The organism is Pantoea sp. X-Soil-TKNS-1279, from assembly GCF_059730565.1.
The window spans coordinates 230,686-288,356 of the sequence record NZ_AP035948.1 but is presented as its reverse complement, the minus strand read 5'-3'; the positions used below and the strand labels follow the sequence as shown (position 1 = coordinate 288,356).

Here is a 57,671-nt window from a genome sequence, read left to right as displayed (position 1 = left end):
CCAGGAAGTCGGTGCTTCCGGCGCTGACGATGGTCGCTTTACGCAGCATCTGACGTACGATGACTTCAATGTGCTTATCGTTAATCTTAACGCCTTGCAGACGGTAAACTTCCTGCACTTCGTTAGTGATGTAACGGGTAACAGCATGAACGCCACGCAGACGCAGAATGTCATGCGGAGATTCCGGGCCGTCAGATACGACGTCACCACGTTCAACGCGCTCACCTTCAAATACGTTGAGCTGACGCCATTTCGGAATCATCTCTTCGTACGGATCGCTGCCATCAACCGGGGTGATTACCAGGCGACGCTTACCTTTAGTCTCTTTACCGAAGGAGATGATACCGCTGATCTCCGCCAGGATTGCTGGCTCTTTCGGACGACGCGCTTCGAACAGGTCGGCAACGCGCGGCAGACCACCGGTGATGTCCTTGGTACCGCCAGATTCCTGCGGAACACGCGACAGGGTGTCACCTGCGCTGATCTTCACGCCATCTTCCAACTGAACAATCGCTTTGCCCGGCAGGAAGTACTGAGCCGGCATGTCGGTGCCCGGGATCAGAACGTCATCGCCATTCGCATCAACGATTTTCAGTGCCGGACGCAGGTCTTTACCACCTGAAGTACGCTCAGCAGAGTCAAGGATAACCAGTGATGACAGACCGGTTAACTCGTCAGTCTGACGGGTAATGGTCTGGCCGTCGATCATATCGGTGAAGCGGATGAAACCGTTCACTTCAGTGATTACCGGCATGGTATGCGGATCCCAGTTCGCCACGGTTTCGCCCGCGTTGACCTGCTCACCATCACCTTTCGCCATCACTGCACCGTAAGGCACTTTATAGCTTTCTTTGGTACGACCGAATTCGTCGATCATTTTCAGCTCAACGTTACGAGAAACGATCACCAGCTTCCCGGAGGAGTTGGTAACGGTTTTCGCGTTGCTCAGCTTGATAGTACCTTTGTTCTTCACCTGAATGCTGGATTCAGCAGCCGCACGCGATGCCGCACCACCGATGTGGAACGTACGCATCGTCAGCTGAGTACCCGGCTCACCGATGGACTGTGCTGCGATAACGCCGATGGCCTCACCTTTGTTGATGATGTGACCACGCGCCAGATCGCGACCGTAGCAGTGTGCACACACACCGAAGTCGGTTTCACAGCTTACAACTGAACGCACTTTGATGGCGTCAACAGAGTTCTGCTCAACCACATCACACCAGTGCTCATCAAGCAGGGTGTTACGCGGGATCAGAATGTCTGCGGTGCCCGGCTTGAGCACGTCTTCTGCGGTCACACGACCCAGTACACGCTCACGCAGCGGCTCTTTAACATCGCCACCCTCGATAACCGGGGTCATCATGATACCTTCGAAGGTGCCACAATCGTCCTCGGTCACCACCAGGTCCTGTGCCACGTCAACCAGACGACGGGTCAGGTAACCGGAGTTCGCGGTTTTCAGTGCGGTATCCGCCAGACCTTTACGCGCACCGTGGGTTGAGATGAAGTACTGGAGTACGTTCAGACCTTCACGGAAGTTCGCGGTGATCGGCGTTTCGATGATGGAGCCATCCGGCTTCGCCATCAGACCACGCATACCTGCCAGCTGACGAATCTGTGCCGCAGAACCACGCGCACCGGAGTCGGCCATCATGTAGATGCTGTTAAAGGAAACCTGCTTCTCTTCTTCGCCGTGACGGTTGATCACAGTTTCAGTTTGCAGGTTATCCATCATCGCTTTGGAAACGCGTTCGTTAGCGGCGGCCCAGATATCGATGACTTTGTTGTAACGTTCGCCTGCGGTTACCAGACCAGACTGGAACTGCTCCTGGATCTCAGCAACTTCAGCTTCTGCTTCTGCGATGATCTCAGCTTTCTTCGCCGGGATAACCATGTCGTCGATACCAACAGAGGCACCAGAACGGGCTGCATAAGCAAAGCCGGTGTACATGGTCTGGTCAGCAAAGATAACGGTCGGCTTCAGGCCCAGAATGCGGTAACAGGTGTTCAGCATTTTGGAGATTGCCTTTTTACCCAGCGCCTGGTTGACGATGGAGTAAGGCAGACCTTTCGGCACGATCATCCACAGGATCGCACGACCAATGGTGGTGTCGATCAGGCTGGTTTTCGCAACGAATTCATCTTGTTCGTTTTTGCTGTACTCGGTGATACGCACTTTTACGCGGGCATGCAGCTCGGCCAGGCCAGCGCGGTAAACACGCTCAGCTTCTTTCGGGCCAGTCAGCACCATGCCTTCGCCTTTGGCGTTCACTTTGTCGCGGGTCATGTAGTACAGACCCAGAACAACGTCCTGAGACGGAACGATGATTGGCTCGCCGTTCGCCGGAGACAGAATGTTGTTGGTAGACATCATCAGCGCACGCGCTTCCAGCTGGGCTTCCAGCGTCAGCGGTACGTGAACTGCCATCTGGTCACCATCGAAGTCGGCGTTATATGCCGCACAAACCAGCGGGTGCAGCTGGATCGCTTTACCTTCGATCAGAACAGGTTCAAACGCCTGGATACCCAGACGGTGCAGAGTCGGTGCACGGTTCAGCAGAACCGGGTGCTCACGGATAACCTCGTCGAGGATGTCCCACACCACCGCTTCTTCACGCTCAACCATTTTCTTCGCGGCTTTGATGGTGGTGGCGAGGCCACGCAGTTCCAGCTTGCCGTAAATGAACGGTTTGAACAGTTCGAGTGCCATTTTCTTCGGCAGACCGCACTGATGCAGACGCAGGTATGGACCTACGGTGATAACCGAACGACCAGAGTAGTCAACACGTTTACCCAGCAGGTTCTGACGGAAACGACCCTGCTTACCTTTGATCATGTCTGCCAGTGATTTCAGCGGACGCTTGTTGGAGCCAGTGATGGCGCGACCACGACGGCCGTTATCCAGCAGCGCATCAACCGCTTCCTGCAACATACGTTTTTCGTTACGTACGATGATATCCGGCGCAGCCAGATCCAGCAGGCGTTTCAGACGGTTGTTACGGTTGATCACGCGACGATACAGATCGTTCAGATCTGACGTTGCGAAACGACCACCATCCAGCGGAACCAGCGGACGCAGATCCGGCGGCAGTACCGGCAGCACGGTCAGGATCATCCACTCTGGTTTGTTACCAGACTGAACGAATGCTTCCAGCAGCTTGATACGCTTGGTCAGCTTCTTACGCTTGGTTTCAGAGTTGGTTTCGTTCAGCTCTTCACGCAGCTGCTCGCACTCCTGCTCCAGATCCATGTTTTTCAACAGGGCCTGGATCGCTTCCGCACCCATCTTCGCGTCGAATTCGTCACCGAACTCTTCCAGCGCGTCGAGGTACTGCTCTTCAGTCAGGATCTGACGTTTTTCGAGGTTGGTCATGCCACCTTCGACAACCACATAGGATTCGAAGTACAGCACGCGCTCGATGTCACGCAGCGGCATATCCAGCAGCAAACCGATACGGGACGGCAGTGATTTCAGGAACCAAATGTGTGCAGTCGGCGAAGCCAGTTCGATATGGCCCATACGCTCACGACGCACTTTGGTCTGCGTGACTTCAACGCCACACTTCTCACAGATCACGCCACGGTGTTTCAGGCGCTTGTACTTACCGCACAGGCACTCATAATCTTTTACCGGTCCGAAAATACGGGCACAGAAAAGACCGTCACGCTCCGGCTTGAAGGTACGGTAGTTAATGGTTTCAGGCTTTTTAACTTCACCAAAAGACCAGGAACGGATCATGTCTGGCGAAGCCAGAGCAATTTTGATCGCATCAAACTCTTCGGTTTTAGTTTGCGCTTTCAGAAACTTAAGTAAGTCTTTCACGGATTAGCTCCCGTCGGAGTGAGACTCTCAGGGATGTTCGACCCCAGCCGAACATCCCATAACCAGTACAAATGCGAGTGCTTACTCGTCTTCCAGCTCGATGTTGATACCCAGCGAGCGAATCTCTTTCAACAGTACGTTGAAGGATTCCGGCATGCCCGGTTCCATCTGATGGTTGCCATCGACGATGTTTTTATACATCTTCGTACGGCCGTTCACGTCATCAGACTTAACGGTCAACATTTCCTGCAGGGTATAGGCGGCACCGTATGCTTCCAGTGCCCACACTTCCATCTCACCGAAGCGCTGACCACCGAACTGTGCTTTACCACCCAGCGGCTGCTGAGTAACCAGGCTGTAAGAACCGGTGGAACGGGCGTGCATCTTGTCATCGACCAGGTGGTTCAGTTTCAGCATGTACATGTAACCTACGGTTACCTGACGCTCAAACTGCTCACCGGTACGGCCGTCGAACAGAGTGATCTGACCGGAAGAAGGCAGGCCGCCGAGCTGCAACAGCTCTTTGATTTCGCTCTCTTTCGCACCATCAAACACCGGAGTCGCAATCGGCATACCTTTTTTCAGGTTCTCTGCCAGACGCAGCACTTCGTCGTCGCTGAAGGTGTTCAGGTCAACTTTCTGACGCACGTCAGTGCCCAGATCGTAAGCACGTTGGATAAACTCACGCAGTTTGGCGACTTCTTCCTGCTTCTTCAGCATGGCATTGATCTTCTCACCAATACCTTTCGCCGCCATACCCAGGTGGGTTTCCAGGATCTGACCGATGTTCATACGTGACGGTACGCCCAGCGGGTTCAGTACGATGTCAACCGGCGTGCCGTTTTCGTCGTAAGGCATATCTTCGATCGGGTTGATCTTGGAGATAACACCTTTGTTACCGTGACGACCTGCCATCTTGTCACCAGGCTGGATCTGACGTTTAACGGCCAGATACACCTTAACGATTTTCAGCACGCCCGGTGCCAGATCATCGCCCTGGGTGATCTTGCGACGCTTCGCTTCGAGTTTCTTCTCAAACTCATGCTTCAGCTCGTCATACTGTTCAGCCAGCTGTTCCAACGCGTTCTGCTTCTCTTCGTCGGTCAGGCCCAGCTCCAGCCAGCGCTCACGCGGCAGCTTGTCCAGCTTCTCAGCCTCAACACCACCCGAGATCAGTACCGCCTGGATACGACCGAACAGGCCAGCTTCGAGGATCTGCAGTTCTTCAGACAGGTCTTTCTTGGCCTGCTTGAGCTGCATCTCTTCGATTTCCAGCGCACGTTTGTCTTTTTCCACGCCATCGCGGGTAAAGACCTGTACGTCGATAACCGTACCGGAAACGCCGTTCGGCACGCGCAGTGACGAATCTTTCACGTCAGACGCTTTTTCACCGAAGATCGCACGCAGCAGTTTCTCTTCCGGCGTCAGCTGGGTTTCACCTTTCGGCGTTACCTTACCAACCAGAATGTCGCCGCCGGTCACTTCAGCACCGATGTAAACGATACCGGATTCATCCAGTTTGGAGAGCGCAGCTTCACCCACGTTCGGGATGTCAGCGGTGATCTCTTCTGGCCCCAGTTTGGTGTCACGAGACACGCAAGCCAGTTCCTGAATATGGATGGTGGTGAAACGGTCTTCCTGGACAACACGCTCAGATACGAGGATGGAGTCTTCGAAGTTGTAGCCGTTCCACGGCATGAACGCTACGCGCATGTTCTGGCCCAGCGCCAGTTCACCGAGGTCGGTAGACGGGCCATCAGCCAGCACGTCGCCGCGCTCGATCGGTTCGCCCAGAGACACACACGGCATCTGGTTGATGCAGGTGTTCTGGTTCGAACGGGTGTATTTGGTCAGGTTGTAGATGTCGATGCCGGCTTCGCCCGGATACATCTCATCTTCGTTAACCTTGATCACGATACGGGAAGCATCAACGTACTGGATGATACCGCCACGTTTAGCTACGGCAGTTACACCGGAGTCAACCGCTACAGCACGCTCCATACCGGTACCAACCAGCGGCTTATCAGCACGCAGAGTCGGAACCGCCTGACGTTGCATGTTTGCACCCATCAATGCACGGTTGGCGTCATCGTGTTCCAGGAACGGGATCAGTGACGCACCAACAGAAACAACCTGCTGGGTCGAAACGTCCATATAGTCAACCTGGTCGCGGCTGAACAGGCTTGATTCGCCTTTGCTACGACAGGTAACCAGATCGTCAACGAATGAACCGTCTTCGGCCAGGTTGGTGTTCGCCTGAGCAATAACGAAGTTACCCTCTTCAATTGCAGAGAGGTAATGGATCTCGTCACTCACTTTACCGTCAACAACGCGACGGTACGGCGTTTCCAGGAAGCCATATTCGTTAGTCTGTGCGTACACGGACAACGAGTTGATCAGACCGATGTTCGGACCTTCCGGCGTTTCGATTGGACATACGCGACCATAGTGAGTCGGGTGTACGTCACGCACTTCGAAGCCAGCGCGTTCACGGGTCAGACCGCCTGGGCCGAGGGCTGAAATACGACGCTTATGCGTGATCTCAGACAGCGGGTTGTTCTGGTCCATAAACTGAGACAGCTGGCTGGAACCGAAGAACTCTTTAACGGCAGCGGAAATCGGCTTAGCGTTGATCATATCCTGAGGCATCAGGGTATCGAGGTCGCCCAGAGACAGACGCTCTTTCACCGCACGCTCTACACGCACCAGACCAACACGGAACTGGTTTTCTGCCATTTCGCCAACAGAACGGATACGACGGTTGCCGAGGTGGTCGATATCGTCCACTTCGCCTTTACCGTTACGGATATCGATGAGCTTCTTCATCACTTCGATGATGTCGTCTTTGCTCAGGATACCGGAACCTTCGATCTCGTCACGCAGCAGAGAACGGTTGAACTTCATGCGGCCAACCGCAGAAAGATCGTAACGATCTTCAGAGAAGAACAGGTTCTCGAACAGGTTTTCTGCCGCTTCACGCGTCGGCGGCTCACCAGGACGCATCATGCGATAGATTTCAACCAGCGCGCTCAGGCGATCATTGGTTGGGTCAACACGCAGTGTCTCAGAAATGTACGGACCGTGATCCAGATCGTTGGTGAACAGCGTTTCAATGCGCTTGTGACCGGACTGGCTCAGTTTAGCCAGCAGATCCAGTGACAGCTCCATGTTCGCTGCAACGATCAACTCACCGGTATTGGTGTCGATGTAATCTTTAGCCACCACTTTACCGGCAATGTATTCAACCGGTACTTCGATATGCTGGATATTGTCTTTTTCCAGCTGGCGGATGTGGCGAGCAGTGATGCGACGACCTTTCTCAACGTAGACGTTGCCGTTGGCTTCGATATCGAAGGAGGCGGTTTCACCACGCAGGCGCTCAGGCACCAGTTCCATCTGCAATTTGTTGTCGCGGATTTCGAACACCACTTTTTCGAAGAACAGATCAAGAATCTGCTCCGTGGTGTAATGCAGCGCGCGCAGGATGATACTGGCCGGCAGCTTACGGCGACGGTCAATACGGACGAACAGGTTGTCTTTCGGGTCAAACTCGAAATCGAGCCATGAACCGCGGTAAGGGATGATGCGTGCGTTATACAGCACTTTACCGGAAGAGTGCGTTTTACCCTTATCGCTGTCAAAGAAAACACCAGGACTACGATGCAGCTGAGAAACGATAACACGCTCAGTACCGTTGATGACAAAGGTACCGTTTTCGGTCATGAGCGGAATTTCGCCCATGTAAACTTCTTGTTCTTTAATGTCTTTGACGGTGCCTTCCGGCGCTTCGCGCTCGTAGATCACCAGACGCAGTTTGACGCGCAGCGGTGCAGAGAAAGTCACGCCACGGATCTGACATTCTTTTACGTCAAAGACAGGTTCGCCCAGGCGATAGCTGACATACTGCAACTCAGAGTTGCCGCTGTAGCTCGCGATCGGGAATACGGAACGGAATGCAGCTTCCAGTCCATACTGACCTTCTGGATCTTGCTCGATAAACTTCTGGAACGAGTCAAGCTGGATAGAAAGGAGATAAGGTATGTCCAGCACTTGCGGACGTTTACCAAAATCCTTACGAATACGTTTTTTCTCGGTATAGGAGTAAACCATAGGGTTCCTCAGCTAGCTGACAAGTCGACCCACGCTGTCCGTCCTGAAGGGACAGTTCATGCAACACTATTTTGTTTTTCATGCGATGCGCGGCACCCCATGCAATACATCTTTCTATCACTCTTAAATCATTTCATCGCCGTTGCGCAGGCAGGGAACCCTCACAGGAAAGCGATATATTAAGGCGTCGATAGAAAAAGATATTGAAGAGAAACAATGGACAAACAGTGCGAAACGCCATCATTCCCCTGTAGCGCAAAAAGGCTGGTGACTAAAAAGTCACCAGCCATCAGTCTGAAACTACTCAGACTGCAACCCGAGGGTTGTCTTACTTAACTTCAACTTCTGCGCCAGCTTCTTTCAGCTGTGCTTCGAGAGCAGCAGCGTCAGCTTTGCTGAGGCCTTCTTTGATCACGCCAGTTGCTTCAACCAGATCTTTGGCTTCTTTCAGGCCCAGACCAGTTGCGGTACGAACGGCTTTGATTACTGCAACTTTGTTCGCGCCAGCAGCTTTCAGGATCACGTCGAATTCAGTTTTCTCTTCAACAGCTTCAGCCGGGCCAGCAGCAACAGCTACAGCAGCAGCAGCAGAAACGCCGAATTTTTCTTCCATAGCAGAAACCAGCTCAACAACTTCCATTACGGACATTGCAGCAACGGCTTCCAGGATTTGGTCTTTAGTGATAGACATAACAATTGTTCCTAAGAATCAGTATAAGTTTAAGCGTTAAAGCACGAAGGAAAAGAACAGGGCTTAAGCCGCTTCTTTTGCGTCGCGAACAGCAGCCAGAGTACGGACCAGTTTGCCAGCAGCGGCTTCTTTCATGGTCGACATCAGACGTGCCAGTGCTTCTTCGTAAGTCGGCAGAGTCGCCAGACGGTCAATATTGGCCGCCGTGATCAGCTCACCTTCAAAGGCTGCAGCTTTGACCTCAAATTTTGCATTCGCTTTCGCGAAATCTTTGAACAGACGAGCAGCAGCGCCCGGGTGTTCCATAGAATATGCAATCAGGGTCGGACCAACAAACGTGTCTTTCAGGCACTCGAATTGAGTACCTTCAACGATGCGGCGCAGCAGGGTGTTGCGAACAACACGCATGTAAACGCCAGCTTCACGACCTGCTTTACGCAGTTCGGTCATTTTATCAACGGTAACGCCACGGGAATCCGCAACAACCGCTGACAGCGCGCCTTTGGCTACTTCGCTGACTTCAGCAACAATCGCTTGTTTGTCTTGAAGATTTAATGCCATTAGCTTGTGCTCCTGGATTTGACCGGGGAAGGATTTCCCCGGAACTCACTTCACTTATTCACCCGAAAGCGAAAAGCGCTATTACACGGTGAGCAGAATCCAGTTAAGAAAAAATTCTTTTTGGTTCTGTCACCGTCTACGCAGGGGATTAAGCGTTTTATCCGAAGATGTCGCGCTCCTGCGGTCTTGGACGGAGGCCAGGATAAGGCCTGGCTCCAACCTTAGTGACTGAATAACAAAGGGATGAACCTTTATCTTCCACTCACTATGAATCTTGGTTCTGAATTGAATACTCAACCAGAACAACGGGCGTAAGATTCTAGATGAATTTTTCGCCCGTTTCAAGCAGCAATTAGTTTGCTGCTGCGTTCAGACCAGCCTGGTCGATGGCAACGCCAGCGCCCATAGTGGTGGACAGGCTAACTTTCTTGATGTACACGCCTTTCGCCTGAGCAGGTTTTGCTTTTTTCAGCGCAACCAGCAGAGATTCCAGGTTTTCTTTCAGTTTGTCAGCGTCGAAGTCCACTTTACCGATGGTGGTGTGAATGATGCCGTTTTTGTCGTTACGGTAACGAACCTGACCTGCTTTAGCGTTTTTAACTGCTTCAGCAACGTTCGGCGTTACAGTACCCACTTTCGGGTTTGGCATCAGACCGCGCGGGCCCAGAACCTGGCCGAGCTGGCCAACAACGCGCATTGCATCCGGAGAAGCAATAACAACGTCAAAGTTCATTTCGCCTTTCTTGATCTGGTCAGCCAGATCTTCCATACCTACCAGCTCTGCGCCAGCTGCTTTAGCAGCTTCAGCGTTTGCGCCCTGGGTAAATACGGCAACGCGTACTGAACGACCAGTACCGTGCGGCAGTACAGTTGCACCACGTACGTTCTGATCAGATTTACGAGCATCGATGCCGAGGTTAACAGCAACGTCTACGCTCTCTACAAACTTAGCAGTAGCCAGTTCTTTCAGCAGAGCAACAGCTTCGTTGATGTCATACTGTTTAGTTGCATCAACTTTGTCACGGATCACGCGCATGCGCTTGGTCAGCTTAGCCATTTCTTAGTCCTCCACTACCAGGCCCATGGAACGAGCAGTACCTTCGATAGAGCGAGTCATCGCTTCTACGTCAGCACCAGTCATGTCCGCAGCTTTGGTTTCTGCGATTTCACGTACCTGAGCACGGGTTACTTTACCGACTTTGTCTTTGTTCGGCTTACCAGAACCAGACTTGATGCCCGCTGCTTTTTTCAGCAGTACGGCAGCCGGAGGTGTTTTGGTAACGAAGGTGAAAGAACGGTCGCTGTATACGGTGATAACAACAGGAGTCGGCAGACCTTTTTCCAGAGATTCGGTCTTCGCGTTGAACGCTTTACAGAATTCCATGATGTTAACGCCCTGCTGACCCAGAGCTGGACCAACCGGTGGGCTCGGGTTAGCCATACCAGCTGCAACCTGCAGCTTGACGTAGGCTTGTACTTTCTTAGCCATGATATTTCCTCTATTGGGTTATAGCGCCTGCAAAACAGGCTCCCCGTGATGACAATTCACACGCTGTTGCCAGCGCATAAAAACAAAAGGCGCGAAATTGTAGATAAATTCCGCGCCTGCTGCAACTACAAAAATGTCTCGGGCGTTAGCCTTTTTCTACCTGGCTGAAATCCAGCTCGACAGGGGTAGCACGACCGAAGATGGAAACAGAGACTTTCAGGCGGCTCTTTTCGTAATCCACCTCTTCCACCACACCGTTGAAGTCGGCAAAAGGACCGTCGTTGACGCGTACCATTTCGCCCGGCTCGAACAACGTTTTTGGACGCGGCTTATCACCCACCTGCTGCAGGCGGTTCATAATCGCATCAACTTCTTTATCGCTGATCGGTGCTGGACGGTCAGATGTACCACCAATGAAGCCCATCACACGCGGTACGCTACGCACCAGGTGCCAGCTGGCATCATTCATTACCATCTGAACCAATACGTAACCTGGGAAGAATTTGCGCTCACTTTTGCGACGCTGGCCACCACGGATTTCCACGACTTCTTCAGTCGGCACCATGACTTCGCCAAACAACTCTTCCATGTTGTGCAATTTGATGTGCTCACGCAGCGACTGGGCTACGCGGCCTTCGAAACCGGAAAACGCCTGCACGACGTACCAGCGTTTTTTTGGAGCTTCAGACATCTCAGAACCTCAGGCCAGTGATAAACGATACAAGTCGGACAAGAATACCATCCAGTCCCCACAAAATCAGTGACATCACGGCAGTTACCGCGGCAACGATTAACGTGGTGTGCAGCGTTTCCTGGCGAGTCGGCCAAATGACCTTACGCATCTCGGTTCTTGCTTCACGCGCAAACGCAACTGTCGCTTTGCCTTTTGTGGTCAGCAACGCAACGCCGCCTGCCACTGCAATCAGAACCACTACGGCCAGCGCACGTAACGGCAGTGTCACATCGCGGTAGTAGTAATTACCAACAATAGCGACAACCAGTAATACGGCAACAACCAGCCATTTTACGGTTTCCAGGCCGCGTCCGCTCCCTTGAGCTTCGGTATTCGCACTCATAAACCAACCTGCCACTATAATTCAGAAACTATTCTGCCCCGCATGGCGAGGCATCCAAACCGAGTAAGCTTTTAAAGCGCAACCCGGTATCCTGCACCGCTTAACAGAGCCTGTCTCAGCAATGATTATGACCGAAAATCACTGATGAGCCAGGTTCTATACAACAGCGTGCAAAAAGGGCATCAAATGATGCCCTTTCCGTGTGCATTGCGTCAAATATTATCGGGATTAAGCGATAACTTTAGCAACAACGCCCGCACCAACGGTACGGCCGCCTTCGCGGATTGCGAAGCGCAGACCTTCGTCCATTGCGATCGGGTGAATCAGGGTAACAACCATTTTGATGTTGTCGCCCGGCATTACCATCTCTACGCCTTCCGGCAGTTCTACTGAACCTGTTACGTCAGTAGTACGGAAGTAGAACTGAGGACGGTAGCCTTTGAAGAACGGAGTATGACGGCCGCCTTCGTCTTTAGACAGTACGTACACTTCTGATTCGAACTGAGTGTGCGGCTTGATGGTGCCCGGCTTAGCCAGTACCTGACCACGCTGGATGTCTTCACGCTTGATACCACGCAGCAGAACACCACAGTTCTCGCCTGCCTGACCCTGGTCCAGCAGTTTGCGGAACATTTCAACGCCAGTACAGGTTGATTTCGCAGTCGCTTTGATACCAACGATTTCTACTTCGTCACCAACTTTAACGATACCGCGCTCAACACGACCGGTTACTACAGTACCACGGCCTGAGATTGAGAATACGTCTTCGATCGGCAGCAGGAACGGCAGGTCGATTGCACGAACCGGATCCGGGATGTAAGTATCCAGGTGGCCAGCCAGCTCAACGATTTTCGCTTCCCACTCTGCGTCGCCTTCCAGCGCTTTCAGAGCTGAACCACGAACGATCGGAGTGTCGTCGCCCGGGAAGTCGTACTGTGACAGCAGGTCACGAACTTCCATTTCAACCAGTTCCAGCAGCTCTTCGTCATCAACCATGTCACATTTGTTCAGGAACACGATGATGTACGGAACGCCTACCTGACGACCCAGCAGGATGTGCTCACGGGTCTGCGGCATCGGGCCGTCAGTCGCAGCAACAACCAGGATTGCGCCATCCATCTGAGCAGCACCGGTGATCATGTTTTTCACATAGTCGGCGTGGCCCGGGCAGTCAACGTGCGCGTAGTGGCGAGTCGGGGTTTCGTACTCAACGTGAGAGGTGTTGATGGTGATACCACGAGCCTTCTCTTCCGGCGCGTTGTCGATCTGGTCGAATGCACGAGCCTGACCGCCGTAGGTTTTAGCCAGAACGGTGGTGATCGCTGCAGTCAGAGTGGTTTTACCGTGGTCAACGTGACCGATGGTGCCCACGTTTACGTGCAGTTTGTTACGTTGAAATTGCTCTTTAGCCATCGCTTGTCCCTCTAAGACATGGATATATCAAAGATATCGTCACATCAACCAGGCTATGCCTGACTGTTAGTTTTACAGAGAGAGAATCAGGAGAGAGATAAAGGAAGTGGTGCTGATACCCAGAGTCGAACTGGGGACCTCACCCTTACCAAGGGTGCGCTCTACCAACTGAGCCATATCAGCACATCTGGAGCGGGCAGCGGGAATCGAACCCGCATCATCAGCTTGGAAGGCTGAGGTAATAGCCATTATACGATGCCCGCATCCTGGAACTCGGCTACCTGTTCTTTCTGTAGCTTATGAATAATAAAAGAAGACCCTCTATTATTCGAGTCAGCCAGTATTTCCGGCTAACTTTGACTGTGCCAACGCTCAGTCTGAATTCGAAGGTGAGAGAATTGAACTCACCCATCAGACGACGACTTCATCTGACGCTCAACCAGGAGGTTGAGATGGTGGTGGGAGAAGGATTCGAACCTTCGAAGTCTGTGACGGCAGATTTACAGTCTGCTCCCTTTGGCCGCTCGGGAATCCCACCTACTTGATGGTGCCGGCTACCGGAATCGAACTGGTGACCTACTGATTACAAGTCAGTTGCTCTACCAACTGAGCTAAGCCGGCATCAAGTGACGCGCATTCTAGGAAGTGCGGATGCAGGATGCAACAAAAAAATTGCCAAAATCGCGCTATCGATTACTATTTGTGCAAATCCTCGCAAATCAATCATAAATTGCGGCAAATTTGTTCAGGTCTGCTGCTTTTTTACCCGTAAAATCCTGCCACTCCGGCATAGATTTTTCTCTAAACAGCTGCACAATTCTGAGTCACGTTGCCATCTGTCTGTGCAAACTAATGCACATTGCATGACATCCTCCCCTTGTCAGCTGTTTTTTGGCTGGCGCGTAATTTGCTTATTTAGGTAAACCAGCCCAGACAAGGAGGATTTCGCATGAATATTTTTTTACTCAATGCCGCCACCTTACCTCGTTATCGCCATGCTCTGGCCGCATTGATGATTGACTCTATCTCACACAATATGACGTCGCCATTTCGGCAATCGAGCAGACAGGAACAACATCAGGCCGCAGAACGTTACTTTCACGGTTTACGCGACCGCCTGGCGCGACATGAGTTGCTATTATGGGTGGCATTGAATGAATCCGGGCTTGTCGGCAGTGTGCAACTCAGTATCTGCCAGCGTCCCGATGGCCAGAACCGCGCTGAGATCCTCCATTTGTTGGTTCATTCGCAAGCACGTCGTGAAAGGATTGGCTTTATGCTCATGCAGGTGCTGGAGCAAAAAGCGGAAGCCTGTCATCGCGGGTTGCTTTATCTCGATGTCATGGCAGGCTCGCCAGCAGAAGCCTTTTATCGGACTCAGGGATATCATTATCTTGGAGAGTTGCCTGATTATTCGCAGCGCGCTGATGGGCATCCCCATCCGGGAGCCATCTATTACAAACGCTTGCGACCAGGCGCACCAGAAGATGCTTCGTCAACCTACTGAGTGACAAGAAAAATGTGGGCGCGCTTACGAAAGCGTGCTCGCTTTTATCATTTTACTTCTTTTTAAAGTCACACTGGTGTTACCCTCCTGCCCATTGTTCTCGTTAAATTACCCCTGTGACGTGCAACTGAGTTCGACACATCGCTGTATGCCTGATGCTGCAAGGTGTAGATGAGCCAGAATTTGCTGTCAGATGCATGCTTATGAGTAAAAAGACGACGCCACTTACCACGCCCTACCTGGAGTTTGATCGTCAGCAATGGGCTGCCTTGCGCGACTCAGTGCCGATGACACTGGCAGAGGGTGAAATCGAACGATTGCGCGGCATCAACGAGGATCTCTCGCTGGAAGAGGTCGCGGAGATTTATTTGCCGTTATCGCGCCTGTTAAATTTTTACATCAGTTCTAATCTGCGACGCCAGGCTGTGCTTGAACAGTTTCTTGGCACCAACGCGCAGAAAATCCCATATATCATCAGCATTGCTGGCAGTGTCGCTGTGGGTAAAAGTACCACCGCCCGCGTGTTGCAGGCACTGCTCAGCCGTTGGCCGGAACATCGCAAAGTAGAATTGATCACCACAGATGGCTTTCTCCACCCAAATGCGGTTCTGAAAGAACGCGGGTTGATGAAAAAGAAAGGCTTCCCGCAATCCTACGATATGCATCGACTGGTCAATTTTGTCTCCGACCTAAAGTCCGGTGCCAGCCAGGTAACTGCCCCGGTTTATTCACATCTGATTTATGATGTTATTCCAGACGGCGATAAAGTTGTTAAACAGCCTGATATTCTGATCCTTGAAGGTTTAAACGTGCTGCAAAGCGGAATGGATTATCCTCACGATCCGCATCATGTATTTGTCTCGGATTTTGTCGACTTCTCCATATATGTTGATGCACCTGAAGATCTGCTCGAAAGCTGGTATATCAATCGGTTTCTTAAATTTCGTGAAGGTGCCTTTAGCGATCCAGATTCATATTTCCATCATTATTCTCAATTGCCTGAAGAAGACGCCGTCAGCATTGCTCGCAGTCTGTGGAAAGAGATTAACTGGATGAATCTTAAAGAGAACATTCTTCCAACTCGTGAGCGGGCCAGCCTGATCATGACGAAGTCAGCTGATCATGCCGTACAACATGTACGACTGAGAAAATAAATACAAAAACAATAAAGCCCTGTATTTTTCAGGGCTTTATTATCAGTGCCGAGGCAGTTCTGGCATTCGAAATAGCCGCTGGTTAATTATCGGGTCGTAATGAAATTTCACCACCAACCCATGCCTTAACAGCACCATCCTGTTCCAACAATAAACCACCTTGCTTATCAACACCACGCGCTATGCCATGCACTTCGCGATCGCCAATTAGCAATTTGACTGGCCGATTAATAAAGTTATCCAATGCATCCCAACGCTCAATAAAAGGTGCCAGTCCATCACGTTCAAATAATGGCAAAGCTTCCCGTAGGCTGTTAATCAACTGAGCAGCCAACTGGTTGCGATCGATCTGGACTCCAGCCTCTTGCAAGTTAATCCAGCCTTGATTTATTTGTGTTGCGCCTTCTGATCGCATCGCAAGATTGATACCTGCACCAATGACAATTTGCGCCGCATCGCCCGTTTTTCCGGTCAGTTCAACCAGAATACCGGCCAATTTCCGATCATGCAGATAGAGGTCATTCGGCCATTTAACTCGTACATCTTTTGCACCGAGGGACTGAATAACTTCGGCCATGACAATGCCAATAACAAGGCTAAGCCCCATCGCAGCAGCTGGCCCTTGCTCCAGTCGCCAGTACATCGACATATACAAATTGGCGCCAAAAGGGGAAAACCACTGCCTGCCGCGACGCCCTCGTCCTGCCTGTTGATACTCTGCAATACAGGCATTGCCTGAAACCAGCTGATCCATGCGCTCTAGCAGATACTGGTTCGTAGAGTCAATCACCGGAATAACGGCCAGATTAGGTTGATGCAGCCGCGACAATATCTCTTCTTCGTTCAGCAACTGAATGGGAGCAGGCAGGCTATAACCCTTCCCGGTAACCGTATAAACATCCAGTCCCCAACTCTTCAGCGTTTGTATATGCTTGTTAATCGCTGCCCGACTCATCCCCAGAACTTCGCCCAATTGCTCACCAGAATGGAATTCCCCATCAGCCAGTAAAGCGACCAGTTTTAACGGAACACTGTGGTCTTTCATGAGATCACCTCAACGGCGTTGCGTTCGCCCTGCGCACCAATAAAACGAACTTCCGGCTCCAGCCAGACATTAAATTTTTCACCGACATGGCTTCGTACTTCCCGTGCCAACTGAACAATGTCCTGAGGTGTCGCTCGATCTTCGTTGATCAGCACCAGCGCCTGCTGACGATGCACAGCAGCACCACCAACCCGATAGCCTTTCAGCTGACATTGATCGATCAACCAACCCGCGGCAAGTTTTACCTCGCCATCAGTTTGCGGATAGAGTGGCATCGTCGGCCACTGGGCACATAACGTAGCAGCCTGGTTGACAGTAATCAGTGGATTTTTAAAGAAACTCCCTACATTACCCGTTACGCTGGGATCAGGCAGCTTACTCTGACGCATCTGACATACCGCATTGAATACATCCCACGCGCTGACCGTTGCAGGATTCAGTCGTGCCAGGTCGCCGTAACTCAGTACAGGCCGCCATTGTTTTGTCAGGCGTAATCCAACCGCTACAATGACGTAGTCGTTTTTCATTGCATGTTTGAAAATACTGTCACGATAACCGAATGCGCACTCTTCACGAGCCAGTCGCACGATTTTCTGGGTGGGCAGATGCAAAGCATCAACATAATGGCAGATATCTTTGAATTCCACCCCGTAAGCACCGATGTTTTGGATAGGAGCTGAACCCGCCATACCTGGAATTAACGCCAGGTTCTCAAGACCCGTAATTCCTTTCTTTAAAGTATGCTCAACCAGTTCATGCCAATTCTCTCCCGCCCCGATATGCAACTGCCATGTTTCGGTATGTTCTTCTATGGCTGTACCTTTGATTGCATTAATAATGACAGTACCCTGAAAGTCTTCAAGAAACAGCACATTGCTACCGCCTCCGAGTACCATAAATGGTTGTGTCTGCTGGACACAATCCTGCCATGCATCAATGATGGCTTCTGCGGTATCAGCAATAACGATATGTTTCGCACTGACCTCGAGGCCAAGTGTATTGAAAGCTTTAAGAGAAGTGTTGGGGCTGGACATTTCACGGCCTTAACTGATTAATCTGGCCGTAGTTTACCTGATCAGTTAGTAACGAGTGGGATGTTTTCGTGGTTTTTCATCATCTGAGAGACGATTCTTAAACGTAAAAAAGCCCTGAACTTTCGTTCAGGGCTTCTTCACTTAATTGATGCCTGGCAGTTCCCTACTCTCGCATGGGGAGACCCCACACTACCATCGGCGCTACGGCGTTTCACTTCTGAGTTCGGCATGGGGTCAGGTGGGACCACCGCGCTACAGCCGCCAGGCAAATTCTGTTTATCCGCACCGCCCTCACAGGCCATACGAATCAATCCGTTCGAACAAAGCTGAAAATTCTCGCGTCTCTCAACTCAAAACGCCTCTGGCGTTGTAAGGTTAAGCCTCACGGGTCATTAGTACCGGTTAGCTCAATGCATCGCTGCACTTACACATCCGGCCTATCAACGTCGTCGTCTTCAACGTCCCTTCAGGACTCTCAAAGAGTCAGGGAGAACTCATCTCGGGGCAAGTTTCGTGCTTAGATGCTTTCAGCACTTATCTTTTCCGCACTTAGCTACCGGGCAATGCCATTGGCATGACAACCCGAACACCAGTGGTGCGTTCACTCCGGTCCTCTCGTACTAGGAGCAACCCCCCTCAATTCTCCAGCGCCCACGGCAGATAGGGACCGAACTGTCTCACGACGTTCTAAACCCAGCTCGCGTACCACTTTAAACGGCGAACAGCCGTACCCTTGGGACCTACTTCAGCCCCAGGATGTGATGAGCCGACATCGAGGTGCCAAACACCGCCGTCGATATGAACTCTTGGGCGGTATCAGCCTGTTATCCCCGGAGTACCTTTTATCCGTTGAGCGATGGCCCTTCCATTCAGAACCACCGGATCACTATGACCTGCTTTCGCACCTGCTCGAGCCGTCACTCTCGCAGTCAAGCTGGCTTATGCCATTGCACTAACCTCCTGATGTCCGACCAGGATTAGCCAACCTTCGTGCTCCTCCGTTACACTTTGGGAGGAGACCGCCCCAGTCAAACTACCCACCAGACACTGTCCGCAGCCCGGATTACGGGCCTACGTTAGAACATCAAACATTAAAGGGTGGTATTTCAAGGTTGGCTCCATGCAGACTGGCGTCCACACTTCAAAGCCTCCCACCTATCCTACACATCAAGGCTCAATGTTCAGTGTCAAGCTATAGTAAAGGTTCACGGGGTCTTTCCGTCTTGCCGCGGGTACACTGCATCTTCACAGCGATTTCAATTTCACTGAGTCTCGGGTGGAGACAGCCTGGCCATCATTACGCCATTCGTGCAGGTCGGAACTTACCCGACAAGGAATTTCGCTACCTTAGGACCGTTATAGTTACGGCCGCCGTTTACCGGGGCTTCGATCAAGAGCTTCTCCTTACGGATAACCCCATCAATTAACCTTCCGGCACCGGGCAGGCGTCACACCGTATACGTCCACTTTCGTGTTTGCACAGTGCTGTGTTTTTAATAAACAGTTGCAGCCAGCTGGTATCTTCGACTGGCTTCAGCTCCGGGAGCAAGTCCCTTCACCTAATGCCAGCGTGCCTTCTCCCGAAGTTACGGCACCATTTTGCCTAGTTCCTTCACCCGAGTTCTCTCAAGCGCCTTGGTATTCTCTACCTGACCACCTGTGTCGGTTTGGGGTACGATTTCGTGTTACCTGGAGCTTAGAGGCTTTTCCTGGAAGCAGGGCATCAGTTACTTCACCACCGTAGTGGCTCGTCATCACGCCTCAGCCTTAAAGCATTCCGGATTTGCCTGGAATGCAAGCCTACACGCTTAAACCGGGACAACCGTCGCCCGGATAACCTAGCCTTCTCCGTCCCCCCTTCGCAGTAACACCAAGTACAGGAATATTAACCTGTTTCCCATCGACTACGCTTTTCAGCCTCGCCTTAGGGGTCGACTCACCCTGCCCCGATTAACGTTGGACAGGAACCCTTGGTCTTCCGGCGAGCGGGCTTTTCACCCGCTTTATCGTTACTTATGTCAGCATTCGCACTTCTGATACCTCCAGCAGACCTCACAGTCCACCTTCAGCGGCTTACAGAACGCTCCCCTACCCAACAACACATAGTGTCGCTGCCGCAGCTTCGGTGCATGGTTTAGCCCCGTTACATCTTCCGCGCAGGCCGACTCGACCAGTGAGCTATTACGCTTTCTTTAAATGATGGCTGCTTCTAAGCCAACATCCTGGCTGTCTGGGCCTTCCCACATCGTTTCCCACTTAACCATGACTTTGGGACCTTAGCTGGCGGTCTGGGTTGTTTCCCTCTTCACGACGGACGTTAGCACCCGCCGTGTGTCTCCCGTGATAACATTCTCCGGTATTCGTAGTTTGCATCGGGTTGGTAAGCCGGGATGGCCCCCTAGCCGAAACAGTGCTCTACCCCCGGAGATGAGTTCACGAGGCGCTACCTAAATAGCTTTCGGGGAGAACCAGCTATCTCCCGGTTTGATTGGCCTTTCACCCCCAGCCACAAGTCATCCGCTAATTTTTCAACATTAGTCGGTTCGGTCCTCCAGTTAGTGTTACCCAACCTTCAACCTGCCCATGGCTAGATCACCGGGTTTCGGGTCTATACCCTGCAACTTAACGCCCAATTAAGACTCGGTTTCCCTGCGGCTCCCCTATACGGTTAACCTTGCTACAGAATATAAGTCGCTGACCCATTATACAAAAGGTACGCAGTCACACCCGAAGGTGCTCCCACTGCTTGTACGTACACGGTTTCAGGTTCTGTTTCACTCCCCTCGCCGGGGTTCTTTTCGCCTTTCCCTCACGGTACTGGTTCACTATCGGTCAGTCAGGAGTATTTAGCCTTGGAGGATGGTCCCCCCATATTCAGACAGGATACCACGTGTCCCGCCCTACTCATCGGACTCACAATCTGTGCATTTTCATGTACGGGGCTGTCACCCTGTATCGCGCGACTTTCCAGACGCTTCCATTAACACACAAACTGATTCAGGTCCTGGGCTGTTCCCCGTTCGCTCGCCGCTACTGGGGGAATCTCGGTTGATTTCTTTTCCTCGGGGTACTTAGATGTTTCAGTTCCCCCGGTTCGCCTCGTTAACCTATGTATTCAGTTAACGATAGTGCATAAATGCACTGGGTTTCCCCATTCGGACATCGTCGGCTGTTGCGGTTCATATCACCTTACCGACGCTTTTCGCAGATTAGCACGTCCTTCATCGCCTCTGACTGCCAGGGCATCCACCGTGTACGCTTAGTCGCTTAACCTCACAACCCACAGACGTTTTGCAACGCATGCAGACTGCAAGCATTTGAGAGACTCGAACACATCGCTTTCATTTCTTATTACGGAGAAATGAAACAACGTGTCGTTTCAAATTTTCAGCTTGTTCCGGATTGTTAAAGAGCAATAACTTCGCAATGCACTCGAAAATGCATTCGGAAGTTTTTTTATCAACGTGGGGTCGTTGATGGTGGAGCTAAGCGGGATCGAACCGCTGACCTCCTGCGTGCAAGGCAGGCGCTCTCCCAGCTGAGCTATAGCCCCAATGATTCGCAAAACCCTTCACCCAATTCTTTCGAGTTCAAGGCGTGACGACGCGAAGCATACATCAGGTATGCGAGTCGTTGTCACAACGCAGAAATCGGGAGAATTTGGTAGGCCTGAGTGGACTTGAACCACCGACCTCACCCTTATCAGGGGTGCGCTCTAACCACCTGAGCTACAAGCCTGCCGAGGGTTTTACTGCTTCTTTAAATTTCATCAGACAATCTGTGTGAGCACTTCGAAGGAAAGTATCTTCAGGTAAGGAGGTGATCCAACCGCAGGTTCCCCTACGGTTACCTTGTTACGACTTCACCCCAGTCATGAATCACAAAGTGGTAAGCGCCCTCCCGAAGGTTAAGCTACCTACTTCTTTTGCAACCCACTCCCATGGTGTGACGGGCGGTGTGTACAAGGCCCGGGAACGTATTCACCGTAGCATTCTGATCTACGATTACTAGCGATTCCGACTTCATGGAGTCGAGTTGCAGACTCCAATCCGGACTACGACGCACTTTATGAGGTCCGCTTGCTCTCGCGAGGTCGCTTCTCTTTGTATGCGCCATTGTAGCACGTGTGTAGCCCTGGCCGTAAGGGCCATGATGACTTGACGTCATCCCCACCTTCCTCCGGTTTATCACCGGCAGTCTCCTTTGAGTTCCCGACCGAATCGCTGGCAACAAAGGATAAGGGTTGCGCTCGTTGCGGGACTTAACCCAACATTTCACAACACGAGCTGACGACAGCCATGCAGCACCTGTCTCAGAGTTCCCGAAGGCACCAAAGCATCTCTGCTAAGTTCTCTGGATGTCAAGGCCAGGTAAGGTTCTTCGCGTTGCATCGAATTAAACCACATGCTCCACCGCTTGTGCGGGCCCCCGTCAATTCATTTGAGTTTTAACCTTGCGGCCGTACTCCCCAGGCGGTCGACTTAACGCGTTAGCTCCGGAAGCCACGCCTCAAGGGCACAACCTCCAAGTCGACATCGTTTACAGCGTGGACTACCAGGGTATCTAATCCTGTTTGCTCCCCACGCTTTCGCACCTGAGCGTCAGTCTTTGTCCAGGGGGCCGCCTTCGCCACCGGTATTCCTCCAGATCTCTACGCATTTCACCGCTACACCTGGAATTCTACCCCCCTCTACAAGACTCTAGCCTGCCAGTTTCGAATGCAGTTCCCAGGTTAAGCCCGGGGATTTCACATCCGACTTGACAGACCGCCTGCGTGCGCTTTACGCCCAGTAATTCCGATTAACGCTTGCACCCTCCGTATTACCGCGGCTGCTGGCACGGAGTTAGCCGGTGCTTCTTCTGCGGGTAACGTCAATGACGATGCGTATTAAACATCATCCCTTCCTCCCCGCTGAAAGTACTTTACAACCCGAAGGCCTTCTTCATACACGCGGCATGGCTGCATCAGGCTTGCGCCCATTGTGCAATATTCCCCACTGCTGCCTCCCGTAGGAGTCTGGACCGTGTCTCAGTTCCAGTGTGGCTGGTCATCCTCTCAGACCAGCTAGGGATCGTCGCCTAGGTGAGCCGTTACCCCACCTACTAGCTAATCCCATCTGGGTTCATCCGATGGTGTGAGGCCCGAAGGTCCCCCACTTTGGTCTTGCGACGTTATGCGGTATTAGCTACCGTTTCCAGTAGTTATCCCCCTCCATCGGGCAGATCCCCAGACATTACTCACCCGTCCGCCACTCGTCACCCAAGGAGCAAGCTCCTCTGTGCTACCGTTCGACTTGCATGTGTTAGGCCTGCCGCCAGCGTTCAATCTGAGCCATGATCAAACTCTTCAATTTAAGTTTGATGCTCAAAGAATTAAACTTCGTAATGAATTACGTGTTCACTCTTGAGACTTGATATTTTTTAAGTCCGTAGACTTTTGATATCAATCCTGCGAGTGCCCACACAGATTGTCTGATAAATTGTTAAAGAGCAGTGCGAGCAGCGGGTTAACCGTCTGTCGCGAGGTGGCGTATATTACGCCTTCCTCCTTCAGAGTCAATCACTTTTTCGAGATTTTTCTCTGGCGGGATGAATCACTTCGTCCCTCGCTGACCGTCTGCGTTGCCGCTTTGCCGTGTCAGTGGAGGCGCATTATAGGGAGATAATTCTGACTGACAAGCGTTTATTGCAAAAAAATGATCGTTCGGACTAAATTTCACCAAAGCGGTCTATTTCACAACGATTTGCCTGGTAACTGCACAAAATCCTGGGCAAAAAGCGCGACCTTTTGCCAATCGGTGTACTCCACCTCTTTAGAAGCATCTGTTTCCCCGCCCGTCATACGCATAATCAACTGAATCATGACGCGGTCGAACCAACGATAGCGCGGATAACGCAGCGCACCGGCAAATACCGCACAGCAGTCTGGCTGCCAGGGTGACTGGGCCAGAAACTTACGGGTGTAAGCATTAGTCTCCGGTGTGCATTTATCTGCTTTACGTGCTGTCAGATTCACACTGAAGAAACCACTAACACGCTGCTGCAACTCTCCCAAATGCTGAGTGACAAACTTCATTAATGCCGGATGGAAATGACCATAGCGAATCGAGGCACCAATCAGCACCCGATCATATTGCGCCCAATCAAGCGTCGCTGTCTGTGATATCTCAATCACATCACACAACTGTTGCGGTGCCAGGTTTTGCGCAATACGTCCGGCAATTTTCTGTGTTTGCCCGTCACGGCTGGAATAAACAATCAACGCTTTCATTACACTATCCCGTTTTATCACTCGCGCCAGAAGGTCGGGGTGAAGAGCACCAGCAAAGTAAACACCTCAAGGCGGCCAAACAGCATGGTCGAAATCAATATCCACTTCGCCACATCATTCATCGAAGCAAAGTTATCGGCGACCACCCCCAGCCCAGGTCCGAGGTTATTGAGGGTCGCGGCAACAGCGGCAAAAGCGGAGAAGTCATCGACACCGGTGGCGATGATTGCCAGCATACTCACCAGAAACACCAACGCATAAGCGGAGAAGAATCCCCAAACCGCTTCCAAAATGCGTTCCGGCAATGCACGGTTCCCCAACTTAATAGTGTAAACCGCGTTAGGGTGAACAAGACGCTTCAGCTCACGCGAACCCTGTTTGCACAGCAACAGAATACGGATCACCTTCAGGCCGCCACCGGTCGAACCCGCACAGCCACCGATAAAAGCGGAACACAGCAACAGCACCGGCAGAAACAGCGGCCAACGCGCGATGCTGTCTGTAGTGAATCCGGCGGTGGTGGCCATCGATACCACCTGGAAAAAGGCCTGGTTCAGCGTTTGTAAGCCACTGGAATAGACATCATGGAACCACAGCACTACGGTACAGATCACCACCAGCGTCAACTGCACGCCAATGAACATCCGAAACTCCGGATCGCGCCAGTACACTTTCAGGCTGCGGCCACTCAATAAAGAGAAGTGCAAACCATAGTTACAGCCAGAGATCAGCAGGAATACCGCCACGATGGTATTGATTGTTGGGCTGTTGAAATAGCCAATGCTGGCATCATGTGTCGAGAAGCCACCGATGGCGATGGTGGAAAAACTATGGCCGATAGCATCAAACACCGGCATCCCCGCCAGCCACAGCGCCACGGCACAGGCGATGGTTAGCAGAACATAGATCAACCACAGGGTTTTTGCCGTCTCTGCGATACGCGGTCGCATTTTGTTATCTTTCAGCGGTCCGGGCATTTCCGCGCGATACAACTGCATCCCACCCACACCGAGAATCGGTAGGATCGCCACCGCCAGCACAATGATCCCCATCCCCCCCAACCATTGCAGCATCTGCCGATAGAACAGAATCGCTTTGGGCAACGAATCCAGCCCCACCAGCGTCGTCGCTCCGGTAGTGGTTAAACCGGAAAAGGATTCAAAGAACGCATCGGTCACCGACAGGTGCGGCTGCTCGGCAAACATAAACGGCATGGCCCCCACGCTGCCCAGCACGGTCCAGAATAACACCACGATCAGAAAACCTTCGCGCGGCTTCAGCTCGGTCTTTTGTTTGCGGTTCGGCCACCACAGCAGTGAACCAATGACAAGGGCCATCATAAAGGTCTGACTGAACGCCCGTCCGGCACCGTCACGATAAATTAAGGCCACCAGACCTGGCAGGATCATGGTTACTGAGAACAAAATCACCAGCAGGCCCACAATGCGGGTAATGGCGCGAAAATGCATTCAGCCTTTTCCTTTCAAAGAGATATGCTTGAATTTTCCAGTGGGATGAGCGTCAGCACGCCCCGACTGTAATCAGAGAGGTTTTGCCGAAAGCCATCGATCTGGCTATGCGGTAATGCCAGGCGCAGCGTGATGCGATCAAGATAATGGCTCTCTTCGACCTTGCCGTCAAAACGCTGCAGCAGGCGATCGATATCGCTGAGCTGTGCATAGTCACATTGCAGAGTAAAAGATTGCATCGGTACCTTACGGCAACGCGCCAGCTGTTTTAATCCTTGCTGCACACCGCCGCCATAGGCTTTTACCAGCCCACCGGTGCCGAGCATAATGCCACCGTAATAGCGCACCACCACCGCAGTGATTTCCCCCACACCGCTCCCCATTAGCTGAGCAAGCATCGGTTTGCCTGCGGTACCTGATGGCTCGCCATCATCAGAAAAACCCAGTTGCTGCGAATCATCCGGCGCGCCCGCCACCCATGCCCAACAATGATGTCGCGCGGTGGGGTGTTCAGCTTTAATCTGCTGAACAAAAGCACGCGCCGCTTCCACGCCGTCGGTGTGCGCCAGCAGCGTGATAAAGCGGCTTTTTTTGATGGTTTCCTCGCTAAGGCTGACCGCCTCAGCGGGAATGTCATAAGCGTCCATCAGGCCAGATGCAGATCGCGCGTCATGTTTTCAATCCGGTTGGCATGAATCACCACGTTATCCTCAATGCGGATACCGCCATACGGTTTCAGCGCATCAATCGCCTGCCAGTCAAAGTGATCTTTGTACTTACCGGTACGCAGTGCAGCCAGCAGTGAATCGATAATATAAAAGCCCGGCTCAATGGTCAGCACCATGCCTGGCTCCAGCACGCGGGTGCAGCGCAGATACGGATACTGTGCCGGAGCGGCCAGGTGCGTACCTTTATCATCCTGCATAAAACCGGCCACGTCATGCACCTGAAGCCCCAACGGATGACCAAGACCATGCGGCATAAATGGACCGGTTAAATCTTCCGCCACCAGCGTTTCTTCGCTCAGTCCCTTCACCAGTTCAAACTTCAACAGCATACGCGCAATGCGTTGGTGCATCTGTAGATGATAATCGGTATATCGCACGCCCGCTTTAAGGGTGGCAATCAGCGCCAGCTCCTCTTTGTTCATGGTTTCAACCATCTCGGCGTAGCGTGATTTCGCCTGGGCGGCGTAACTGCGCGTCAAATCGGCGGCATAACCAAGGTACTCAGCACCGGCGTCAATCAAAAAGCTGTGGCGCTTCGCGGGCGGCTGATGATCCAGTTTGGTGTAATGGAGCACGGCGGCATGTTCATTCAGCGCGATGATGTTACCGTAAGGCACATCGATATCACGGTGGCCGGTCGCACTCAGGTAAGCGATATTGATATCGAACTCACTCATGCCAGAGAAGAAGGCTTCTTTGGCCGCACGATGTCCCGCCACTGCCAGCTTCTGCGCTTCACGCATACAGGCCAGTTCATAGTCGGTTTTGATGCTGCGATGGTAATGCAGGAAATCGATCACCCCTTTGGGGTTGATGCTATCCGCCTTGATGCCCAACTGGGTGGCACGGTTTGGCACTGGCCCGATATAAGCCACATTGTCGCGCTGGGTCGGAAGCAGTTGTGCAATTTCGTCAGCATTTTTCAGGCCGATAACGTCAACATCCCCGGTCCAGAAGCTATTCGGCAGCGGCTCCACGTTGTGCCAGTAATCCACCGGTGAATAGAACCACAGTTTCGGTTTATTCACGCCGTCAATCCATAACCAGCAGTTAGGCACCTGCGTCACCGGCACCCAGGCTTTGAACTGCGGATTCACCTTAAATGGATAGTCGTGATCGTCGAGGAACACCGTCAGCAACTCGCCAGAGTGAATCAACATAGCATCGAGTTTAAAACGCGCCAGCACCTGCTGCGCACGCTGTTGCAGCGTATTGATATGCGCGTGATACAGGGTTTTCAGTGAATCCATGAACTTGTCTCCAATATCGCGAAAATGGCCGCAGTGTAGCATAGCCGCGTCCGTGATGCCGTGCCCCTGCGCGCTGTGATCGCTGTATCAAATAATCAAACTCTTGTTTGCAAAAAATTAACATCGAACTCACACTCACGATCATCTGGTATGACCAGATCAACTTTCGCGGTTTCAGGAGACGGACATGCTCTACCAAGGCGATACCCTTTCTGTTCGCTGGCTCGACGATGGCATCGCCGAGCTGGTTTTCGACGCGCCCGGTTCGGTGAACAAACTCGATACCAAAACCGTAGCCTCGCTGGGTGAGGCGCTGGGTGTACTGGAGCAGCAGCCCACATTGCGCGGCCTGTTGCTCACGTCGGCCAAACCGGCGTTTATCGTCGGTGCCGACATCACCGAATTTCTTTCCCTGTTTGATGCGCCAGTTGAAAAACTGAGCCAGTGGCTGGCGTTTGCCAATAGCATCTTTAATCGTCTGGAAGATCTCCCGGTCCCTACCGTCTCCGCTATCGATGGCTATGCCCTGGGTGGTGGTTGCGAGTGCGTACTGGCAACCGACTTCCGCATCGGAACCCCACAACTGCGCATTGGCCTGCCGGAAACCAAACTGGGCATCATGCCGGGCTTTGGTGGTAGCGTGCGTTTGCCGCGTCTGCTGGGTGCCGACAGTGCACTGGAGATTATCGCCGCAGGCAAAGATGTCGATGGCAGCAGCGCCCTGAAACTGGGCCTGATCGATGCGGTAGTCAGCAGCGACAAACTGCGCAGCGCCGCATTAACCGTGTTGCGGGACGCTTTGGTGCAGGGCAGTTGGCAGGCGCGTCGCGCACCGAAACTGGCGCCACTGAAACTCAGCCCAATTGAAGCGGCGATGAGTTTTACCATCGCCAAAAGTATGGTGCTGCAAACGGCGGGGAAACATTACCCGGCACCGATCACCGCAGTTAAAACCATTGAAGCGGCTGCCACACTCGGACGCGATGATGCCTTGAAACTGGAAACCGCTGCATTTGTGCCGCTGGCGCAAAGTGATGTGGCACGCTCGTTGGTCGGCATCTTCCTCAATGATCAATATGTCAAAGCCGAGGCGAAAAAACGCGGCAATGCCACCACAACGCCAGCGCAGGCGGCGGTACTGGGTGCCGGGATCATGGGCGGCGGCATTGCATATCAGTCAGCGTGGAAAGGCGTACCGGTGCAGATGAAAGACATCAATCCGCAGGCACTGGCGCTCGGTATGAAAGAAGCGAGCAAGCTGCTGAACAAACAGCTGGAGCGCGGCAAGATTGATGGCGCGAAGCTGGCCAGCGTGCTGACCACCATCCAGCCAACGCTGGACTACGCCGGATTTGCACGCGCGGATGTGGTGGTGGAAGCGGTGGTGGAAAACCCGCAAATCAAAGCTAAAGTGCTGGCCGAAACCGAGCAGCATCTGCGCGATGATGCCATTCTGGCTTCCAACACCTCGACCATTCCTATCAGCCTGCTGGCGCAGTCGCTGCAACGACCAGAAAATTTCTGCGGCATGCACTTCTTTAACCCGGTGCCACGTATGCCGCTGGTTGAAGTGATCCGTGGCGAAAAAACATCTGAAGAGACAATCGGTAAGGTGGTCGCCTGGGCCAGCAAGATGGGTAAGACGCCCATTGTGGTCAATGACTGCCCCGGCTTCTTTGTTAACCGTGTGCTATTCCCCTACTTCGCCGCCTTCAGCCTGTTGCTGCGTGATGGTGCCGATTTCCGTCAGATCGACAAAGTGATGGAGAAACAGTTTGGCTGGCCGATGGGTCCAGCATGGCTGTTGGATGTGGTAGGGATCGATACCGCTCATCACGCCCAGCAGGTAATGGCGCAGGGTTTCCCCTCACGGATGCAAAAAGATTATCGCGACGCCATTGACGTTCTGTACGAAGCCGGTCGCTATGGGCAGAAAAATGGTCTGGGTTTCTGGCGTTGGACCGAGGACAAAAAGGGCAAAGCGCAGAAACAGGCCGATGCGGAAGTGGATACGTTACTGCAACACGTCTGCCAGCCGAAGCGTGTCTTCAGCGATGAAGAGATTGCTAACCGCATGATGCTGCCAATGCTGAACGAGGTTGTGCGCTGCCTGGAAGAGAAGATTATCGCTTCCCCGGCCGAAGCGGATATGGCGTTGGTATATGGCCTCGGTTTCCCGCCGTTCCGTGGCGGTGCCTGCCGTTATATGGATACGCTGGGCAACAGCACGGTGGTTGATCAGGCCAAACGCTACACCGCGCTCGGCCCCTTGTATGCGCTGCCTGAGTTGCTGGTGCAGAAAGCTCACCAGCATCAAAGCTGGTATCCCGCAGCCCTCCCCATTGATGAAGCCGCGCTGCAAAGTGCCTGAGGATAATAAAATGGAAAATGTGGTTATTATCGATGCCGCCCGCACGCCAATGGGACGTTCCAAAGGTGGCGCATTTCGTCAGGTCCGTGCGGAAGATCTCTCTGCTCACCTGATGCGTGAACTGCTGAGTCGTAACCCGGCGATTGATCCCGCTTCCCTGGACGACATTATTTGGGGCTGCGTACAGCAAACGCTGGAGCAAGGCTTCAACATTGCCCGTAACGCTGCGTTGCTGGCAGAAATCCCGCATCGCGTCCCCGCCAGCACCGTTAACCGCTTGTGCGGTTCGTCGATGCAGGCACTGCACGATGCCGCCCGCGCCATTATGGTCGGCGACGCACAAAACTGCCTGATTGGCGGTGTGGAACATATGGGTCACGTCCCCATGAATCATGGCGTGGATTTCCATCCCGGCCTGAGCCGTACCGTCGCCAAAGCTGCCGGCATGATGGGCCTGACAGCCGAAATGCTGGCACGTATGCACCATATCAGCCGTGAACAACAGGATGCCTTTGCGTTACGTTCACACCAGCGTGCCTGGCAAGCTACCCAGCGTGGAGATTTTAAGCGTGAAATTATCCCCACCTACGGTCACGACGGCGACGGGGTGCTGAAACGCTATGATGCTGATGAGGTCATCCGCGAAGACGCCAGCCTCGAAGGATTGGCGGCGCTGAAACCGGCGTTTGACCCGGTCAACGGTACCGTGACCGCCGGTAGCTCCTCCGCCCTTTCCGACGGCGCGGCCGCGATGCTGATCATGAGCGAAAGCCGTGCGCGCGAGCTTGGCCTGACGCCGCGCGCGCGTATTCGCAGCATGGCGGTAGTGGGCTGCGATCCATCGATTATGGGATACGGTCCGGTCCCGGCCAGTAAGCTGGCGCTAAAGCGTGCCGGTTTAACCGTACAAGATATTGATCTGTTTGAATTGAACGAAGCCTTCGCCGCCCAGACGTTACCGTGCCTTAAAGATTTGGGCCTGCTGGATCTGATGGATGAGAAGGTCAATCTGAATGGTGGCGCGATTGCGCTTGGCCACCCGTTGGGATGTTCCGGGGCACGAATCAGCACCACGTTGCTGAATCTGATGGAACGTCGGGATGCGCAGTTTGGCCTGGCCACCATGTGTATCGGTTTAGGCCAGGGCATCGCCACGGTATTCGAACGCCTTTAATACGTTGACCACCTGCATGATTTCCCGCCCTTTCGGGCGGGCTTTTTTGCCTTATGCAACCCACACATACCCACGTAGCGGCTATCAGATAAAGGCAAAGGCATCGCCGTACATCTGCGCTTCCAGCGCACCGCGTTCCGCGCAGAAGCGCTCGCGGGCAATCTTCGCCATTTCAAACCGGCCTGCAATATAGATATCGTGCCCACTCAACGTGGCGTAGTCCTGCATCACTGCCGTCAGCACCGTCCCGGTACGTCCCTGCCAGCCTGCTCCCGGCTGCTCCACCACCGGAATCACCTTCAGATGTGGGTGTTTCACCGCCAGCGCATTCAGTTCGTCAAGATCGTACAAATGCGTGAGTTCGCGGCCGCCCCAGTAAATGGCGATATCACGATCGGGCTGCTGCGCCAGCGCGGTCAGCAGAATGGAGCGGGCGTAGGAGAAACCGGTACCGCCGGCAATCAGGATGATGGGACGATCGCTCTCTTCGCGCAGCCAGGCATCGCCGTGCGGCATATCCACGGTAATTTCACGCTGGTTCTGGATACGCTCCATCACCGCCATCGCATAGAGATTCAACTCAGAGGCACCGATATGCAGCTCAATGATGTCTTTTTCCATCGGCGTAGAGGCGAGGGAAAAGGGACGCTTATCGCGCTCATCCATCACCACCATTAGGTACTGTCCGGCACGAAAGCTAAAATCCGCTTCCGGGATCAAACGGACGCGGTAGACGGTATCCGTAATTGCTTCAACCGAAGTCACTTTGCAGCTTAACGTTGTCATGCGTTCCCTCTGTCGGGTCGTTTGTTTTTATGGTTTGCTCGCCGCCATCAGCGCTGTGGCGGCTCGGCAAAAATGCCTAACTCATCCCAAATGGCGTCGATACGCGCCGTTACCGCCGGATCTTTCACAATCGGTGTGCCCCACTCACGCGTGGTTTCGCCCGGCCATTTATTGGTGGCATCGAGGCCCATCTTCGAACCCAGCCCGGAAACCGGTGACGCAAAATCGAGATAATCGATCGGCGTATTTTCCACCAGAACCGTGTCACGCGCCGGATCCATACGGGTGGTAATGGCCCAGATCACATCGTTCCAGTCACGCGCATTGACGTCATCGTCACACACAATAACAAATTTGGTGTACATGAACTGCCGCAGGAACGACCAGACGCCAAACATCACGCGTTTGGCATGACCGGCGTACTGTTTTTTCATGGTCACCACGGCCAGCCGATACGAACACCCTTCCGGCGGCAGATAGAAATCCACAATCTCCGGGAACTGCTTAATCAGAATCGGCACCAGCACTTCGTTCAGCGCCACCCCCAACACTGCCGGTTCATCCGGTGGACGGCCGGTATAGGTTGAGTGATAAATCGGGTTACGACGTTGCGTTATGTGCGTCACGGTAAACACCGGGAAGCTATCTACTTCATTGTAGTAGCCGGTGTGGTCGCCGTACGGACCTTCAGGGGCCATGTCGCCGGGTTCGATGTAGCCTTCCAGCACAATTTCAGCGCTGGCGGGTACTTCCAGGTCGTTGGAGAGGCACTTCACCACTTCGGTTTTATTGCCGCGCAGCAGGCCCGCGAAGGCGTATTCGGACAACGTATCCGGCACCGGCGTCACTGCGCCGAGGATGGTGGCGGGATCCGCCCCCAGAGCCACCGCAACCGGGAAACGTTCGCCGGGATGGGCTTTGCACCACTCCTGAAAATCGAGTGCGCCACCGCGATGTGATAACCAGCGCATGATCAGACGGTTTTTGCCAATCACCTGCTGACGATAGATGCCGAGATTCTGCCGCTCTTTATGCGGTCCACGCGTGACGGTTAAACCCCAGGTAATTAACGGCGCGGCGTCGTCCGGCCAGCATTTCATTACCGGGATGCGCGATAAATCGACCTCGTCACCGCTAAACACTTCTTCCTGGCACGGCGCATTACGCAACCGCTTGGTTGGCATGTTCAGCACCTGCTTAAACTGCGGCATCTTGTCGAACAGATCGCGAAAACCTTTCGGCGGCTCAGGCTCTTTAAGAAACGCCAGCAGTTTACCCACTTCGCGCAGTGCGCTGACATCTTCCTGGCCCATGCCCATTGCCACGCGCTTGGGCGTACCAAACAGGTTGCACAGCACCGGCATGTCATAACCTTTCGGGTTTTCAAACAGCAGCGCCGGGCCACCGGCACGCAGAGTGCGGTCGGCAATTTCGGTCATCTCCAGTTCGGGATCGATCGCCTGAGAGATGCGTTTTAACTCGCCCCGCTGCTCCAGCAGCGCAAGGAAATCACGTAAATCCTGATATTTCATGTAGGGTTAACTTCCAGCCCAGAGGAATCGGCCATTATAGGGCCGATTCTGCGGGCATGTTGAGGTTTCTGCGTCAGGCGGGCTGACAGGAAAAAGGCACCAACGATTGCAGCGCCAGCACGTCATGGAAGGCGGCGATCGGCTCGCCGTGGCGGAACACCTTAAAATCTTCCCCACGCGCGCTGTAATAACGCAGACGATTTTCGCTAACGTGCAAGAAGCTGCCTTCACGTAAGGCAATCACCGACTCATGCGGGTTGACCGCACAAAACTCCGCCAGCCGTTCATCTCGGGTTTCGCCCATATGGCCGCTGACGTGCGCATCGAGATAATGTGGGTTGATTTGCACCGGAAACAGTCCCAGCGCAGGCAAGACCACGCTGCTACGCACCGGCATATCATTGGTGGTACGGATCGACGGGGTTGCCACATTGCATCCGGCACTCCAGCCGACATAAGGCACCTGACGTTCACGCACCGCGCGCTGAATCGCCACAATCAACCCATGCTCATGCAGCATTTGATTGAGCAGCCAGGTGTTACCGCCGCTGACCAGAATCAACTCTGCCTGTTCAATGGCAGCCACCGGTGAGTCGAACTCATGCACGGTACGCACCAGGATACCGAGAGAGTCACTGAGATCCTGCGCGCGCTGGGCATGATCACCACGAATAATCGCGTAAGGCACCAGTACGGCGGAGGTAATACCGCGTTGCGCAATCATCGCATGCAGCTGCGGGTGGGCGTAGCTCAACAACGGCGCATCATCGGCCAGCTTGCCATTACTTAACAGGAACAGTTCCATCAGACGGTCCTTTTCATTCATAAGATGGTGAAGGAGTCTGATACAGATTATCGCCAGACGTCAATTTTCTTGCGATAAACGTCATTAAAGGGTTAAGACTCAGAAAAATCGTAGTGAAATTTGTTTCGCGGCTGCGTTTCCCCCGGCTGATGCGCTATAACTCTGACAGCAGGTTTGCTATTCTTAGCGTCCATTCTTTGGGAGCAGTTATGGAATCCTGGTACTTACTCTATTGCAAACGTGGACAACTGTTGCGCGCGAAAGAACATCTTGAGCGGCAGGCAGTGAATTGTCTCAGCCCAATGATTGCGCTGGAGAAAATCGTTCGTGGTAAACGTACCACCGTGAGTGAGCCACTGTTTCCCAACTATCTGTTTATCGAGTTCGATCCGGAAGCGATTCACACCACCACCATCAGCAGCACGCGTGGCGTCAGCCACTTTGTTCGCTTCGGCACGATGCCAGCTACGGTACCCTATGAGGTGATCGAAGCGCTGCAAAGTGATGCGCCTCAGATCCTGATCGATCCAGAGACGCCACAAGTCGGTGATGAAGTGATCATCACCGAAGGCACCTTTGAAGGTCTGCGTGCCATTTTTGCCGAGCCGGATGGTGAAACCCGCTCAGTCCTGCTGCTTAACCTGCTGAATAAACAGGTAATGCGCAGTGTGGATAACAAGCAGTTCCGTAAAGCCTAAGCCAGCCTGAACAACTGACGCGCATTAGCGACTACCTGCACGCCCAACGTCTCTGCCGCCTCATTACGCCATAACGCCACCTGCTGCACGATGTGCGGCAGAAAACAGGGTTCGTTGCGGCGCGAAGTCGGACGCGGATGCATATCACGCGGCAGCAAATACGGCGCGTCGGTTTCCAGCAGCAGACGTTCTGCCGGGATCAACGGCAGCAGCTCCCGCAGCTCCATACCACGCCGTTCGTCGCACACCCAACCGGTAATGCCAATCGACAGTCCCATCGCCAGACAGGATTCCAGCTCCTCACGGGTACCGGTAAAGCAGTGAGCCACCGCCCCGACCAGTTTCGGCAGCCAGGGTTGCAGGATCGCGGCGAAACGCGCATGCGCTTCACGGCAATGCAGGAAAACCGGTAATTGCAGCTCGGCAGCCAACTGAAGTTGTGCATCGAAGGCGTATTCCTGCTGATCATGCGCCGAAAAGTTGCGGTTAAAATCCAGCCCGCATTCGCCAATCGCCACCACCTGCTCACTCTCCGCCAGACGACGCAGGGTATTGGCGGTTTCCGCTGACCATGCGCTGGCATGGTGCGGATGAACACCCGCAGTTGACCAGCAGTAGCCTGGATGCAGTGCCGCCAGCCGCTGCGCCTGTTGGCTTTCCAGTGCGTTGGTGCCGGTAATTAACAGGCCGGTGACGCCTGCTTCGCGCGCACGCGCCACGACCTGTTCGCGATCTTTCGCAAATTGCGTGCTGGTCAGGTTTACACCGATATCAAACATGTTTCTTCCCAAATAAAAAAACCGCCCAACAGGTGGGCGGTTTAGATTTATCGTCATCCCGCTCGCACACGGGATCTGCTGCAAGAAAGCATCAGGATTCGGTGTGATTTTCCTCGTCCACCGATTCTGACTCCGCCTTGCGTCCTTTCCCCACATAGTAACGGGAGAAGAATACGCCGACTTCAAACAGGCAGTACATCGGAATAGCGAGCAAAGTTTGTGAGAAAACATCCGGTGGTGTGAGCAACATCCCAACAACGAATGCGCCAACCAGAATATATGGACGTTTCTTTTTCAGGTCTTCCGGCGTGGTGATTCCAGTCCAGCACAGCAGCACAATCACGACCGGCACCTCAAACGCGACCCCAAACGCCAGGAACAGGGTCATGACGAAGTCGAGATAGTGGGTGATATCCGTGGCGATTTGCACACCCTGCGGCGCAGTTTTGGCAAAGAAGCCAAACGCCAGCGGGAACACGACGAAGTAAGCAAATGCCACGCCGACGTAAAACAAAAAGGTGCTGGAGAACAACAGTGGCATCACCAGCCGGCGCTCATGACGGTAGAGCGCCGGTGCAATAAAGGCCCATACCTGATACAGAATCACCGGCACGGCAAGAAACACCGACACAATGATGGTGAGTTTAATCGGGGCAAAGAAAGGCGACGCAACTTCCGTGGCGATCATGCTGGCACCGGCGGGCATCTGGCTAATTAACGGCTCTGCCACCATATGGTAGATGTCGTTGGCGAAGTAAATCAGCGCCAGGAAGATGACAAATACCGCGATGATGCAGTTTAACAGACGTTTACGCAGCTCAATCAGATGGCTGATGAGCGGTTGGGTATCTTCAACGGCCATGTTTATCGTTCATCACCTGCGGGTCGGTTGGCGCTGTGCTGTGAGATGCACTGGCGGAATCGGGTTGCTCCACGGCAGACGGTGCGGTTTGCGGCGTCTGCGCCGGAGCACTGGCCTGATGTTCCGCTGTCGCGGGTGTTACCGGCGATGCAGGAGCAACAGGCGGCGGCGTATGAATGGTATTGGCTTCATCTTCCGCTTTCTCTATATCGATGCTCTGCTGATAAGAACGTTTCATGGAGTCAGCGGTTTTACGCAGCTCTTCCATCGATTCTTTCAGTTCCGGTGACAGCGTGCCACGGCCCGCTTCTTCCACCTTCTTCAGGCTATCTTGCAGCTCCTGCAGTTTCAGTTCCTGCGCCAGTTCATGCTGTACGTTAGCCGCCAGCGAGCGAATCGCCCGAATCCAGCCCACTACGGTTTTTACCGCAACCGGTAATCGTTGTGGGCCGAGAACAATCAGCCCGATAACGAACACCAATACCAGTTCACTAAAACCAATGTCGAACACGGTTATACCTGCTTGTCGTTCCTGGCGTCGTCTTTACTTGCCGAGGTTTGCTGTTTATCTGCCAGGGTTTTGGCGTTGAAGTCAGCGTCCTGCTCCTTCGGTTGATCCTTTTTTTCGTCTTCATCACTCATAGCTTTTTTGAAACCACGAATGGAAGAACCTAAATCCGAACCCAGATTGCGTAGCTTATTGGTACCGAACAGAAGTACAACAATGACGGCAATGATTAACAATTGCCAAATACTGATACCGCCCATGAGATATGCCTCTAATATTCTGTGAAAAACTGTCGTATGTAACACACAGAAAGCCCATATGATTTCGGGCCTTAGCCTGCGACATTACGCGTTTTAGATCTGGCTGACAATCAGTTTGTCTTGCGCCAGCCTATCAGCCAGGTCACGATGCCTGCGGCCATTAATATCGCCGGGAAGAAATCCCAGTCAGGCCGACTCAGCAGCACTGCGGTGCCACTTAATAACAGTGTAGCCCCTACCCCGAACAGATAACGCGCCTGATGATGTCGGCTGCGTTGCGCGTTCATATCCGTGACCAGTTTATCGACGCTGTGCTGCAACAATTTATGCTGTCGCATGCTGTCGTAGAACAGCTCCGGCAGCTCCGGCAGTTTCTCGGCCCAGAATGGGGCTTTATCTTTCACGGCACGCAGGATCGCCGGAATACCGATTTGATCTTTAATCCAGTCTTCCAGGAAGGGCTTCGCGGTTTTCCACAAATCGAGCTGTGGATAGAGTTGGCGACCAATGCCTTCAATATACAGCAGCGTTTTTTGTAACAGCACCAGCTGCGGCTGCACTTCCATGTTGAAGCGACGCGCGGTGTTGAACAGATTCAGCAGCACATGGCCAAAGGAGATCTCCGCCAGCGGCTTCTCGAAAATGGGTTCACATACGGTACGAATCGCGAACTCAAAATCTTCCACATTGGTATCTGGCGGTACCCAGCCAGAATCAACGTGCAGTTCCGCCACTTTGCGGTAATCGCGGTTGAAGAAGGCGATAAAGTTCTCCGCCAGGTAGCGCTTGTCTTCTTTGTTCAGTGAGCCAACGATACCGCAGTCGATACCGATATATTGCGGATCTTCCGGGTGGTCATAGCTGACGAAGATGTTGCCGGGATGCATATCGGCATGGAAGAAACTGTCGCGGAACACCTGGGTAAAGAACACCTGCACGCCACGCTCGGCCAGCAGTTTCATATTGACGCCATGTTGCTCCAGCGTCGCGACATCAGAAATCGGGATGCCGTAAATGCGCTCCATCACCAGCATCGATTCGCTGCAATAGTCGGAGAAAATCTCCGGGACATACAGCATGTGGCTCTGATCAAAGTTGCGGCGCAGCTGGATGGCATTTGCTGCCTCACGCAACAAATTGAGTTCATCAATCAGGGTTTTTTCATAGTCGCGCACCACTTCTAGCGGGCGCAGACGGCGTCCATCCGGCAACAAACGCGGTACCCAACGCGCCAGACGGTAGATCAGCTTCATATCCGCTTTGATCACCGGCAAGATATCGGGACGGATAACCTTGATCACCACTTCGCGGCCATTCTCTTTCAGCGTCGCGGTATGAACCTGAGCAATTGACGCTGACGCCAGCGGGGTGATTTCAAAATCGTCGAACCAGGTTTCAACCGGGCCGCCAATTGCTTTCTCGATCTGCGCTTTGGCTTTTACACCATCGAACGGTGCGACGCGGTCCTGTAAAATCGCCAGTTCATCTGCAATCGCCGGAGGAAACAGGTCACGACGCGTTGAAAGCATCTGACCAAATTTGATCCACACCGGACCCAACTGCTCCATCGCCAGACGGATACGCACGCCCATTGATTCGTTTTTGTGTTTGTTGGGGAGCCAGAAAATGCAACGCCGCCATAAACGCAGCGGCAGCGTGATGCGCATGTGTGGGATCAGTTCATCAAGGCCATAGGTGAGAAAGACCTTAACAATAAAATATAAGCGCCGAATTTCTCCCAGCGTCATTTCGCCTCCAGCTGTGCTAAACGCGCCTCAAGCGCATCAAGCGAACGGTCCATCGCTTCCACTTCCTCGCAAAACCAGGCCAGTTCCAGCGCACCCGGAGCCAGTCGCCACTCTTCCGTCAGCGTCTGACCAAGATAATCCTGGCGACGCGTAACCTCGTGTTTAACAAAGGTCAGCGCCCGCTGTGCAGCCTGGCTAATACCTTGTGCGGCGATATCGCCAATCCACGGCGCGAGATATTCCGCCGGATCCAGCTCCGCTAAATCCATTAACGCCGAGAATTGCTGCACCACCTGCAAGTCGCCTTCCACTTCCAGTTCGCCGCTGCGAATCAGGCTGGTGAGCTGCTGGCGGTCACGTAATTTCGGCAAGGTGCTGAAACGCAAACTGACAGTGCAATCGCTGCTGTCCTGCCAGTCACTCAGCACATCCAGCTGGTTTTCGCTGAACACCAGCACCAGCGGGAAGGAGAGTTCCTGCAAGCGCAGCATCAGCACCTTACCCGCCAGACGCTGACGCGCGGCTTTCAGGCTGCGATCGCGGTATAAAACACGATTCAGGGCGGTCTCAAGACCGCCAGTAATCAAAGGAGTGAAAGTCATCGCCATGATTTGTCAGAACTTAAAGCCGCGATGCAGCGCGACAATGCCGCCAGTCATGTTGAAGTAAGTGGTATTTTCGAAACCGACGTCGTTCATCATCGCCTTCAGGGTTTCCTGATCGGGATGCATACGAATGGATTCCGCCAGATAGCGATAGCTTTCTGCATCCTTCGCCACCAGTTGACCAATGCGCGGCAGAATATGGAACGAGTAAGCATCGTAGGCTTTGCTGAGCGGTTCCAGCAGCGGTTTGGAGAACTCCAGCACCAACAGACGGCCACCCGGTTTCAGCACGCGGAACATCGATGCCAGCGCTTTCTCTTTCTCGGTTACGTTACGCAGACCGAAAGAGATGGTGATGCAATCGAAATAGTTATCCGGGAATGGCAACGCTTCGGCATTCGCCTGCACATAGCTGACATTGCCGGAAATGCCGAGATTCCGCAGTTTCTCGCGGCCCATCTTCAGCATTGAGCTATTGATATCCGCCAGCACCACCTGGCCCGTTTCGCCCACCAGACGGGAAAATTTTGCCGTCAGATCGCCCGTACCACCGGCGAGGTCCAACACGCTCTGCCCACGACGAACGCCGCTGCTGTCGATGGTGAAACGCTTCCAGACACGATGGATGCCAAACGACATCAGATCGTTCATCAGGTCATATTTTGCCGCTACGGAGTGAAACACGTCGGCGACTTTATCTGCCTTTTCGCTTTTGGCGACGGTCTGAAAGCCAAAGTGGGTAGTTTCCTGCTGTGATTCATCTGCCATGGGTTTTACCTGTTCCACAAACAATACTTCGCGAAGTGTATCAGAGTTGCGCTGGCCGGGCACGCGACCGGCGCGTTATTCGTTGATACGGCGCAGGGAAGCGGCGGAAGAATCTGTTGTTTTTTCATCAGGCTGCTCATCATCGGCCCAATCATTATCAGACTCCTCCGGCTGTGCCTGGGCCACCAGCTGCGGATTAATCGGACGCTTGATCTCCACACCCAGCGAACGAAAGGCTTCACTTTGCGCAATCAGATTGCCACGCCCCTCCGCCAGCTTTTTCATCGCCAGATGATAACTTTGCTGCGCTTTATCCAGGTTGTGACCGATGCCGCTCATGTCATCGACAAACAGCCGCATTTTGTCGTACAAGCGCGCGGCGCGGTCAGCAATACGCTGGGCGTTGCGACTTTGATGCTCATAACGCCACAGGTTGTTGATGGTGCGCAGCGCCACCAGCAACGTCGTGGGACTGACCAGCATGATGTTCTGCTGCAACGCTTCGCTGATCAGCTCCGGCTGACGATCGATTGCCAGCAGAAAGGCCGGTTCAACCGGGATAAACATCAACACATAATCCAGAGAGCGTAAACCGGGCAATTGTTGATAATCTTTTCGCCCCAACAGGCGAATATGACCGCGCACTGCGTTGATGTGCTCCTGAATCGCCTGCTCGCGCGTGGCTTCATCCTCAGCATTGAAGTAGCGCTCATAGGCGATGAGCGTCATTTTGGCGTCAATCACCACATCTTTGCCCTGGGGCAGACGCACGATCACATCCGGTTGCATCCTGCCCTGCGATTCCAGCTGTACGCTGACCTGGGTTTCATACTCATGGCCTTCGCGCAGGCCGGAAGCCTCCAGCACCCGGCCAAGCACTACCTCGCCCCAGTTCCCCTGGATTTTATTGTCGCCTTTCAGGGCTTTGGTAAGGTTGATGGCTTCCTGCGCCATCTGCGCATTCAGTTGTTGCAGCTGACGGATCTCATGCGCCAGCGTGTGACGTTCGCGCGCTTCCTGACCGAAGCTGTCTGTCACCTGACGACGAAATCCGTCCAGTTGCTCGCGCAGCGGCCCTATCAGGCTGTTCAGGCTTTGGCGGTTTTGTTCATCAACACGACGGCCGCTGTTTTCGAAGATGCGATTGGCAAGATTTTCGAATTGGGCGCTCAGGCGCTGTTCGCTGTTGGTCAGCAGACGCTGTTTCTCCTCAGCGGCAAAGCGTGTCTCTTCAAGGCGGATGGTGACTTCACGCAATTCGGCTTCCTGCGCGCTGTTCACCTCCAGCTGATTGCGCAATTCACGGCTGAGCTGTTCGCTTTCGCCGCGCCAGTAATCGAGTTGTTGCAGGCGCTCCTGTGCACCGCTCAACGCACCGTGCAGCTGGCGTAATTCCTGCTCGCGCAATTGCACCTGCTGCTGTGCCAGCTCCAGTTGCTGCTGCTGACGCAGTTGCGCCTCTTCAGATAAGCGGCGTTCCGTTAAGAAGCTGGCCTGTTGATGACCGGCTCGCATCTGCGCCACAATCCAGCCGATGCCAAAACCGGCCAACGCCAATGCGCCACTGATGATGATAAGTTGCTGATCCATAATTCCCCCGCGGATCGTCTCGCTGAGGGAAAAGGTAGAGGCGTACTGTATGAATGTCCAGACAATTCTGCCGGATAGCGGCTTATAACGTCTGCACCGTTAACTCACCCGCTTTCCACGCCTCAATCAGGAAGAACGGCATCGGCAGTTCCCATTGCCCGTCGCGCACTCTGGCCGGATAGCTCCAGCTTTGCCCGGCCCAGGTGAGTTCAACCTGCTGCCACTCGGCATCCGCCACGCTGGCTTGCCCCGCCATGCTGGAAAACCCGGCATTACTGCCAACGTGGAACTTGTCCGTCTGCCAGCGGATTGGAGGATGTGCGGGCCACGCCTGAGCATGATGAAAACGGAAAATATCGTCGTGATTAAGGATGCTGTCGCGTACTGTCGGCCACAGCGCCCGTTTCAGGAAGTACTGGTCGGTAAAACGTTCGCTGCCCTGATACTCAGCGATGAAATCCCGCATCTGTTGTTCCACCTGGCTGAATACGCCATGACAACCTCCCCACATCCCCGCCAGCAGCAACTCGGTGTGGGTAAAGTAGTCGCGCATATGATGGAACCAGTAAGGCGAATGCAGCCAGGCATCGATCGCGGCCACTTCACGTTCAGAAAGGAGTGAGTCGGCATCACGTACGATGAAGCGTTTGACGCTGGGGTCGTCGATCACCAGGAAACGCCACAACGTCGGGAACAACGTTTTTTCCTCAGACATGTCGACCAGTTGCACATCAGGCTGCTGCAAACGCTGCCAGACATGCTGCGGTACGCTGTCATCCAGATAAACGCGACAGGTCCAGGCCGGGTAGAGTTCGCGTGCTACCTCAACGTTTTTAATCAAGGTTTCGCAATATCGCGGCTGATTGCCATACAGGCTAAAGGCAATGATATTTTCCTGGGGCTTGCTGGCATCAAAAGCCGGTGGTGCCTCAGCCGGGATCGGGTGCTTCTGCCCGGTACTGAACTTCGCATCAGATTGCTGCAACGATTCCAGCCCGTAACGCGCCACTTCATCCGCTTTATTGAGCCAGCCGCACACTTCAGTCAGGCCATCCAGCCAGGTTTCAGACGCCTGTGCCCGCTGGTCGGCGGAGGCTTGATAGATTTTCAGGTAGGTTTTGTAGGACTTGTTGTAATCACCGGTGCGCATCAAAGTCAGCGCGTAGTCACTTAACACCTGCATGTTATGTGGCATCACACGCAGCACGTCTTCACAGCAGCGGCGGGCGGCGGGATAATCCGCCGCCGCCATCGCCTGACGGAAGCGCGCGGCCGCACCTTCGACACGGGATTGCATCGCTGCCGGGTTGGTCATAAAGGCCGGGCGTTGAACAGCAACAGTTTTGCGCATAAAAGACTCTCAGTAATCCGCTGAACTTGCGCGCATCCTTAACGGGCAGCGAACCATAGCCCGCTGCCGGGCGCGCTACATTAACCGGCGCGCAGCTTCAACGACAATTTTCACCGCATCGCTTTCGGTTTGTTTCATGGTCGCCGCATCCGGGATCTCCTTCTGCGTACGGTTCACGATGACACCCGCCACCATACCGGCTCGCAGCCCCTGGCTGGCGCACATGGTTAACAGTGTAGCGGATTCCATCTCATAGTTGAGGACACCCATCTGCTGCCACTCTTTCATGGAACCCTGGAAGCGGCTGACCACGCGCCCGGAAAAAGTGTCGTAACGTTCCTGGCCGGGATAGAAGGTATCTGACGACGCGGTGATGCCGATATGGGTTTTTGCGCCACAGGCTTCCGCCGCCGCCACCAGCGCCGTGGTGCAGGTGAAATCGGCTACTGCCGGGAACTCCATCGGTGCGAAATGCAGGCTGGCACCGTCCAGGCGTACTGATGCGGTGGTGACCAACACGTCACCGACATTGATGCCCGGCTGAATCGCGCCGGTGGTGCCCACGCGCAGGAAGGTGCGCACGCCGAGTTGCGCCAGTTCTTCGACGGCAATTGAGGTGGACGGTCCGCCGATGCCGGTGGAGCACACCACCACCGGTTTCCCCTCCAGTTCAGCCAGATAAGTGGTGAATTCACGGTGCGACGCCAGATGTTGCGGGTTGTCCATCAACGCCGCAATTTTCTTCACGCGCTCCGGGTCACCGGGAACGATGGCCAGTGTGGCTCCTTTCAGGCTGGCTTTGGTGATGCCAAGGTGGAAAACGTCAGACTGGGCCATAACAGACTCCTGGTAGATATAGGGATATGCGCGCCACTTTACGTCAGCAGACGCGATAAATATGTGAGTAATTTCACTATAAATAATGAAAGTTACATTAAAAGAAAATATTTTCGTGATTTAAGTCACACATCAGCAGTCTGCCATTCTGAATTGCTACATCCGGTGCTGTGTAAGTTCAGTCGGCGGTGTTAATAGAGAAGAAGAATTCATGCGTATCCCCTCTGAAACCTACACCCGCCCGGCCTCTACGGCCAGGCTATAGTTACGTGATTGCGCACTTGCCAGCATGGAGAGAACAATGAAAACCGAAGACAATATGGCACAAAAATCTGCAACGGGTGGCTTTGCTCCCGCCGTCCAACCGACCGCCAGCAGCACCATCCTTACCCACAGCGAGGCAATCCATGCCGGAGAAACCTCGGTTCCGAGCCAGGGGGAAAATCTGCCCGCGTTTTATGCCCGCCCGAAAGAGTATCAAGGGACATTGCCGGTGGTGTTGGTAGTCCAGGAAATTTTTGGCGTGCATGAGCATATCCGGGATATCTGCCGCCGTCTGGCGCTGGAGGGTTATCTGGCGGTGGCACCGGAACTCTATTTCCGCGAGGGCGATCCGAGCGAATACACCGATATCCCAACCCTGTTCAAAGAGTTGGTAAGTAAAGTGCCGGACTCACAGGTGTTATCCGACCTCGACCATGTCGCCAATTGGGCCGCGCGCAACGGCGGCGATATTCGGCGTATGGGGATTACCGGTTTCTGCTGGGGCGGCCGCATAAGCTGGCTGTTTGCCGCGCACAATCCGCAGGTACGTGCGGCAGTCGCCTGGTATGGTCGCCTGGTGGGTGATAAGACGCTCAAGCAGCAGAAGCACCCGATTGATATTGCAGTTGATCTGAATGCCCCGGTGCTGGGCCTGTACGGTGGTCAGGATGAGGGGATTCCGCTGGAGAGCATTGAGCAGATGCGCCAGGCGCTGCACGCCGCCAATGCCAAAGCGGAGATTGTGGTTTATCCCGAAGCGGGTCATGCCTTCAACGCTGATTACCGTCCGAGCTATCATGCGGAATCCGCAAAAGATGGCTGGACGCGCATGCTGGCGTGGTTCCAACAGTATGGCGTCACGCCTGACGCGTAATAAAAAAGGGGCGCTTGCGCGCCCCAAAGTGTCAACACAGCATTCAGGCTGTTTCACCGCGCAGGTGCTTCGCCGCGATAACCATATTCGCCAGTGCCTGACGGGTTTCTGTCCAACCTCGGGTTTTCAAACCGCAGTCCGGATTCACCCACAGACGTTGCTCCGGGATACTCAGCGCGGCTTTACGCAGCAAATCCTCCATCCATTCAACACTCGGTACGTTCGGTGAGTGGATGTCATACACACCTGGGCCGATTTCATTTGGGTATTCAAACTCTTTAAACGCATCCAGCAGGTCCATGTCGGAACGTGAGGTTTCGATGGTGATCACGTCGGCATCCAGGGCGGCAATCGAGTCCATGATGTCGTTGAACTCGCAATAACACATATGGGTGTGGATCTGGGTGTCATCCTGCGCCACGGCGGCGTTGAGACGGAACGCATCCACCGCCCAGGTGAGGTACGCCGCCCAGTCAGATTGATGCAACGGCAGGCCTTCACGCAGCGCCGGTTCGTCAATCTGAATAATGCCGATACCGGCTTTTTCCAGGTCAGCCACTTCGTCGCGCAGTGCCAGCGCAATCTGTTTAGCGATGGTTTCACGGCTGACGTCTTCGCGCGGGAACGACCAGCACAAGATGGTGACCGGACCGGTAAGCATACCTTTGACCGGTTTGTCGGTCAGCGACTGCGCATATTTCGCCCACTCCACGGTGATGGCTGCCGGGCGGCTGACATCACCGATGATCACTGGCGGTTTGACGCAGCGTGAACCGTAGCTCTGTACCCAACCGTTCTGGGTAAAGATGAAGCCATCGAGATTTTCCCCGAAGTATTCGACCATGTCATTACGTTCCGCTTCGCCGTGCACCAGCACGTCCAGACCGAGGCGTTCCTGCTCGATAATCGCCTGTTTGATGTGTTCAGCGATGCCGGTACGGTATTGGCCGCCATCAATGTTGCCTTTTTTGAAGTCGAGGCGCAGGCCGCGAATTTCTGTGGTCTGGGGAAATGAACCAATGGTGGTGGTTGGCCATGCGGGCAGATTGAAGCGGTTACGTTGCGCTTTGGCGCGTTCACGGTAAGCGCTGTGACGCTCAGTATCTGCGGCCTGAATATTGGCCAAACGCTGCGCCACGGCGGCATTGTGCACCCGGCTGGAGTGGGCACGGGCTCGGATTGGCGCGCTCCAGGCTTCCAGTGACTGGGCATCATTGTTATTCAATGCCTTGCTCAACAATGCCAGCTCTGCGCATTTTTGCAGGGCGAAGGCGAACCAGCTTTTGACTTCATCATCCAGGCGGGTTTCCACGCTCAGGTCGATCGGGCTGTGCAGCAAGGAGCAAGAGGAGCCAATCCACAGTTGCGGGCGTTGCCCCACCAGCGGTTGCAGGCGCTCAAACCAGCGGCTGAGATCAGCACGCCAGACGTTGCGACCGTTGATCACCCCGACCGACAGCAGCCATTCGGCAGGTAGTTGTTGGTGGAGCTGTTGAATATCGTCTTTGCCGTGCACCAGGTCAACGTGCAGGCCCTGCACCGGCAGCGCTTTGATCACTTCCAGGTTTTGGCCGATGCTGTCGAAGTAGGTGGTCAGCAGCAGTTTGGTTGCACCCTGTAGCGCGTCATAAGCGGGTTGAAACGCCGCGCGCCACGCCGCTGGCAATTCCAGCGACAGTGACGGTTCATCAATCTGCACCCATTCGATACCGCGTTTTTTCAGTTCAGCCAGCACCTGTTGGTAGACCGGCAGGATCGCTGGCAGCAATGACAGGCGGTCAAACTGTTCACCCTTCACTTTACCCAACCACAGGTAAGTCACCGGACCGAGCAGCACAGGTTTGACGTTGTGACCGAGCGCCAGCGCTTCGTCCACTTCGTCCAGCAATTGGGTCCAGGTCAGTTTGAACTGCTGCCCACGGGTGAATTCCGGCACCATGTAGTGATAGTTGGTGTTAAACCATTTGGTCATCTCCGCGGCAGCCGCCGGTTCACCGGTCGGTGCACGGCCACGGCCCAGGCGGAACAGGGTGTCGAGATCGACTGAACCCTCTTTATTCTGATGACGTGCCGGTACGTTGCCCAGCAGCAGGCTGGTGGTCAGTACGTGATCGTACCAGGCGAAGTCGCCCACGGGCAGCAGGTCCACACCCGCATCTTTCTGTTGTTGCCAGTGGCGCGCACGCAGTTCACGGCCCACAGCCAGCAGTTCTTCCTGTGAACTGTTACCTGCCCAGTAGCTTTCCTGAGCTTTCTTCAATTCACGACGCAAACCGACGCGAGGGAAACCGAGTGTGTGGTTCAGAATGGTCATTTTTTGTTCTCCAGGTATTCTTAACTGTGCAGCACGCGCTTCAAATCAGGGTCAACATAGACTGGTCACAACGCTTGCTGGAGATGTTTAGCCGTCCAGATGTTTACACCGCTATATTCTGCGGGTACTGTATGTTCCTCAAGCGCAAATTGTTCAATCTCGATGTGAAGGACTCTCATGATCGAACTCAAACACCTGCGAACGCTGCAAGCGTTAAGGAATACCGGTTCGCTGGCTGCCGCCGCTGCCCAGCTTCATCAAACGCAATCGGCGTTGTCTCATCAGTTCAGCGATCTGGAGCAACGGCTGGGCTTTCGCCTGTTTGTGCGTAAGAGCCAGCCGCTACGCTTTACGCCACAGGGGGAGATCCTGTTACAACTGGCTGAGCAGATCCTGCCGCAGATTCAGCAAGCCTTGCAGGCTTGTCATGAGCCGCATCAAACCACGCTGCGTATTGCGATTGAGTGTCACAGTTGCATTCAGTGGCTGACGCCTGCGTTAAATAATTTCCGTCAGAGTTGGCCCCAGGTGGTGATGGATTTTAAATCTGGCGTGACCTTTGATCCACAACCAGCCTTGCAACAGGGTGAGCTGGATGTGGTGCTGACCTCGGATATTCTGCCGCGCAGCGGTTTGTTCTATTCGCCGATGTTCGATTTTGAGGTGCGTCTGGTGATGGCCCCGGCTCATCGACTGGCAAACGTTGAGCACATTTCACCGGAAGATTTGGCAGATGAAGTGCTGATGATTTACCCGGTGCAGCGTCAGCGTCTCGATATTTGGCGAAACTTCCTGCAACCGGCAGGCATCAGCCCAGCCCTGAAGAGTGTTGATAATACCCTGTTGTTGATTCAGATGGTGTCAGCCGGTATGGGCATTGCGGCGTTACCACATTGGGTAGTGGAGAGTTTTGAACAACAGGGGTTGGTGGTGACGAAAACGTTGGGCGATGGGTTGTGGAGCCGTTTGTATGCGGCAATGCGCGATGGTGAGCAGCGTCAGCCGGTGCTGGAGGCGTTTGTGCGCTTTGCCCGTCAGCATGCCTGCGAACATTTGCCGTTTGTACGTGATGCTGCGCGCCCGGGTTCGTTACAGCCCCTGTCTTCCTGAGTTAGCCTGCTCTATAATGCGCCGCCTTAACCCGCGACCAGGAGATTTTCACCATGACTAATAACGATGTGCTGCGCAGTGTGCGCTATATGCTGGACCTGAGCGACAGCAAAGTGGTGGAGATTTTTGCTCTGGCAGGCAGCGATGTGCCGCTGGAAGATGTTCAGGCATGGCTGAAGAAGGACGATGACGCTGCATATCGTCCTTGCCCGGACGTGCTGATGGGGTATTTCCTTAACGGTTTAATTTTCCATCGTCGTGGTAAAAGCGAAGATGCGCCTGCGCCGTCGATTGAGCGCCGGATGAATAACAACATTTTCCTGAAGAAACTGCGCATCGCGTTTGCCCTGAAGACCACGGATATCCCCGAGGTGTTGCTGAAGGCGAACTTTAAAGTTTCTCAGGCGGAGATTGGCGCAATTTTCCGTAACCCGGATCATAAAAACTATCGCGAGTGCGGTGACCAGATTCTGCGTAACTTTTTGAAGGGGTTGACGCTGGTGCAGCGTCCAACCCCCGTCAAAAAGGCTTAATGGCTGGTGGTGGTCTTTCCCAACACCCAGCGTTTATGAACGTAAAGTGACGCAAAAATCACGATGGCTCCAGCGATAAAGCTGGGCCAGTGCGGTTTTTCCTGCCAGATCGCCAGGTTCACCAGCAAGCCAGCCGGAACGTGCATATTGTTCATAATCCCCAGCGTCCCCGCATCCACCTGGGTCGCGCCGTAGTTCCACATAAAGTATCCCAGGCCAGACGCCGCAACGCCGAGCCACACCAGAATGCCCCATTGCAGCGAAGTGGTCGGCAGTTTGTTGGGATTACCCCACAGGCTCCAGGCAATCACCGCAATAATCACCGCGCCGAGGTAGAACCACGAAAAGGCGGTGTGCTGCGGCATCGGACGTGTTTCCTGCAAACGCTTGTAACCTACCATGCCAATGGCAAAGCAGATATTCGCCGCCTGCACCAGCAGCAGGCCAAACCAGAAATGATCGCTGACTTTGTCGTAACGGATAATCGCCGCGCCAATCACCGCCAGCATGGCGCTAAAGGCATAGCCGATGCGCAGTGGACGCCGACTGAGCAAATCATAAATCAGGGTGACATACAGCGGTGTCATCACGGTGAACAGCAGGAATTCGGTGACGCTCAGATAGAGATAGGCTTCGAAACTCAGCAGGTACATGACACCCAGTTGCAGCATTCCCACCAGCATATACAGCAAGATGGTTGAAGCGCGATAGCCACGCCAGCGCAGGAAGGGCAGGAACACAATGGCTGCCAGCGCCAGGCGCATCAGCACCGAGAACCAGGAATCCACCTGACCCGCCAGATATTCCCCGATTAAACTAAAGGAAAAAGCCCACAGAATGGTGGTAACGATCAATAACAGCACGGTAACGATCCCAAAATGAACAGTGCCGTTAGTGTAAACAAACTGTCGCTGCCTCGTTGAATTATCTGGTTTACAATCGGATAAAACACAAGCACCCCGTAGCGGCGCGATTTATCGCGCGGGTTTTTCCTGCAACGTACACGAAATTGCGCGATAAATCGCGCCGCTACGGATCAGGTTATGCCAGGAACAATTTACGCAGCGTTTGCGGCACAGCGTCTTCGGCATTGCTGCCAATCACTTCCAGCGCAGGCAAGGTATCTTTCAGACGCTGATGGGCATTACGCATGATGCAGCCCTTACCGGCCATGCTGAGCATCTCGACATCGTTCATGCCATCACCAAACGCGATGCACTCTTTCAATGAATAGCCGAGCTGTTTTGCCACCGCTTCCAGCGCATGTCCCTTGGAGACACCCCCCGCCATCACTTCGAGACAGGTCGGCAGCGAGAAGCTGACGTTGACCCTATCGCCCCAACGCGCCTCAATCGCCTGCTCCATCGGGATCAGATGCTCAGGATCGTCGCAGGTAAAGAACACTTTGCTGATGCCATCACTCGGCAGCATCCCCGGCTGGTAAACCTGGTAGTTAAACACCGATTCACGAAAATAATCCTGCTCCGCCGGGCGGTGACGGCTGATAAACCATTCGTCGTCACGGTAAACGTGGGTCAGAACCTGTTCATCGTGGTATTTCAGGCCATACAGATCCTGGGCGATGTCGGCATCCAGGTTATGGCTGAAGATCAACTCGCCGTCAGCATTGTGCACGCGTGCGCCGTTGGAGGTAATCATATAAGCCGGGATGCCGAGTTTGTCGCGCATCTGGCCCACATCGATATAGTGACGACCGGTGGCAAAAACGAAATGGACATCGCGTGCCACCAGCTCCTGCAACGTAGTGCGGGCGAAAGGGGTCAGACGATGGTCCGGTGAGAGCAGCGTGCCATCCAGGTCGGATGCGACGATGTGGTACATGGAAACCTCTGGTATTAATGTCGGTTGGCCGTAGCCGGAAAATGAAAAATCAATTAAACGTGGCGCGCAAAAAAATCCACCACCGCATTTAGCGCCTGGGCGCGCATCGCGTCTGTTTCAAACAGGATCTCATGGCGCGCGCCTTCAATCACATAAGGCGTGACCCCCTCGCAGGGATGCCCTGCTGCTGCCATCGCCTCACAAAACAAATCCTGCGAGCGGTTATCCACCACCCGGTCTTCGCTGGCCTGCATCAGCAGCATCGGCGTGGTGATGTTATTCACCTGACTGATAATGCTGCGACCCGCCTGCACCCCTTCACGTACCCAATGGTAAGTCGGGCCACCGACACGAATCGCCGGATCGTCAGCGTAAAAACGTAAGTTGCGCTGATAACGTTCCCGACTGTGGGTCAGCTGGTTGATGCCGAAGGGATGGGCCCGCCAGCGCCCGGTGCCAAGGGCATAACCATCGCGCAGCGCGGGCATTTTCTCTGCCCAGTCAAGAATGCGGTGCGCGAGGAAAGGCGGCAGCGGCAAGGTAATACCAAACATCGGTGCCGCCAGCGCCACGGCGTGAAACGCCCGTGGCTGACGCGCCAGAAACAGCGCAAGGATCGCCCCGCCCATCGAATGCGCGAGCGCATAGCGCTGCCGGTAATGACCACTGACGATCTCTTTCAGATAAAGCGTTTCCAGATCGTCAACGTAATCATTGAAATCCACCACATGCCCGCGGTGGGAATCTTCCAACAGACGATCGGAGCGTCCCTGGCCTCGATGGTCAATAATCACCACATCAAAACCACAGTGGAACAGGTCATAGGCCAGCTCCGGGTATTTGATGTAGCTTTCAATACGTCCGGGAACAATCAGAATGACACGATGATGTTGCGGAGAAGTGAAACGAACATAGCGCAGGGTGAGATTACCCACGCCGGTAAATTCACACTCTTCACGACGGTGCCAGAAGTCGAGCAGCGGACCGGTAGCAAAGGAGGCAAACGCCTTTTCACGCCTGAGCCAACTCTGTTTTATCTTCTGCATCCGCCCTCCTGAAAAAAACGTCAACGCCACACGTCCACTCCATAGCGTGCCGCGATTTTCTGGCGTATTGTGTCACACTTCGCTTACATCAGGGAATGTCACACATGACCATTGAATGGTGGTTAACCTACCTGCTTACCACAACCATCCTTAGCCTCTCGCCGGGTTCCGGCGCGATTAACACCATGAGCACCGGCATCAGTCACGGCTATCGCGGCGCAGTGGCCTCGATATCTGGCCTGCAAATTGGTCTGTCGGTACATATCGTGCTGGTGGGTGTGGGTCTTGGCGCGCTGTTTTCTCAGTCGCTGCTGGCGTTCGAAATCCTGAAGTGGGCCGGTGCCGCCTATTTAGTGTGGCTGGGTATTCAGCAATGGCGCTCGGGTGGCGCGCTGGATCTCAATGCTGTCGCCAAAGCGATGCCGCGTCGTCGCCTGTTTAAGCGCGCGGTATTGGTTAACCTGACTAACCCCAAAAGCATTGTGTTTCTTGCCGCGCTGTTCCCGCAGTTCATTCAGCCGCACCAGCCACAGTTGATGCAATATCTGGTGCTCGGCGTCACCACGGTGGTCGTAGATATTATCGTGATGATTGGTTATGCCACCCTCGCCACCCGCATCGCCGGTTGGATTAAAGGGCCGAAGCAGATGAAGGCAATGAATCGAACGTTTGGTGGTTTGTTTATGGCCGTCGGTGCGTTGTTAGCCAGCGCGCGCAGAATCGCCTGATAGTTCGTAGCGGCGCGATTTATCATGCGCCTATAAACCCGCGCGATAAATCGCGCCGCTACGGATAAAATTACCGTGAAATGATCAGGTGGATGCCGAAGCCGGCAAACAGGACACCCGCCATGCCATCAACCCACTTCGCCATGCGCTGATATTTATCACGCATCCACGGCAGAGCAAAAATCGCCGCCACCACGGTAAACCAGGCGAAGGTTTCCACCAGAATCAGCAGGAATAATCCCCAGCGCTCCATTGCGCCGACATCATTGCCAACAAACAGCGAGAACACGCTGCCGAAATAGATAATGGCTTTCGGGTTGGAGAGGTTGGTCAGCAAGCCTTTAAGGAAGCTCATCCCTTTTTTCGGCAGCTCCACGACGGGTGCTTCGCTGTTTGGCTGCTGATGACGCTGACGCGCCGAACGCATCAACTGCCAGCCCATCCACAGCAGATATAAGCCGCCACCCACCATGATGATTTGATGCAGCCACGCCATTTTTTCCAGGATCAGATGCAGGCCCATCAGCGCCACACCGGCCCACACCATTACTCCCAGCGTGATCCCCAGCACCCCCATCATCGCTTCTTTACGCGAGCGGCTGGCAGCAGTCTGCGAGACAAAAAAGAAGTCCGGGCCAGGACTCATCAGCGCGACCAGATGTACCAGTGCGACGGTAGCGAATAACATCAACATGCTTTTTTCCTTTACTCTTCATCAAGATGTTCTTTGATCATCACCAGGAACGGTTTACCAAAACGTTCCAGTTTGCGATGGCCGACACCGTTCACGCTCAGCATTTCTGACGCGCTCACCGGCATCTGTTCCGCCATCTCAATCAACGTGGCATCGTTAAACACCACATAGGGCGGAATATTCTCCTCGTCAGCAATCGCTTTACGTAACTTACGCAGCTTGGCGAACAGTTTGCGATCGTAATTGCCGCCATAGACCTTCGGCGAGCTGCTGCGCGTTTTCACCGTCACAATTCGCGGCACCGCCAGCATCAGCGGGATTTCTGCACGCAGCACCGGACGAGCCGCTTCGGTAAGTTGTAACGCGGAATGCATGGCGATATTTTGCGTCACCATTCCGAGATGGATGAGCTGACGCAGCACGCTGACCCAATGTTCGGTGCTGTTATCCCGGCCAATGCCGTAAACCGGCAATTTGTCGTGCCCGTTGTCGCGAATACGCTGGTTGCTGGCACCGCGCAAAACTTCAACAATATAGCCCATGCCGAAGCGCTGCCCGGTGCGATAAATGCTGGACAGCGCTTTCTGCGCCTCCACCAGACCATCGTAACGACGCGGTGGATCGAGGCAGATATCGCAGTTGTCACACGGCTGCTGACGTCCCTCGCCAAAATAGTTGAGCAGCACCAAACGACGGCAGGTTTGCGCTTCAGCAAACGCGCCCATCGCATTGAGTTTATGGCGTTCAATATCCTGCAACGGCCCAGGCGTTTTCTCTTCCAGACATTTACGCAACCAGGCCATATCGGCCGGGTCGTACAGCATCATGGCTTCGGCAGGCAGACCGTCACGTCCGGCGCGGCCCGTTTCCTGATAATAGGATTCGATGTTACGCGGAATATCAAAGTGCACGACAAAACGGACGTTGGGCTTGTTGATGCCCATGCCGAACGCCACGGTAGCCACCACTATTTGCAGGTCATCACGCTGGAAAGCCTCCTGCACCCGCGCACGCTGGGCGCTGTCGATACCGGCATGATAAGCACCCACGCTCAGACCACGGCTTTGCAGGCGGGCAGCGGTGTCTTCTACCTTGGCGCGGCTGTTGCAGTAAATAATGCCGCTTTTGCCGCGCTGGTCCTGAACATAGCGCAGCAACTGCTCGGTCGGTTTGAACTTCTCCACCAGCGTATAGCGGATGTTCGGTCGATCGAAGCTGCTGATTTGAATCAGGGGATCGTGCATCTGCAACAGATGCGCGATGTCATTACGCGTGGTTTCGTCAGCGGTGGCGGTCAGCGCCATCACCGGCAGCTCCGGGAAGCGCTGGCGCAGTTGGCCCAACGCACCATACTCCGGGCGGAAATCGTGGCCCCATTGCGAGATACAGTGCGCTTCATCCACCGCCAGCATCACCGGATTCCAGTGGTGCAGGCTGTCGAGGAAGTTATCCATCATCAGGCGTTCAGGCGCGATATAGAGCAGTTTCAGGCGACCGCTACGACAATCGGCAAACACCTGTTGCTGCTCTTCACGCGTCTGGGTGGAGTTAAGGCAGGCCGCAGCCACACCGTTAGCCAGCAATTGATCGACCTGATCTTTCATCAGGGAAATCAACGGCGAAACCACCAGCGTTAATCCCTCACGCACCAGCGCCGGAATTTGATAACACAGCGATTTGCCACCGCCGGTGGGCATAACCACCAGGCAATCGCGCCCTGCCAGCGCCGTTTCGATGATGGTTTGCTGGCCGGGACGAAATTGCTGGTAGCCGAAGGTATCCTGTAATACCTGCTGCGCCAGCGTTTCCTGATTGAGCACTGCCGATGTTGCCACGGTAATCCTGTTGTTTGCTTATCAGAACAGATCGTTGAGCGTTATGCCGACACCCACACGCGTCTGGCGGTGGTTGTAGTCGATGAGCGATTCACCATAGCCGCTAAACAGCTGCGTGTAAAAACGCACATGCTCGCTGATCGGGTAGCTCCAGGCAAAGGTTGCACCGCCGTAGCCACTGTTCCAGTTGTAATTGCCTTCCACGCTAAAAATGCTTTCGCCGTACCTGTAACCCAGCTTCGCGCGGTAATAGCCCATGTATTTGGTGATATCCGGGTTGTCATCATTGCTGGCGCTTTCCGGGATACGATACCAGGGTTTGATCTCGGCGAGGAAATTGCCGTTCTCCGCCATCAGGCGCGCATATACGCGGTTCCAGCTACGAGAAGTCGGATCGCTGCGGCCGTTTGACTGATGGTTCAGACCCATCTCCACATCGCGCAATGTCCAGCCACCCAGCGAGTAATCCGTCGCCCAGCCGAGGAAAATCTGCGGCTCATAGTTGGTTTCACGAAACGGTGAAGAGGCGCCACGATTGGAGAGCTGCCACCAGGAACGCTGGGTATAAGACGCCGCCAGTACCGAATTGTCGCCCAGAATACCGCGCCACAGCGGAAAGGCCAGACTGAGCTGGAATTTTACTTCATCCTTTTTGGCTTTGTCTGCCCAGTCGTAAGAGGAAATGGCCTCTTTGTTCATGTCGCTGGTGTAGGTGTAAAGCAGATAGTTGTTTTCGTAGGGATAAAGCACGAATGGGTTATCGTGTTTCTCCAGCAGGTTAGCAATAATACTGCCCTTTACCGCTGGTGCATCATGAACCTCTTTAATCGTGGCTTCATCCGCCTGCGCCATAGCAGGAATTAACAGAGCCGCTGCCAGCAAGGCGCGCTGCTTACGCATAGAATTCTCCAGTGGGCACTGCATAGTCGTTTGGTAACGGTTTAAAAAAGCAGGTCATTCTACACACAAACTTAACCCTTGATTAGCGACGATTTCTGAAACTGGAAAGCGGCTCTAACGCGGCATAATATACACAACTCCTTAACATCCATCGCCCCGTACAAGGGGTTGTTTGAAGGCCACCACCATGTCATCACCGATGCTGACACCGCAGGAAGCACGCCGTCTGATTGGCGAAATTTTTGTTTATCATATGCCGTTTAATCAGGCACTTGGGCTGGAACTGGATCGGCTCGAACCCGATTACGCCGAACTGGGTTTTGCCAATAAAACCATGCTGGTGGGGAATGCCGCGCAAAGTATTTTGCATGGCGGCGTGATCGCCTCGGTACTTGATGTCGCCGCTGGCCTGGTTTGCGTCAGTCATTCACTGACGCGTCAGGAGAACATCAGCGAAGAGGAACTGCGCCAGCGCTTGTCGCGGATGGGTACGATTGATATGCGCGTGGATTATCTGCGTCCGGGTCGTGGCGAGCGTTTTGTCGCCACCAGCAGCCTGCTGCGTGCCGGTAATAAAGTCGCGGTCGCCCGCGTTGAAATGCATAACCAGCAGGGTGATTACATCGCTACCGCCACTGCGACTTATCTGATCGGTTAGGAAATCATGGATACACAACAAACGCGCCAGGGTATCGGCTATGCACTCGGCGCCTATTTCCTGTGGGGGGTGGCACCGGCCTACTTCAAGCTGGTCAAGGTTGTCCCCCCACTTGAAATCATGACGCACCGGGTGATTTGGTCAGCATTGTTTATGCTGCTGTTGATCACCCTCAGCCGTAACTGGAACCAGGTATGCAGCGTGATGCGCCAGCCAAAAAAAGTGCTGTTGCTGGCGTTCACCGCCTTCACCATCGGAGGTAACTGGTTGCTGTATATCTGGGCGGTGAATAATCAGCACATCCTTGAAGCCAGCCTCGGCTATTTCATCAGCCCATTGTTTAACGTGGTGCTGGGGATGTTGTTTATGCGCGAGCGCTTCCGTCCCCTGCAATGGTTGGCGGTACTGCTTGCCGCGATCGGGGTGCTGGTACAGCTGTGGAAGTTTGGTTCGGTGCCGATGATTGCCCTCGGGCTGGCGCTGACCTTTGCGTTTTACGGCCTGATGCGCAAGAAAATTCAGGTCGATGCGCAGAGCGGTATGCTGATTGAGACGCTGTGGATGTTCCCGCTGGC

At 53.9% G+C, this 57,671-nt stretch carries 46 protein-coding genes, 6 tRNA genes and 3 rRNA genes (2 of these 55 only partly in view); 11 read left to right on the top strand and 44 right to left on the bottom strand.

What is annotated here, in order from left to right; genetic code table 11:
• From rpoC to AC6I8N_RS01250, 13 genes are all read right to left on the bottom strand, one after another.
• A protein-coding gene (gene rpoC, locus AC6I8N_RS01310; protein WP_021186423.1) for a DNA-directed RNA polymerase subunit beta' crosses the window boundary here: on the bottom strand, positions 1-3,826 show its 5' portion. It extends 398 nt beyond the left edge of the window; only the first 3,826 of its 4,224 coding nucleotides appear in the window; the start codon lies at positions 3,824-3,826; its stop codon lies off the left edge, out of view.
• Between the two features lie 81 nt (positions 3,827-3,907).
• Positions 3,908-7,936 carry a DNA-directed RNA polymerase subunit beta gene (gene rpoB / locus AC6I8N_RS01305; protein ID WP_021186424.1) on the bottom strand — a complete coding sequence of 1,343 codons (4,029 nt, stop codon included), beginning with the start codon at positions 7,934-7,936 and terminating at the stop codon, positions 3,908-3,910.
• A gap of 328 nt (positions 7,937-8,264) precedes the next feature.
• Complete coding sequence (rplL, locus tag AC6I8N_RS01300; RefSeq protein ID WP_013507404.1) at positions 8,265-8,627, bottom strand: 50S ribosomal protein L7/L12; 363 nt, start codon at positions 8,625-8,627, stop codon at positions 8,265-8,267.
• A 63-nt stretch (positions 8,628-8,690) separates the two neighbouring features.
• Positions 8,691-9,188, bottom strand: a complete 498-nt coding sequence (rplJ, locus tag AC6I8N_RS01295) for a 50S ribosomal protein L10 (RefSeq protein ID WP_013507403.1) — start codon at positions 9,186-9,188, stop codon at positions 8,691-8,693.
• 352 nt (positions 9,189-9,540) lie between these two features.
• A complete protein-coding gene (gene rplA / locus AC6I8N_RS01290; protein ID WP_013507402.1) occupies positions 9,541-10,245 on the bottom strand; it encodes a 50S ribosomal protein L1 in 705 nt (234 codons plus the stop codon).
• 3 nt (positions 10,246-10,248) lie between these two features.
• Positions 10,249-10,677: a 50S ribosomal protein L11 gene (gene rplK, locus AC6I8N_RS01285; protein WP_013507401.1), complete on the bottom strand. Its 429-nt coding sequence runs from the start codon at positions 10,675-10,677 to the stop codon at positions 10,249-10,251.
• Positions 10,678-10,822: 145 nt separating this feature from the next.
• Positions 10,823-11,368 (bottom strand): transcription termination/antitermination protein NusG, encoded by a 546-nt coding sequence (nusG, locus tag AC6I8N_RS01280; RefSeq protein WP_013507400.1) that lies wholly within the window; start codon positions 11,366-11,368, stop codon positions 10,823-10,825.
• 1 nt (position 11,369) lies between these two features.
• Positions 11,370-11,753, bottom strand: coding sequence for a preprotein translocase subunit SecE (secE, locus tag AC6I8N_RS01275; protein ID WP_013507399.1), 384 nt, complete (start codon positions 11,751-11,753; stop codon positions 11,370-11,372).
• A 228-nt stretch (positions 11,754-11,981) separates the two neighbouring features.
• The gene (tuf, locus tag AC6I8N_RS01270; RefSeq protein WP_013507398.1) at positions 11,982-13,166 is read right to left on the bottom strand and encodes an elongation factor Tu; all 1,185 of its coding nucleotides are present in this window, start codon (positions 13,164-13,166) and stop codon (positions 11,982-11,984) included.
• A gap of 107 nt (positions 13,167-13,273) precedes the next feature.
• A tRNA-Thr gene (locus AC6I8N_RS01265) sits at positions 13,274-13,349 on the bottom strand.
• 5 nt (positions 13,350-13,354) lie between these two features.
• A tRNA-Gly gene (locus AC6I8N_RS01260) sits at positions 13,355-13,429 on the bottom strand.
• A gap of 190 nt (positions 13,430-13,619) precedes the next feature.
• Positions 13,620-13,704: transfer RNA gene (locus AC6I8N_RS01255), tRNA-Tyr, on the bottom strand.
• 7 nt (positions 13,705-13,711) lie between these two features.
• Positions 13,712-13,787, bottom strand: a tRNA-Thr gene (locus AC6I8N_RS01250).
• Between the two features lie 328 nt (positions 13,788-14,115).
• Between AC6I8N_RS01250 and AC6I8N_RS01245 the strand changes: the two genes are divergently transcribed.
• Together AC6I8N_RS01245 and coaA are read left to right on the top strand one after the other, a co-directional pair.
• Positions 14,116-14,673: a GNAT family N-acetyltransferase gene (locus AC6I8N_RS01245; RefSeq protein ID WP_497829884.1), complete on the top strand. Its 558-nt coding sequence runs from the start codon at positions 14,116-14,118 to the stop codon at positions 14,671-14,673.
• Positions 14,674-14,876: 203 nt separating this feature from the next.
• Entirely contained in the window at positions 14,877-15,827 is a 951-nt protein-coding gene (gene coaA / locus AC6I8N_RS01240; protein ID WP_497829883.1) for a type I pantothenate kinase, read from the top strand.
• A gap of 82 nt (positions 15,828-15,909) precedes the next feature.
• Here the strand turns inward: coaA and birA are convergent, their stop codons facing one another.
• The 11 genes from birA to pepQ all read right to left on the bottom strand — a co-directional run bounded on the left by birA (position 15,910) and on the right by pepQ (position 27,624).
• Positions 15,910-16,872, bottom strand: coding sequence for a bifunctional biotin--[acetyl-CoA-carboxylase] ligase/biotin operon repressor BirA (birA, locus tag AC6I8N_RS01235; protein ID WP_497829882.1), 963 nt, complete (start codon positions 16,870-16,872; stop codon positions 15,910-15,912).
• Positions 16,869-17,906: a UDP-N-acetylmuramate dehydrogenase gene (gene murB / locus AC6I8N_RS01230; RefSeq protein WP_497829881.1), complete on the bottom strand. Its 1,038-nt coding sequence runs from the start codon at positions 17,904-17,906 to the stop codon at positions 16,869-16,871. The genes birA and murB overlap by 4 nt, the downstream gene beginning before the upstream one ends.
• 150 nt (positions 17,907-18,056) lie before the next feature.
• Positions 18,057-18,172 (bottom strand): 5S ribosomal RNA (gene rrf, locus AC6I8N_RS01225).
• Between the two features lie 105 nt (positions 18,173-18,277).
• Positions 18,278-21,179, bottom strand: a 23S ribosomal RNA gene (locus tag AC6I8N_RS01220).
• Between the two features lie 204 nt (positions 21,180-21,383).
• Positions 21,384-21,459: transfer RNA gene (locus tag AC6I8N_RS01215), tRNA-Ala, on the bottom strand.
• Positions 21,460-21,567: 108 nt separating this feature from the next.
• A tRNA-Ile gene (locus tag AC6I8N_RS01210) sits at positions 21,568-21,644 on the bottom strand.
• A gap of 74 nt (positions 21,645-21,718) precedes the next feature.
• Positions 21,719-23,260, bottom strand: a 16S ribosomal RNA gene (locus AC6I8N_RS01205).
• The 16S, 23S and 5S rRNA genes sit together here with 2 tRNA genes alongside, the layout of an rRNA operon.
• 380 nt (positions 23,261-23,640) lie before the next feature.
• Positions 23,641-24,177: a menaquinone-dependent protoporphyrinogen IX dehydrogenase gene (gene hemG / locus AC6I8N_RS01200; RefSeq protein ID WP_497829880.1), complete on the bottom strand. Its 537-nt coding sequence runs from the start codon at positions 24,175-24,177 to the stop codon at positions 23,641-23,643.
• 17 nt (positions 24,178-24,194) lie between these two features.
• Complete coding sequence (gene trkH / locus AC6I8N_RS01195; RefSeq protein ID WP_497829879.1) at positions 24,195-25,646, bottom strand: Trk system potassium transporter TrkH; 1,452 nt, start codon at positions 25,644-25,646, stop codon at positions 24,195-24,197.
• A 14-nt stretch (positions 25,647-25,660) separates the two neighbouring features.
• The gene (locus AC6I8N_RS01190; RefSeq protein WP_497829878.1) at positions 25,661-26,293 is read right to left on the bottom strand and encodes an IMPACT family protein; all 633 of its coding nucleotides are present in this window, start codon (positions 26,291-26,293) and stop codon (positions 25,661-25,663) included.
• Positions 26,293-27,624 (bottom strand): Xaa-Pro dipeptidase, encoded by a 1,332-nt coding sequence (pepQ, locus tag AC6I8N_RS01185; protein ID WP_208724561.1) that lies wholly within the window; start codon positions 27,622-27,624, stop codon positions 26,293-26,295. Before pepQ ends, AC6I8N_RS01190 begins: the two co-directional genes overlap by 1 nt.
• Before the next feature lie 187 nt (positions 27,625-27,811).
• Here pepQ and fadB point away from each other — a divergent pair, with 187 nt between their 5' ends.
• Positions 27,812-29,995 (top strand): fatty acid oxidation complex subunit alpha FadB, encoded by a 2,184-nt coding sequence (gene fadB, locus AC6I8N_RS01180; RefSeq protein ID WP_497829877.1) that lies wholly within the window; start codon positions 27,812-27,814, stop codon positions 29,993-29,995.
• 10 nt (positions 29,996-30,005) lie between these two features.
• Complete coding sequence (gene fadA, locus AC6I8N_RS01175; protein WP_497829876.1) at positions 30,006-31,169, top strand: acetyl-CoA C-acyltransferase FadA; 1,164 nt, start codon at positions 30,006-30,008, stop codon at positions 31,167-31,169.
• An 84-nt stretch (positions 31,170-31,253) separates the two neighbouring features.
• Here the strand turns inward: fadA and fre are convergent, their stop codons facing one another.
• The 3 genes from fre to pepE all read right to left on the bottom strand — a co-directional run bounded on the left by fre (position 31,254) and on the right by pepE (position 34,292).
• Positions 31,254-31,955, bottom strand: a complete 702-nt coding sequence (gene fre / locus AC6I8N_RS01170) for an NAD(P)H-flavin reductase (RefSeq protein WP_208724558.1) — start codon at positions 31,953-31,955, stop codon at positions 31,254-31,256.
• Between the two features lie 47 nt (positions 31,956-32,002).
• Positions 32,003-33,487, bottom strand: coding sequence for a 4-hydroxy-3-polyprenylbenzoate decarboxylase (gene ubiD, locus AC6I8N_RS01165; protein WP_021183825.1), 1,485 nt, complete (start codon positions 33,485-33,487; stop codon positions 32,003-32,005).
• Between the two features lie 73 nt (positions 33,488-33,560).
• The gene (pepE, locus tag AC6I8N_RS01160) at positions 33,561-34,292 is read right to left on the bottom strand and encodes a dipeptidase PepE (RefSeq protein ID WP_497829875.1); all 732 of its coding nucleotides are present in this window, start codon (positions 34,290-34,292) and stop codon (positions 33,561-33,563) included.
• A 209-nt stretch (positions 34,293-34,501) separates the two neighbouring features.
• On the opposite strand from pepE, the gene rfaH reads away from it, so the two are divergent.
• Entirely contained in the window at positions 34,502-34,990 is a 489-nt protein-coding gene (gene rfaH / locus AC6I8N_RS01155) for a transcription/translation regulatory transformer protein RfaH (protein ID WP_497829874.1), read from the top strand.
• On the opposite strand, the gene tatD is transcribed toward rfaH, so the two are convergent.
• The 10 genes from tatD to udp form a co-directional block, all read right to left on the bottom strand.
• Positions 34,987-35,769: a 3'-5' ssDNA/RNA exonuclease TatD gene (gene tatD, locus AC6I8N_RS01150; RefSeq protein WP_497829873.1), complete on the bottom strand. Its 783-nt coding sequence runs from the start codon at positions 35,767-35,769 to the stop codon at positions 34,987-34,989. The genes rfaH and tatD overlap by 4 nt on opposite strands.
• 91 nt (positions 35,770-35,860) lie before the next feature.
• Positions 35,861-36,631, bottom strand: a complete 771-nt coding sequence (gene tatC / locus AC6I8N_RS01145; protein WP_021183821.1) for a Sec-independent protein translocase subunit TatC — start codon at positions 36,629-36,631, stop codon at positions 35,861-35,863.
• Positions 36,621-37,142 carry a Sec-independent protein translocase protein TatB gene (gene tatB / locus AC6I8N_RS01140; RefSeq protein ID WP_497829872.1) on the bottom strand — a complete coding sequence of 174 codons (522 nt, stop codon included), beginning with the start codon at positions 37,140-37,142 and terminating at the stop codon, positions 36,621-36,623. The genes tatC and tatB overlap by 11 nt, the downstream gene beginning before the upstream one ends.
• Positions 37,143-37,144: 2 nt before the next feature.
• Entirely contained in the window at positions 37,145-37,399 is a 255-nt protein-coding gene (gene tatA, locus AC6I8N_RS01135; RefSeq protein ID WP_013507380.1) for a Sec-independent protein translocase subunit TatA, read from the bottom strand.
• A 110-nt stretch (positions 37,400-37,509) separates the two neighbouring features.
• Positions 37,510-39,147, bottom strand: coding sequence for a ubiquinone biosynthesis regulatory protein kinase UbiB (gene ubiB / locus AC6I8N_RS01130; RefSeq protein WP_021183819.1), 1,638 nt, complete (start codon positions 39,145-39,147; stop codon positions 37,510-37,512).
• The gene (ubiJ, locus tag AC6I8N_RS01125; protein WP_036625866.1) at positions 39,144-39,749 is read right to left on the bottom strand and encodes a ubiquinone biosynthesis protein UbiJ; all 606 of its coding nucleotides are present in this window, start codon (positions 39,747-39,749) and stop codon (positions 39,144-39,146) included. The genes ubiB and ubiJ overlap by 4 nt, the downstream gene beginning before the upstream one ends.
• Before the next feature lie 12 nt (positions 39,750-39,761).
• Positions 39,762-40,520: a bifunctional demethylmenaquinone methyltransferase/2-methoxy-6-polyprenyl-1,4-benzoquinol methylase UbiE gene (ubiE, locus tag AC6I8N_RS01120; protein ID WP_497829871.1), complete on the bottom strand. Its 759-nt coding sequence runs from the start codon at positions 40,518-40,520 to the stop codon at positions 39,762-39,764.
• 75 nt (positions 40,521-40,595) lie between these two features.
• Entirely contained in the window at positions 40,596-42,110 is a 1,515-nt protein-coding gene (gene rmuC / locus AC6I8N_RS01115; RefSeq protein WP_208724553.1) for a DNA recombination protein RmuC, read from the bottom strand.
• A gap of 82 nt (positions 42,111-42,192) precedes the next feature.
• Positions 42,193-43,461: a tetratricopeptide repeat protein gene (locus AC6I8N_RS01110; RefSeq protein ID WP_497829870.1), complete on the bottom strand. Its 1,269-nt coding sequence runs from the start codon at positions 43,459-43,461 to the stop codon at positions 42,193-42,195.
• 75 nt (positions 43,462-43,536) lie between these two features.
• On the bottom strand, positions 43,537-44,298 hold the full coding sequence (gene udp, locus AC6I8N_RS01105; RefSeq protein WP_208724551.1) for a uridine phosphorylase: 762 nt from the start codon (positions 44,296-44,298) through the stop codon (positions 43,537-43,539).
• Positions 44,299-44,599: 301 nt separating this feature from the next.
• On the opposite strand from udp, the gene AC6I8N_RS01100 reads away from it, so the two are divergent.
• The gene (locus AC6I8N_RS01100; protein WP_497829869.1) at positions 44,600-45,436 is read left to right on the top strand and encodes a dienelactone hydrolase family protein; all 837 of its coding nucleotides are present in this window, start codon (positions 44,600-44,602) and stop codon (positions 45,434-45,436) included.
• 43 nt (positions 45,437-45,479) lie between these two features.
• On the opposite strand, the gene metE is transcribed toward AC6I8N_RS01100, so the two are convergent.
• On the bottom strand, positions 45,480-47,750 hold the full coding sequence (gene metE / locus AC6I8N_RS01095; protein ID WP_497829868.1) for a 5-methyltetrahydropteroyltriglutamate--homocysteine S-methyltransferase: 2,271 nt from the start codon (positions 47,748-47,750) through the stop codon (positions 45,480-45,482).
• 177 nt (positions 47,751-47,927) lie between these two features.
• Here metE and metR point away from each other — a divergent pair, with 177 nt between their 5' ends.
• The gene (gene metR / locus AC6I8N_RS01090) at positions 47,928-48,860 is read left to right on the top strand and encodes an HTH-type transcriptional regulator MetR (RefSeq protein WP_497829867.1); all 933 of its coding nucleotides are present in this window, start codon (positions 47,928-47,930) and stop codon (positions 48,858-48,860) included.
• Between the two features lie 53 nt (positions 48,861-48,913).
• Positions 48,914-49,393 (top strand): YehS family protein, encoded by a 480-nt coding sequence (locus AC6I8N_RS01085; RefSeq protein WP_021183809.1) that lies wholly within the window; start codon positions 48,914-48,916, stop codon positions 49,391-49,393.
• Here the strand turns inward: AC6I8N_RS01085 and AC6I8N_RS01080 are convergent.
• The 3 genes from AC6I8N_RS01080 to pldB all read right to left on the bottom strand — a co-directional run bounded on the left by AC6I8N_RS01080 (position 49,390) and on the right by pldB (position 52,281).
• Positions 49,390-50,256, bottom strand: a complete 867-nt coding sequence (locus tag AC6I8N_RS01080; RefSeq protein WP_021183808.1) for a carboxylate/amino acid/amine transporter — start codon at positions 50,254-50,256, stop codon at positions 49,390-49,392. The genes AC6I8N_RS01085 and AC6I8N_RS01080 overlap by 4 nt on opposite strands.
• Positions 50,257-50,434: 178 nt before the next feature.
• Complete coding sequence (yigL, locus tag AC6I8N_RS01075; RefSeq protein ID WP_021183807.1) at positions 50,435-51,235, bottom strand: sugar/pyridoxal phosphate phosphatase YigL; 801 nt, start codon at positions 51,233-51,235, stop codon at positions 50,435-50,437.
• Between the two features lie 53 nt (positions 51,236-51,288).
• Positions 51,289-52,281, bottom strand: a complete 993-nt coding sequence (gene pldB / locus AC6I8N_RS01070) for a lysophospholipase L2 (protein ID WP_021183806.1) — start codon at positions 52,279-52,281, stop codon at positions 51,289-51,291.
• 104 nt (positions 52,282-52,385) lie between these two features.
• Here pldB and rhtB point away from each other — a divergent pair, with 104 nt between their 5' ends.
• Positions 52,386-53,009: a homoserine/homoserine lactone efflux protein gene (gene rhtB / locus AC6I8N_RS01065; protein WP_021183805.1), complete on the top strand. Its 624-nt coding sequence runs from the start codon at positions 52,386-52,388 to the stop codon at positions 53,007-53,009.
• A gap of 70 nt (positions 53,010-53,079) precedes the next feature.
• Here rhtB and rhtC read toward each other — a convergent pair whose 3' ends face one another.
• The 3 genes from rhtC to pldA are packed head-to-tail and all read right to left on the bottom strand — an operon-like array spanning position 53,080 to position 56,438.
• Positions 53,080-53,703, bottom strand: a complete 624-nt coding sequence (gene rhtC / locus AC6I8N_RS01060) for a threonine export protein RhtC (protein ID WP_021183804.1) — start codon at positions 53,701-53,703, stop codon at positions 53,080-53,082.
• 11 nt (positions 53,704-53,714) lie between these two features.
• Complete coding sequence (gene recQ / locus AC6I8N_RS01055) at positions 53,715-55,538, bottom strand: ATP-dependent DNA helicase RecQ (RefSeq protein ID WP_021183803.1); 1,824 nt, start codon at positions 55,536-55,538, stop codon at positions 53,715-53,717.
• Positions 55,539-55,559: 21 nt separating this feature from the next.
• Complete coding sequence (gene pldA / locus AC6I8N_RS01050; protein WP_497829866.1) at positions 55,560-56,438, bottom strand: phospholipase A; 879 nt, start codon at positions 56,436-56,438, stop codon at positions 55,560-55,562.
• Positions 56,439-56,625: 187 nt separating this feature from the next.
• Between pldA and AC6I8N_RS01045 the strand changes: the two genes are divergently transcribed.
• Positions 56,626-57,096, top strand: coding sequence for a thioesterase family protein (locus AC6I8N_RS01045; RefSeq protein WP_021183801.1), 471 nt, complete (start codon positions 56,626-56,628; stop codon positions 57,094-57,096).
• A gap of 6 nt (positions 57,097-57,102) precedes the next feature.
• Positions 57,103-57,671, top strand: the 5' portion of a protein-coding gene (gene rarD / locus AC6I8N_RS01040) for an EamA family transporter RarD (protein ID WP_497829865.1). 331 nt of this gene lie beyond the right edge of the window; only the first 569 of its 900 coding nucleotides appear in the window; the start codon lies at positions 57,103-57,105; its stop codon lies off the right edge, out of view.

Bases quoted from the DNA above. Each gene is read 5' to 3' on its own strand.
- rpoB (WP_021186424.1), bottom strand. From the start codon at position 7,936: ATGGTTTACTCCTATACCGAGAAAAAACGTATTCGTAAGGATTTTGGT.
- rplL (WP_013507404.1), bottom strand. From the start codon at position 8,627: ATGTCTATCACTAAAGACCAAATCCTGGAAGCCGTTGCTGCAATGTCC.
- rplJ (WP_013507403.1), bottom strand. From the start codon at position 9,188: ATGGCATTAAATCTTCAAGACAAACAAGCGATTGTTGCTGAAGTCAGC.
- rplA (WP_013507402.1), bottom strand. From the start codon at position 10,245: ATGGCTAAGCTGACCAAGCGCATGCGCGTGATCCGTGACAAAGTTGAT.
- rplK (WP_013507401.1), bottom strand. From the start codon at position 10,677: ATGGCTAAGAAAGTACAAGCCTACGTCAAGCTGCAGGTTGCAGCTGGT.
- nusG (WP_013507400.1), bottom strand. From the start codon at position 11,368: ATGTCTGAAGCTCCAAAAAAACGCTGGTACGTCGTGCAGGCGTTTTCC.
- secE (WP_013507399.1), bottom strand. From the start codon at position 11,753: ATGAGTGCGAATACCGAAGCTCAAGGGAGCGGACGCGGCCTGGAAACC.
- tuf (WP_013507398.1), bottom strand. From the start codon at position 13,166: ATGGCTAAAGAGCAATTTCAACGTAACAAACTGCACGTAAACGTGGGC.
- AC6I8N_RS01245 (WP_497829884.1), top strand. From the start codon at position 14,116: ATGAATATTTTTTTACTCAATGCCGCCACCTTACCTCGTTATCGCCAT.
- coaA (WP_497829883.1), top strand. From the start codon at position 14,877: ATGAGTAAAAAGACGACGCCACTTACCACGCCCTACCTGGAGTTTGAT.
- birA (WP_497829882.1), bottom strand. From the start codon at position 16,872: ATGAAAGACCACAGTGTTCCGTTAAAACTGGTCGCTTTACTGGCTGAT.
- murB (WP_497829881.1), bottom strand. From the start codon at position 17,906: ATGTCCAGCCCCAACACTTCTCTTAAAGCTTTCAATACACTTGGCCTC.
- hemG (WP_497829880.1), bottom strand. From the start codon at position 24,177: ATGAAAGCGTTGATTGTTTATTCCAGCCGTGACGGGCAAACACAGAAA.
- trkH (WP_497829879.1), bottom strand. From the start codon at position 25,646: ATGCATTTTCGCGCCATTACCCGCATTGTGGGCCTGCTGGTGATTTTG.
- AC6I8N_RS01190 (WP_497829878.1), bottom strand. From the start codon at position 26,293: ATGGACGCTTATGACATTCCCGCTGAGGCGGTCAGCCTTAGCGAGGAA.
- pepQ (WP_208724561.1), bottom strand. From the start codon at position 27,624: ATGGATTCACTGAAAACCCTGTATCACGCGCATATCAATACGCTGCAA.
- fadB (WP_497829877.1), top strand. From the start codon at position 27,812: ATGCTCTACCAAGGCGATACCCTTTCTGTTCGCTGGCTCGACGATGGC.
- fadA (WP_497829876.1), top strand. From the start codon at position 30,006: ATGGAAAATGTGGTTATTATCGATGCCGCCCGCACGCCAATGGGACGT.
- fre (WP_208724558.1), bottom strand. From the start codon at position 31,955: ATGACAACGTTAAGCTGCAAAGTGACTTCGGTTGAAGCAATTACGGAT.
- ubiD (WP_021183825.1), bottom strand. From the start codon at position 33,487: ATGAAATATCAGGATTTACGTGATTTCCTTGCGCTGCTGGAGCAGCGG.
- pepE (WP_497829875.1), bottom strand. From the start codon at position 34,292: ATGGAACTGTTCCTGTTAAGTAATGGCAAGCTGGCCGATGATGCGCCG.
- rfaH (WP_497829874.1), top strand. From the start codon at position 34,502: ATGGAATCCTGGTACTTACTCTATTGCAAACGTGGACAACTGTTGCGC.
- tatD (WP_497829873.1), bottom strand. From the start codon at position 35,769: ATGTTTGATATCGGTGTAAACCTGACCAGCACGCAATTTGCGAAAGAT.
- tatC (WP_021183821.1), bottom strand. From the start codon at position 36,631: ATGGCCGTTGAAGATACCCAACCGCTCATCAGCCATCTGATTGAGCTG.
- tatA (WP_013507380.1), bottom strand. From the start codon at position 37,399: ATGGGCGGTATCAGTATTTGGCAATTGTTAATCATTGCCGTCATTGTT.
- ubiB (WP_021183819.1), bottom strand. From the start codon at position 39,147: ATGACGCTGGGAGAAATTCGGCGCTTATATTTTATTGTTAAGGTCTTT.
- ubiJ (WP_036625866.1), bottom strand. From the start codon at position 39,749: ATGACTTTCACTCCTTTGATTACTGGCGGTCTTGAGACCGCCCTGAAT.
- ubiE (WP_497829871.1), bottom strand. From the start codon at position 40,520: ATGGCAGATGAATCACAGCAGGAAACTACCCACTTTGGCTTTCAGACC.
- rmuC (WP_208724553.1), bottom strand. From the start codon at position 42,110: ATGGATCAGCAACTTATCATCATCAGTGGCGCATTGGCGTTGGCCGGT.
- AC6I8N_RS01110 (WP_497829870.1), bottom strand. From the start codon at position 43,461: ATGCGCAAAACTGTTGCTGTTCAACGCCCGGCCTTTATGACCAACCCG.
- udp (WP_208724551.1), bottom strand. From the start codon at position 44,298: ATGGCCCAGTCTGACGTTTTCCACCTTGGCATCACCAAAGCCAGCCTG.
- AC6I8N_RS01100 (WP_497829869.1), top strand. From the start codon at position 44,600: ATGAAAACCGAAGACAATATGGCACAAAAATCTGCAACGGGTGGCTTT.
- metE (WP_497829868.1), bottom strand. From the start codon at position 47,750: ATGACCATTCTGAACCACACACTCGGTTTCCCTCGCGTCGGTTTGCGT.
- metR (WP_497829867.1), top strand. From the start codon at position 47,928: ATGATCGAACTCAAACACCTGCGAACGCTGCAAGCGTTAAGGAATACC.
- AC6I8N_RS01085 (WP_021183809.1), top strand. From the start codon at position 48,914: ATGACTAATAACGATGTGCTGCGCAGTGTGCGCTATATGCTGGACCTG.
- yigL (WP_021183807.1), bottom strand. From the start codon at position 51,235: ATGTACCACATCGTCGCATCCGACCTGGATGGCACGCTGCTCTCACCG.
- pldB (WP_021183806.1), bottom strand. From the start codon at position 52,281: ATGCAGAAGATAAAACAGAGTTGGCTCAGGCGTGAAAAGGCGTTTGCC.
- rhtB (WP_021183805.1), top strand. From the start codon at position 52,386: ATGACCATTGAATGGTGGTTAACCTACCTGCTTACCACAACCATCCTT.
- rhtC (WP_021183804.1), bottom strand. From the start codon at position 53,703: ATGTTGATGTTATTCGCTACCGTCGCACTGGTACATCTGGTCGCGCTG.
- pldA (WP_497829866.1), bottom strand. From the start codon at position 56,438: ATGCGTAAGCAGCGCGCCTTGCTGGCAGCGGCTCTGTTAATTCCTGCT.
- AC6I8N_RS01045 (WP_021183801.1), top strand. From the start codon at position 56,626: ATGTCATCACCGATGCTGACACCGCAGGAAGCACGCCGTCTGATTGGC.